This is a genomic window from Taylorella asinigenitalis MCE3 (genome assembly GCF_000226625.1).
Lineage (GTDB): Bacteria > Pseudomonadota > Gammaproteobacteria > Burkholderiales > Burkholderiaceae_B > Taylorella > Taylorella asinigenitalis.
Window position 1 is genome coordinate 1,557,132 of sequence record NC_016043.1, and the last position, 57,671, is coordinate 1,614,802.

Below are 57,671 nucleotides of genomic sequence, written 5' to 3' on the forward strand. Positions count from 1 at the left end.
CTTGCAAGCCACGATTTTAGTTTCCGTGCGGCCATAGCTATAGCAATATTTATGGCTATTTTTTCATGGCTTGTATTTATCGAAGGGCTCGGGATGGTACTTCAAATGTGGCCTAGCCCACCATCTGAATGGTCTTTTGTAGCGATAGCATTTATTGTTTGTGCCTTAATTCTAGCTGCATTTTTGTTAATTCGTCGCACCCGCAATGAGAGTGTGAACTTATGATGGACATAATTCAGAATTTAGCTTTAGGGCTTGATATCGCATTTACTCTTGAGAATCTTGCGTATGCACTTATTGGGTGTTTGCTAGGGACCATGATAGGAGTGTTGCCTGGTATCGGGCCAGTGCCGACGATTGCGATGTTATTGCCACTAACATATGTCTTGCCGCCCACTGCAGGGCTTATTATGCTTGCAGGAATCTATTATGGGTGTCAGTATGGAGGCTCGACAACCGCAATTTTAGTGGCTTTGCCAGGAGAGACAAGTTCCGTTGTGACGGTGCTTGATGGACATAAGATGGCACAGAAAGGGCGTGCGGGGGCGGCATTGTCACTAGCGGCGATTGGCTCTTTTTTTGCGGGATGCGTGGCCACTTTATTGCTTGCGGCCTTTGCAGCACCTATGTCTGCTATGGCCTTGAAATTCGGTCCTGCAGAATATTTTTCCTTAATGGTGCTTGGTCTAATTGGTGCCGTGGTTCTTGCTTCGGGCTCGTTCATTAAGGCTGTCGGCATGATTATTTTGGGACTATTGTTTGGGATGATAGGCACGGATGTGGATTCTGGAGAGCCTAGATACGACTTTGGTTTGGGACAGTTGCAAGACGGTTTGGATTTCGCTGTCGTGGCTATGGGTATATTTGGCCTTGCTGAGATTATGCGAAATTTGTCTATGCGTGAAAATCGTCTTACGCTTACGGACAAAATCGGCTCCTTGTATCCGAATCGAGAAGAGATTAAGCAGTCAGTCCCAGCCATTGCACGGGGCACTGCCATAGGATCTGCCCTAGGTGTGCTTCCTGGCGGAGGTGCAGTGCTTTCATCTTTTGCTTCATATACGGTCGAAAAAAAGTTAGCAAAAAATCCTCAGCAAGTTGGCAATGGCTACGCCCCCTGTCTCGCTGGTCCTGAATCCGCCAACAATGCGGCTGCTCAAACTTCATTTATCCCAATGCTAACCCTAGGCATTCCTGGAAATGCGGTGATGGCTTTAATGATTGGGGCGATGATTATTCATAATATTCAACCAGGCCCACAAGTTATGACAAGTCATCCTGAGATGTTTTGGGGATTGATTGCATCAATGTGGATTGGTAACTTGATGCTAGTTGTACTAAATCTTCCATTAATCGGACTGTGGGTTAAGTTATTGAAGGTTCCGTATCGCATGCTATTTCCTGCAATATTGATTTTTTGCTTAATTGGTATCTATTCTCTTGAAAACGATACTTTTGATATCTTTGCACTTGCAGTGTTTGGAGTGTTGGGATTTTTTTGGAACAAGCTTAAATGCGAACCTGCACCACTACTTTTGGGATTGGTGTTGGGAGGCATGATGGAAGAGAATTTCAAAAGAGCAATATTATTATCGCGAGGCGATTATACGACCTTCCTCACAAGACCAATATCAGCCGTGATTCTTGCTATTGCCGTGGGATTGATAGTTGCGACGGCATTGCCTGCGATACAAAGAAAACGCAAAGAAACGTTTGTCGACGAAATGGATTAAAACATCCACCCCCCCCCTTTTTCTCTTATAAGAAATAGCTCCTAAACTCAAGATTGATTTATTTAGGAGATTGATTTGTTTGCAACACCACCAAATTACGAGGAATATTTGCATTTTCTTCGAACGCACAAATTCTATGCAAAAGAGTTGCCTCAATGGGAACTGGATAAAGTTGAAAAAAGATTAGTTTCATTAGAATTTTTTTTGCACAATGAAAAAAATGAAATAACTAGATTCTTCGTGCATTTCAAAATAATAAAGCTGAAGAATAAAAATGTTTTTAAATATGATTTTTCCTTAAGTTATCTAACTAAGAGTGCTAAGATAAGAATCTACCAAATAGAGATAGGTCTGATAAAAGACAGAAGACATAAGCACACATTACCTCATGAGCATATTGGTGATAGTCCTGAGGGGAGAATAATTGGTAGTTATGATTGGTTTGATTGGTCTTACAATGATGTACTTGAACATTTTTGTTCTAGAGTGTTGATTGATTTTGATTGCAAGCCTATTAACCCCTTAAATTTATTTATGGATTAAAACTAATGAACACGACAAATGATTTAATTACTCAAAACGACTATCCATCACCTAGTATATTCACTGAAGATGGATATACCTATGTAGCCCTTCCTTTTCTTCATTGGGATTATGATGCAATTTATTTGATAGTTTCACAACTTGAAAATGGAGACTATCTTATTTCTGATCAGTATGAAATTTTCGACCATTTTAGTGGTAGTGGTGTGAATAATATCTATTCTACGGAGCTATTTCCTGAATTCAGTGAACTTTTTAACTACTACGGTATAAATAATAAAAATGGTGAATTAACGTTAAGATCTACCAAGCAAAATCTAGTCAAAAATTTTTATAGGTTTGTAGAAGTTATTAAGCAAATAGTGAAATGGGAAAGTGATATTTTCAAGGACCATATCTATAGACCTTTTGATACTGTCTTGAGTACTCCTGATTATTTAAAAGACGAGAAAAAATTAACTCACAATATTAATCCCTAGCTAAAGTATCAAAACGTTTCAATTCAGGTTAATTGTAATTAATGCTCGTTAAAATCTAGTAAAAGCTATGCTTAACTTTATAGTTCGATGGCATAGTTTAGGAAATTTAATTTTGGAGAATGATATGAAACTTTATTATGCACCTGGTACTTGCGCTGTTGCATGCTGGATTGCGGCTGAATGGGCTGGAGTTGACTACCAAGTAGAAAAAGCTGCTTTGGGTACTGAAGAATACAAAAAAATAAATCCACTAGGTTCTGTTCCTGCTTTAGAGCTTGAAGATGGGCAGGTTCGTACCCAAGCGGTTGCGATTATGAATTATATTGCCAAACAAGCGAAAGAGAAGGATTTACTATCTGATCAAGGCGATGCTGAAGAAGCTAAATTTGATGAAATTATGTTTTTTCTAGCTTCTGATTTTCACCCTGCTTTTTGGCCATTTTTTGGTCCGCAAAAATTCACTACTTCAAGCGATGATGCTGCTCTTGAAGCTGTGAAAGAGGCTGCTTATGCACGTATTGACCGTGTTATGAATCATCTTGATGCATTAATTGGTAGCGATGACCATGTTTATAAAAATAAAAGAACAATTGCGGATGCTTATGCTTACGTAATGGCTAATTGGACTAAGAAAATCCCTAAAGATTATACGAACTATCCTAATGTAAATCGCTTTATGGAGTCCATGAATCAATGTGAGGGCGTAAAAAAAGTAATGGCTGATTCAGTTAAATAGGCCTTATTTTTCAAATCATTTAAGAGGAACACCCATGAATAGTGGGTGTTTTTTTATGCTTAAAGGCCGTTTTATGGTCAATTTTTATACTTATAATGAATAAAATTCTCTGAAATCGAAAGTTTTTATACTTATAATGAATAAAATTCTCATTTAAAGTTTAAATTATGATTCCTAGACCCACTTACTTAGACAAAATAAAAAAATTCATAGACCTGCCTGTGGTCAAAGTCTTAACAGGAATACGTCGTAGTGGGAAGTCTACTGTCTTAAAGCTTCTGGCCCAAGAATTGAAAAATCGAGATATAAATGAAAGAAATATTATTTATATAAATTTAGAAATGCTCTCAAATGAAAATCTATTAAAAGAAGGAGAATTATATAAATATATTTCTAGCCAAGTTAATAAAAAAGAAAAATTTTATGTTCTTATAGATGAAATACAAGAGGCCTTTAAATGGGAAAGGGTTATTAATTCCTTAATGGCTGAGTTTGATCTTGATTTATATATTACTGGATCAAATTCTCGATTATTATCATCTGAACTATCAACTTATTTAGCTGGAAGATATGTAGAAATTAATATATTCACCTTGTCCTATTTAGAATTTATTGATTTCAAAAAGCATTATTCAACACTCACAGATACAAATCCTAAAAGTTCAAGAGAGCTATTTATTGAATACAGTCAAAAAGGAGGGTTTCCAATTGTTCATCTAGCAGAGCACTCCTTAGACACATGCTTCAAACTTGTTCAGGATATCTATAGCTCAGTCATCTTGAGAGATACTATTCAAAGACATAATATTCGGGATACAGAACTTTTGAATAGAGTCGTAAATTATGTCTTTGATAATGTTGGAAATACGTTTTCAGCTCAGAATATTGCTGACTACTTTAAAAGTCAGCAAAGAAGTATCAGTTTAAACACAATCTACGAATATCTGAATGCTCTTGAAGGTGCATTTATTATATATAGATGCAAGCGGTATAACCTTAAAGGAAAAGAGATTTTAAAAACTCAAGAGAAGTTCTATCTGGCAGATATTTCTTTACTTTATTCAATGCTAGGATTTAGGCCAACTTATATTTCTGGAGTTCTAGAAAATATTGTCTATTTAGAATTAAGAAGAAGAGGATATGATGTATTTGTGGGAAAACTTAACTCGATGGAAATCGATTTCATTGCCACCCAAAATAATATGAAATTATATATTCAGGTGGCATACAAAGTAGAAAGTCCTGAGACTGTAGAGCGTGAATTTAAGCCCTTGTTAGCGGTGAAAGATAATTATCCTAAATTTGTAATATCCACGGACGAGGCCAATTTAGGGAATCATGAAGGCATAGAGCACAAAAATATAGTCGATTTTCTGATGGAAGGGGCGCAGATTTAAAAGCCCATGATATCAATCGATTACTCGACTGCGATTTAACAAATCCTTGCTATTTATCGTATTCTTAATCATCTTCATCACTTCGATTTGGTCGGGGTCGCGAGTGTATGTCAGGAAATCTTTTTTGATCCGTCCGATGCCATGCTCTGCCGTTATACTACCTCGCATAGGTTTAATGATTTCATACATCATCGTTTCAATCGGAATGATATCGGCTTCGGTAATATTTCCAGTTGTGACATGAAGATTGCCATCACCAACGTGCCCGAAAATTAGATTCACCATATCGGGATATTTTTGTCCTGCAATATCGACCCACTTTTCGTAAAACTCTTGCATATATTTGATGGGCAAGCCAATATCAAAATTTACGACTACACCCAACTTACGCATGCAGTAACCTATGCCATCGCGAATTTTCCAAAGTTCTTCGGATTGCGATTCGCTTTGGGGCACGAGAGCGTCGACGGCAAGCCCCTCTTCAATGATGGCCTCAAGATACTCATGAAATCTATCGTTCAGGTCATCCCTTGAGCCTTCCACCTCCATAAGTACATATAATGGATAAGCACCATCAAAGGGGACCTTAATCCCCTGAAGCTGTGCGGACATTGAAAGATAGTCAAGCCACATAACTTCAAAACTCGCAATTTCAGCCAATGCCGCTCGCGTCTTTGTGAGCAATTTCGTGACTGATTGGAAATTCTCTAAAGCGACAAGGGCGTTGTGTTTGTGAGCTGGCTTAGGAAAAAGTCGCAACACGGCACGTGTAACGATACCATACCGCCCCTCAGAGCCAATAAACAAATGCTTAAGGTCAAGACCTGTATTGTTTTTTATCATGCTATAGGTCATATCGAGCAAAGTGCCATCGGGCAACACAACCTCCAGTCCAAGCGTAAGTTCACGCATCGTACCGTAGCGGAAGACCTTATTGCCACCTGCATTTGTGGCAATATTCCCGCCTACAAAACATGACCCCCGTGCTCCCAAATCAAGCGGAAAATACCATCCTTTATCGAGGACAGCCTTCTGCAGGTTTTCGAGAATGACACCTGCTTGCACAAGAGCAGTGCCACCCACATTATCGATCTCCTCGATTTTATCCATTTTCTCGAAACTAATAACAACATCGCCTTCATTAGGAACGGCCCCAGCAGCCAACCCTGTAAGCCCACCTTGAACAGTAAATGGCGTATTATTCTGGTGGCAATGCTTTACGATGTGCACCACTTCTTCTGTACTACGTGGTCGATAGACTATTGAGGGGGAGGCTTCGGGATATCCACTTGCATCTGATGAATATTTTTCGAGAAGGCTTGCATCGGTTATGTTGTCGATATGTGCGAGGCTTTCGATATGTGGGAGGGTGTCACTCATTATTTTTCCTTATTATGTATGAGGAAAATTATAACTTGTAAAAAAAAGCCCACGACCGAGGCCGTGGGTATTGTATGGAGAAGAATGAATAAGTAGTTTATTTATTTACCACTGATATCCTGCACCTATGGTAGCACCAAGTTGTTTTCTACTAGAGCCAGCAACAGACCCTTTAATTACCCATTTTCCATTACAAGAAACAGTAGAAATACCAAGTGCATAACCCTGTTTTCCATCAAGTGTACTACCAGCTACAGACACCATACTTTTACCAGGGGCAGTAGCTTGAGGAAGACCACTAGTAGCCATGGCCATAGCTGAAGCCCCTAAAGCATCATCGTATCGTTCTTCAACCTGACCAACTGTAGCAGCTGAATCATGTTTAGTGCCAGGCTTCAAGTTAGTAATTTCTTTGCCTCCTGCATCACCATTAAATTCGCCTGAGCCGCCTGAAGTACCGCCTGAACCGTATTTCTCAAGATAGTTTTCTAGTGATTTAACGCTTACTGCTTTGTTTTTATTTTCAGCTTCTTGCATTTCATCGTAAGACATTTCTTTTAAGCCATCGATACTTTCAATACCTTTAAGGTTTTTAGCAAGACGAACGTTTAGGGTGTTATCATTTCCTTTGACGACTCCAATATTGTCTTCGTTAGAGACATCTGTGGCTCCGCCTTTGAGGTTAAGCGTTTTGTTAAGTGGAACATCAACTTTATTACCGTCATCGCCTACATAAGAAGTGCCCATCGCGATTTCTTTAATCACATCTTTACCTTCTGAATCCTTCTCTTTGACAACAGTTTTAATACCATCTTTGGTGATTACAGTACCATTACCATTTTCATCAACAAATTCAGCTGATTCAAGACCTTTCAGGTTTTTAGCTAGTTTAATATTAAGCTTACCAGTATTTTTACCGTCAGCACCAATTTCTGTTTCAGTTGTTATATTTCCTGTTGTGAAATTTTCTGGTTTATTATTTTCTTCAGGTACTCCGCCACCAATAACAACTTTATCTTCTTTAGGTTTTACTGTTGTGCCTTTCTCATCTGCTATTGCTGGTAGTAGCTCACCAATCTTCTCATCTAAAGATTTTTTAAACCAATAAAGTTGAGAACCATTAATAGCGTCAGTACTATCTTTATTAATACGACCTGCTGCCACGTGTTGGATTTGACGTTCTTGGCCAGGTCGACCGATGGTCATTACCCAATCCTTGCCTTTATTATCAGCACCTGCCCATTTTGCACCCTCAGGAATTGTGACTTTTTGGTAACCATCAGTTGAAGCATTTATACCAAGATAAATTGCATTAGCACGATTAGCTTTTATATTACTACCTATAACTATAGAGTTTTGAGCTCCGTAAGTTAAACCATTAGAATGCCCAATAACAATTGATTTAGAAGCACTAGAGTAGTTTTGATTACCTATTACAGTAGCTAAGGAAATTCTAGAAACATTTAATTCTTTAACTTTTGGATCTTTATCTGGTCTTACATCTGTAAAATCAACTTGTGCACCTAAGTAGTTTTTAAAACCAAAAATTGATGACTGTTCTGCATTTTGTGCAAAATTGTGTGAGCCTGAAATATTCACATTTATAGTAGATGCACTACGACCTGAATAGATTTTGTTGTTATACCCAAAAACAAATCCATAAGAATTTCCAATTTTTTTATTTTCATCAATTATGATTTGACTATTATTGTTTACTGATATTATGTTATTAAGAATACTGTTTTTAGTACCCACAGCTATAGAGCGTGCATTTACTACATTACCATTACCAAAACCTAGAGCATCATCACCCACATCATTGCCGATACCAATACCTATTGAACCCTGCACCCACCTGACTAATGAAGTACCATCTAAATTAGAACCATCAGAAGTAGTAGCATCGTTTTTAGAATAGTTATCAATACCTATCGCTATAGCATCGTATCCGCTTGCTCTATTAGTATAACCAACAGCTACTGAGTAATCAGCTGAGGCTATATTCCTCATACCAACTGCCGTTGAAGCAGTACCAAGACTTACGTTCCAACTTCCTATAGCTGAAGAAAATGTACCTAATGAGAGGTTATTATGGCCAAAAGCTGATGACTCATCCCCTATCGCGGTGTTATATGTACCAAACCCTGAAGCAAAACCACCAGTTACTGTATTGAAATTACCCACGGCTGATTGATGATTATGCGGCCAATCCTTACCAGCTTTTTCAATAGCTTTGGAAATTTCTTGTTGTTCCTTTTCACTCAAGTACTTTAAACTATCGTAATCATTGGTTGTAAAAGTTAATCCAGAATTCTGCCAGTATTTTGACGTATTCCACAATCTGGCCTTAATACTATTGATATATATTGCACTAAGTTGATCTTCGGGCTTGTTGCTAATAGGTTCATAAGGCAATGCGTTTAGAACATCCAAAAGTCTAGGTGTCATTACTCCGTTTACTTCTTTAGACCCCAAAAGATTAGATGGTCCAGCATAGTTAAATACACCCATAGAGGAAGCGGCTTCAGTCGTAGATGTATTAGCCGCACCAATCGAAATTGCATTTTTTCCATAGGATGCATTATGTAAACCAACAGACACTGCTTGATTTGTAAATGCGTAGTTATGTTGACCAGAAGCAAATGAATTCCACATAGCTACGTTGTTATTACCTACTGAAACTGATCCAATACTTGCATAGGAGTTGTAGCCAAACGCATTTGATTTATCTCCTTGAGCCCGTGCGTAGTGACCTAAAGCAAAGTTATTCGATCCATTGGCTTCTGAATATTGACCAATTGCAAAGGACTGTTGACCCTGTGCAGATGCACCCATACCAATTTGAACGTTAAAATACATGGGTTCCCATAAGTTATTTTTAGGGTATGGATTAACGTGATCAATAATAAATGTGGGACCACCTGCATGAATACGGAATCCATCTAAAAAAACATCCCCATCTACTGTAACATCATCTTTAAGTACTACAGATTCTGTAATTTCAACCTCTTCAGTTATTGTTTGTTTTGCCTCTACAATTTCTGCGGTAGCAACTAATGCAACTCCTACAGCTACAACTTTAGAATTTTTGCAGAAGCCTTTAACAAGTTCAGAAACAGCAACCCAAGAACCTAAAGTTTTATTAAATTTAGATTTAAAGATTTTATTCATAGCAATTTGAAATAATATGTTAAAAAATAATACCAATATAAGTCTTATAAATTTTGGTTTATAGGGCAATAACAAATATTTTGTAACTAATAATGTCTATGAGTATACTGTAGATATGGCAATTAAACTTGTATATACAATCCTTAAAAATATTTAATGACAATGCTACTAATAGATTCCCCCCCCCGCAAAACTGTAAAAACTCTTGTTTCATAATTTACAAAACGTTACAAAAATGTTGTTAAAAAACCCACGTCTTATGCGTGGGCTATCAAGTGATGTGTAAGCGGGGGCATTGCCACCTATGTGACTAATGCCCCTAGCTTAAGCCAAGCTACTTCCAAGCGTATCCTGCTCCAACGCCGGCACTGATTTGACCGCGGCCATTGCCAGTGACATTGCCTTTGAGGATCCATTTACCGTTATCGGATACAGACGATACACCCACAGATAAAGCTGTGTGGCCTTCGTGAGTGCCGCTGGAATAATATGTTCACACATTGGCAATTATGTTCACACTTGACCCATTTTGTTCACGCAATATATTTAAGCTATTGATTTATAAAATCAAATTTAAGATTTTGCTTATTCTGATTTTAAATTTTAGTTAGGATTTTCCTAATAGCCAAACCTCTATGTTCACACATTGGCAATTATGTTCACACTTGTCCCATTTTGTTCACGCAAAATATTTAAGCTATTGATTTATATAATCAAATTTACGATTTTGCTTATTCTGATTTTAAATTTTAGTTAGGATTTTCCTTATAGCCAAACCTCTATGTTCACACATTGGCAATTATGTTCACACTTGACCCATTTTGTTCACGCAGACATTATGTATAAATAGAAATAAGTATATTTTTTTAAAAGTTAAGTCTGTAGTGCTGACTTTTATCATTTTTAGATGAACCCTCCCACTTAAGAAAACCCCGTTTCTCCAAACCTTTAAGAATTTTTAAAGTGTAAGTAGTTCCTCTATTCAACAAATCCGAACCTTTTTTAGTGTTAAGTGTTGAGGAAGTATTGAACATGTAATGAAGTATAAATTTTTCATGACTTGATAAATCATCGACAACTTCCTTAGTAAAAATTCCTTTAAGTTTATCGTCAAACCTAAATCTTCTATTCAATAGGTTATTTTCCAATTTCAGATGTACAGAAAAATTTTCTTCTTTATAGATTGGAGCTTTTAAGAATAAATTTTCCATCTCACTATAGATTCTCTTAACCCCTTCATTTATTTCTTTTACCCACCCAAATTCAGACAAAATTCTTGCTATTGTTGGATTCCTAGAATATCGAGTATTTAGAAGATTGTCTTTTGTTACATAGCTTGGAAAGGTTCCTGGGCTAATAATCTCAAGAGAGTCATCAAAAATTTTAATTTTTATGTAATCCCCTCTAATAGAATAGTCTCTATGAGTTAGAGCATTTACCATACCTTCAAACCAGGCAAATTCAGGATATTCTGGCATTTTTTTAAACTTACCATCAAGATCCAAATACTGAAACTCTCTAAGTTGTGTTCTTATATAATTTGCACATTTATCAATTATTTTGGGTATACAATCGTCAAATGTAACTTCTTTAACTATATTTATTTCAGATCCAACTTTTGCAGTATTGCCTTCATACTTTATTATCTTTACTCTAGCCTGTGGTAGATATTTGCTGGGATTTTTTCCAAACAACAATAATGCAGATGTAGTTATATTGCCCTTTACCAGCAAATTGCGAGCTTCTAATATATCTTCATTTGATGCTTGTAACGCTCCAAGCTTTATTTTGAATTCTTCTACAATGCTTAAATCTAAATCATCTAAAGTAGCCGAAGAAACGATTTCTTCTTCAAAAAATCTTTGTCCCTTATCGTACTCTAGTTGAGTTATTTGTTCATGATTGAGTTTTACTGAATTGCTTAATTGCCTTAAATATACTGTTCCATCGTTCATTTTAATAATTCTTTTAGGTGATGGGGGAACAATAACAATCAAAATCCTATCATCTTCATCTTTAGAATTTTTTATATTTTTTTCAACATACTCCACTTTGAATGGAGTGTCTCTGAGTTCCGTCAAACTGATATTCTTGTATGATTCTATGTTTTTTGATTTATTTTGCTTGAAACCAGTTATTTCTCCATCATCTTCAATACCAATCACTATATGACCGCCTTCGGCATTTGCAAAAGCTACTATTGCTCTGAGAATTTCTTTTGGTTCTGTACGAGCACTTTTCCTTTCAAAGTGTTGATTTTCTTTTTCCTTACAATAATATTCAATATCTCTCGTTATAGATTCAGCTACACTATTCATCGCATTTCAAACTCAGATTTATTTTCTATAATTTTAATTCATTACCCCTACAAATCACTCAGTTATAAAAACAAAAAACCCCCAGTCTTTGACTAGGGGTATAGGGCTTAGATATAAGAATCTATGTGCATCGCATCAGATGAATATACCTCGCTACTTCCAAGCGTATCCTGCTCCAACGCCGGCACTGATTTGACCACGGCCATTGCCAGTGACATTGCCTTTGAGGATCCATTTACCGTTATCGGATACAGATGATACACCAACAGATAAAGCTGTGTGGCCTTCGTGAGTGCCGCCTGCTATTCCGACGACGCTTTGGCCAGGCTCGTAAGCTTGCGGTAGGCTCGCAACGGCTATAGCACTAGCTGTGCCAGCTGATGCGTCCTGATAACGCTTTTCGATATCGCCTTTAAGCTCTCTCTTAGTAGCAGCAAGCATATCGCTTACTTGGCCGAATTGGGCAGCATCCGTAGGCTTAACGCCTGGTGCAACATCATTAATTATGAGTCCAGCTGCACTGATGCCATCTTTCGTGAACTGCGGACCATTCTCGCCTACTTTAAGCCCTCTCTCGTCGAAAGTCGCTTTATCATCCCCTTTAGCAACAGTCACACCGTTACTATCGATATTGATGGATTTGCCTGAATCATTGCCATCTTTATCGAGAGGCTTGAATTCGGCCGATTGCAGACCTTTCAGATTCTTCGCAAGACGCACTGCAAGGACCTGTTTCTTATCGCTTCCTTCGCCCTGCTCCTCAACTATTACACCGATATTCTTATCTTTAGTGGTCGAAAGTTTAGTTTCATCCTTCTCGCCCCCCACGATATCAAGTGTATTATTAAGCTTTTTATTTATGACCTTATCGCCGTCGCCTTTAAATCCGAGCCCATCGTTTAGGGTGGCAATGCTCTCTTTTACGGCATTCTCGCCCTTGCCCGTAGTTAAGGTAATTCTCGGTTTAGTGCTGTCAGGTTCATCACCAAGTCCTGGCTCACCCTTAGGCTCAACTGAAATTAAAGAAGTCGAAGGGTCGTCTGATCCTTCAGGTTTCTTCGTGATTTCAAGGCCGCCTGGGGTAAGTTTAGAGCCATCGCCATTTGAAGGATCCTTGACGGCGATTTCAGGTCCTTTAGAATTTGGATCCTCTGGATCTTTAGCTGCGTTGATTACGATAGTTTTCTCGCCATCTTTGTTAATGATTTCAACCTTACCGTCTTTTCCAGGTTGGCCGTCCTTGCCATCTTTTCCGATAGTTAGATTATCAAGTGCCAAATCTTTTTTCATAGCCACTGTAATCGTAGTTTCTTTGGTATCTGGGTCTTGAGTTACCTTGGTCATAATATTAGACCCCTCGTCAAACTCATCCCATTTGGTGTTATCTTTATGGCCTGAAATATTAACTCGAGAATTTAGAGTATTAGCTACAGGATTTTTTTCTGGATCACCATCACCAGCATTTGCACCGAATAAGAAGCCATCTTTCAAAGTGGCACCTTGATCGACTTCATTGCCATCTTTATCGGTAAGGATAATGCGAGTAATGCCATCTTCTCCATCAACGCCTGGTTTACCATTTAGTGTCATAGTAATACCAGCATCACCTTTTTCACCAGGTTGACCATTCTCTCCAGGTTTTCCATCTACACCTTTAAAAATGATTACGTCTGGTTTAATTTCAACTGTAGAATCACCATCGCCAGAGGTCACGGTAATATTACCGTCTTCTCCATCTGTGCCATCTTCGTTAGGGCCACCGAATTCGCCATTTGTAAGTTTGAGATCTTTTTTCATGGCAATGCGTATGATTTTCTCTCCACCTGGACCATCTTCGATTTTGGTCATAATATTTTCACCACCATCGAAGTCTTCCCATTTATTGTTACCAGCTGCCCCTGCGATTCTCACTGAATTATTAAGCTTAACAGCAGCCTTACCATTTGTGGTGTTGTCTTTAAAAATCAATCCATCTTCAAGAGTAGCTACTTCTTCGACAACTGGTGTGTCAACACCTGGTCCACTAACAGTATGAGTTAAGCGGCGTTTTTTAGTTTCAGGGTTTTCAACACCTCCAGTACCATCTTTCTTCGTACCAAGTTTTGATGTGCCCACACCATCATTAATAGCGAAACCGTCGTGCTCAATTTCTGAGTATTTAGATGTATCACCATTAGTGACTTTAATATGCCCATCACCCTCAGCATCCACTGAAGCTGTGATTACGTTTGCATTCTCTGCATTTTTTATCTTAAGTTCACCAGCTGTTTTCTTAGGAGCATCTGGGTTCGCAGGGTCAGTTGAAATCTCATTTACGCCTAAAACTACTCTTCTATCTCCATTCTTGTCGTTTAAGCGGAAATCTCCGTGACCATGCTCGTCCGCACCAAGCTTCGCGATTTCATCATTTTCGCGGCCATTCAAAATAATACGTGGATCGCCTTTAGTATCTTCATTTTCGCTAACTGAAGCTACTATCTTATCCATCATTTTGCCATCTTGGATTGTGAGTTTGCCAGGTTTCGCATCTGTACCAGCATCTGCATCCGCAGGAGTTCCAGTTAGTGTTAGCGATTCGAATTCAGGTGATTTTTTAAGTGCGACCGTATACTTAATATTGTCCCCGTCTTTCTCGGCTTTAGTCATAACATTGTTGCCGCTATCAAACTGAGCCCATGTGGAGTTCAAATCAGCCCCTTGGATAGTTATCACTTTATTCAATGTGATGGCAATGTTCTTGCCGTCATTACCCGAGAATTTAAATCCGTCTAATAGCGTTGCGAGAGGATTATCGTTTACGGTGATGCGATCGATAGGAGCGTCATTAATATCTTTGGGTTCATCAGTTTTGACTTTTATTACTACTTTACCGTCTTCCCCATTTTTTCCGTCTACACCATTAAACACGATCGAATCAGGTTTAACTTCAGCAGTTTTGTTTGGATTATTAGGGTCTTGAGCCTTGAGTGAATCCAATTTCAATTCTTTATTCAAGCCGATTCGCATAGTATCCCCATCAAGCCAAGTCATTATATTTGCGTCATCAAATTTACTTTTATCAGTGTTTGAATCAGCACCTTTAATATTTAAAGTGCCCCCATCTTTAAGTTTTATTGTTTTAGTCCCAGAAGCGTCAGCAATATTAGAACCAAATGTTAGAGCTTTATCTCCTAATTCTCCTACTTCCTTATCAACATATTGTTTGTTTGCAGCATCTGTGTCTTCTGATGGGTCAGCTACACCAGTGATTTTCTTTCCGCCAGCATTAATGCCATCATTATTAATAACAACAGTATCTACTGTAAGACCATTTGGACCAAAAGATGGACCAGAGTTTGGAAACGCCAAGCCATCTGCATTTAACGTAGGACCATTTTCAATAGCAATAGATGTAAGACCTGTTAGCGTTTTCTTTAGGGCAAATGCAACACCATCGTTAGAAGCAGTTGTTGTGATATTATCATCACCTGTGAAGGACAAGGTTTTCCCTAATGCAATAGCATCACTAGTATTGGTCCCATCAGAAAGTTTATATCCAAGAGCCTTAAGTTCATCAATTTCAGCTTGTACATAACCAACGTTCGCCGCATCATTTACAGGCGATTTATCAGAAGCTGGTTTAATATTGGTGATTGGTTTGTTATTTGCATTCAGCCCGCCATCTTTGGTCAATGAAGGACCACCAGTAATTGTGACACCAGATCCATTAATAGTTGTATCACCGAACTGAGCTGATGTAAGTCCTGTAAGAACTTTGGATAGACCTATCAAAAGCTGACCATCAGTTGCTGAATATGTAGAGATATTTGCACCTTGATCAGTACTATCCCAAGCAGCAGTACCCTTAATTGAAATCTTGCCACCAAGTTTTACAGTTTTTTCCCCACCAGTATTTCCCTCATATTTAAAACCGCCGTTAGTTAATTCATCGACTGTATCATTCAAATATGCGAGATTCACTGCATCACCGTCGGCTTCAGGTGTAGCAACACCAGTGATTTTCTTATTGCCGGCGTTGATACCTGTTTTTAAAACTTTAACGCCCCCGCTGAGAGTCAAACCGTTGACATCAAATTTATTGTTACCCACTAAAGTTAGGCTTTGAAGATTTGTAAGTTGTTTTTTAAGCCTAATTAAAATTCCGTTAGCGTCAACTTTTGTGGCAATATTCTCGCCTTCATCAGTCAAATTATCTGTTAAAGCTGTTTTACCTTTTACGTTTATGGTTTGACCAATTTTTATGGTTTGTGCTGTACCTGAATTGCCGTTAATATCAACACCTTCTTTTATGATTGTGTCGGCTACCGCAAATAATTGCGAACCATTGATAGCATCAGTACTATTGGCACTAACCGCACCAGCAGCTACATTTACGATTTGGCGTGGGCCAATGTTTCGAACTGCTGCAAGTTCTTCTGCAGTTAATTTCGCAATCCATTCTGGTTCTTCAATTCCAGCATCTCTTAAGGCATTAATAGCATCTTCCCTTGAAACAGAACGTATAATTTCATTTTTTCTTTCATCTGTGGCATCTTCTTCAGCAGCTAATTTTGATTGAATAAGTTCCTGTTGCTTTTGAGTAACTTTAGAGTAATACTCAACTAAGTTTTTCTGGTTTTTGTATTTATCGCTTACAGAATTAGCACTTTTTAATAAGCTATCCGAGTTAAAAATCTCAGTACCAACTGCAGATCCGACTGAAACGACGCCATATTCTGCATTTCCAGCTATGAATCCAGTCACTGCAATACCGTCAATAGAAGCACCAGTCACAGATGAAGCTTCTTTACTCGAGGATCTATTTCCTAATATAACGCTATTTTTATGATTAGCTGTAATATGTCGGCCCAATACGAATGTTCTGTCAGCTTGAGCTGTGATTTCATTATTTGTACCAAGAGACATGGAACTAAATGAATGAACTTTATTCACACTCCCAAAACCAAAAGAAGCATGGTTATAAATTTTGTTCGCATAGCCAAATGCTCCACCATATCTACCATCGACTGCATTTGCATCACCTGCGGAGAATGCATGTGCAACAAATGACTTGCTGTTCCTACCCAAAGCTAAAGAGCTTTCACCCCAAGCTTCAGCTATATCCCCGACAGCAGTTGAGTTCCATACTAAGGCTTTTGCACCGTGACCGATAGCAGTAGCATTAGTATCAACAGCTTTAGAATTATGACCTAAGGCAATTGCAGCATTTCCAAATGTGTTAGCTCGAGATCCGATAGCGACTGAATGATAACCTCGGGAGAATGCATATGTTCCAAATGAACTAGATGCAGGTCCCCAGGCTTTTGCATAAGGACCGACAGCAGTTGCTGAATCTGTGCCTGCAACTGTATACGCACCTAAGGTAACTCCCCTAGTACCTGATGAAGTAGCATCAAATCCAATAGCGACAGAATCTAATGTCCTGGCATCACTTAAATAACCCAGTGCTGAAGCTGTTTGAAATTTTGCTTCACTTTGAAAACCGATAGCAACTGTATAGGCTCCTGTAGCTTTAGCTTCTTTACCAATTGAGATTGATTTTTCACCAGAAGACAGATTTTTATTACCTATGGCAATTGCTTCCGAATTAGTGATGGTATTGTTATTACCAATAGACAGAGAATAATCCCCGTTGATATTGTTTTGTGAACCTATACTGTTTGAATAATTGGCATTTACTAAGTTTTGCTTACCCAATATATTTACATATTTATAACTTGGAAGTTTTTGTTTAACTATGGATTCAAATTGAGGGGTCCCGCCTACTGGATTGCTGATATAACCTATGGCATTATTTTGGCCTATGATTGAGTTAGTTGACCCTCTAGAATAGTTTGATTTACCTATTACAACATTGTTGTTAGATTCATACTCACTGAAAGACTTAAATCTACTTACGTTTCCTCCCTGCGGGTTACCTGCTAAATTTGTGTTAAAAATAGTTTTAACGTCTTCATTTATAACGTTATCCGAACCAAAAACAGTATTGTAATATCCTGCTACGGTGTTATCTTCTCCAAAAAGTTGAGATTTATGACTCCAATTTTTACCACCTTGATATTTATTACCTACACCAAAAATAGAAGCATAGCCTTTCGAGAAGACTAAATTATTAGAACCGTATACATTATTTTTTGAGGTTCCATATACAGTGTTGTCTGTACCAGTCAAAACATTTCCAGAGCTTGAAACTAAAATATTTTTCGAACCAAAAACAAATGAACCATTGGCAGCTGAGGCAGTATATTGTGGGAAAACTAACTTTATTTTCTCTTCAGTCTCTTTAAGTTTAGTAATAACTTTATTAAATTCTCTACCTAACAATGGAAACTCTTCGACTTTAGTGGTATTGTTTGCAGATCCCACATAGTTACTAGAGCCAAATATTTCAGTTTCACTCAAATTAGTATAATTATTTCCACCATATACATTTAACTCATCGTAATAAGTATATGCGTGATTATCTGGTGTAAATCCTCTTGAAGAGTTACGTCTGATATCCAAGATATTGTTATTTCCGTATATTCGTGAATTATCTGCTCCATAAATTTGGTTGCTATTTCCAAATACTAAACTGAATCTCTGAGTTGCTAGTTTATTGGAATCCCCGTATACCATGTTGAAACCTCGAAAGGGGACTTGAGCTGTATTATTTAAGTCTCCAATAAGTTGGTTAAAGTTCCCGATAACACTATTATCTGATTGAGATATATCGTTACCATTACCCATCAGATAGAGATGAGCAGGGCCATGAAACACATCTGGTATGTCAGTATCTTTATGAATTTTGTTTCCAACACCATAAATAACTGAGTTCTGTATATCTACGGTATTACTAACACCAAAAACTGTATTATTTGAAGTAGAACCTAGTGCATCGTTTTCGGCTATTGACCCATCCCCATCTTCTGTCTCTACCCAAATATTTGGGAGCGTTAATTCCTGTGAATTTAGAGTAATACCAGGTTGATGATCGGGAGAAGTCTGTCCACTAGCCACCCCGCCCCACACTGAAATCATTCCTAAAGTTAGTGCAGCAAGTGCTGTTTTAGAGGATTTAGATTTTTTTCCGCCTGTTTTAGTTATTTCAGAAACTGCCACCCAGCTTCCTATAACTTCGTTATAAACAGTTTTAAAAATTTTATTCATATTCTTCTCTCAGTTACAAAATTTGCAAATTCTTAAAATTATAAGGTCAATTGATATCGATTGAAACATACGCAAAAATTTTGTTTACTACTTTGTATCTTTTTGTATATACAAAAACCCCCGAATCAATGACTCGGGGGGTGAGATTTTTGTATGAGAATTAGTGGGCGGGGGCATTGCCATCAATGCAACAAATGCCCCTTGTAATTAGGCTAACGCCATGTATAGCCCGCACCTATGCCGGCACCGATATCTCCATTATCAGAGCCAGAAACAGAGCCACGCAGCTGCCACTTGCCTGTAAGGGACGAACTCGAGATGCCTACAGCGAAAGCCGCCTTGCCGTGGACAGTACTACCTGCGACTGACACTGTTTTGTCGCCAGGGCGGATAGCATGAGGGAGATTGGCCATAGCCATAGCCATAGCAGCGGAGCCTAGGGCTTGCTCATGATTCGCATCCATCCTGTTGATAAGATCATTGCGTGTTTTATTGAGCTGACTTACGTTAACAGCATCCGTAGGTTTTACGCCTGCAGAGACATTAGATATAACACGGCCACCTGCATCGATACCGTCTTTAGTAACGCTTGGGCCGTCTTTGATGTGAAGGCCTGTTGCGTTAAGTGAGACGGCTGGGGCTGTTGTTCCTGGCGTTGCTGGAGCTGAGATTGTTAATCCTGTAGCTTCGAGTGATGTTAGGTTTTGGCCATCAACTGAGCTTACTTTTACTGAAGGGGCTACTGCAGAGTTGGTTCCTTCTGCTTCGGAGCCACTTGTGATTTTTACTGTTGTATTTCCTTTTTTATCGACTACGTTAATTTTGCCGTCAGCTTTAGGTTTTTTGTTTTGACCGTCTCCGCCCACTGTAAGAGTATTAGACTCTAAGTCGTTTTTAAGTGCCACTGTGACGGTTGTTTTGCCTGTATCTGCGTCCTTTTTAACTGTGGTTTGGATATTGCGGCCACCATCAAATTTAGATGGGTCTTCATTGCTATTGGTCAAAGCACCCACTATATCGAGATCTTTCACGCCTACAACAGGGTTAGCACCGCCTTTCTCAGCAGGGTTGTTTGCACCTACTTTAATTTCTGTAGTTTCGCCAGGTGTGGTGCCTGTTCCAGTGTATGAGATGGTGATTGTGGTTTTTCCTTCTATAACTTTTTTCTCGACTGAGATTCCTTTTTCGCCTATGAAGTCATATTCTGGAACTGTACCTGAACCTCCAGTCCCTGCTTTTCCGATGTCCTGCTCTAGTTTCTTAACATAGTAGTTAAGTTGTGAGCCGTTTATTGCATCTGTACTATCATTTGAAACACGGCCAGCTGCTACGTGTTGGATTTGACGCTCATTGCCAACTGAGCCTACTGTTACGATACCATAAGAATTAGCTGCTTGGCGGTTTGAGCCTGTAGTGCCAGTCGTTGCAGTAGGTTCTTTTGATGCTGCGGCCCAGGAATAAGTTTTTCCATTTATTGTTAATGGTGCAGGGGCTACAGGAGTTTGCCAACCATCTGATGCGGATAGGTCGCCAAGGTAAACACTGTTGGTTTGTTCTGCAGTAATATTGCTTCCAAGAACAATAGATTTCTCGGCTTTTAGTCTATTGGAATAACCAAAAACTAAAGCCCCTTTAGATTGAGCAATATTATCTCTACCCATAGCTACAGAATTAAGTCCAACAGCATAGTTTCTAAACCCCATCGCAACGTCAGTTTGATATAATGCCACGTTTTCTACACCTATAGCTGAGCTGTGCCCCAGTTTTTGATCTGAATTTGCATCAACAACTTCTTTTACAAATTTATTAAACTCCTCGACTCCTAGAGGGTCATCTTCAGTACCAAACAATCCAAAATTGGGCATATTTCGAATTGCGTCTTTAATATCTCCACTGTCACTATAAAGACCAGCATAGTTGAGGGTTCCTACCGCCACTGATCGACCAGTGTTAGCCTGTGCATTTGTGCCAAACGCTGATGAATAAGGACCTCTAGCATATGCGAAATTTCCAATTACCATTGAACCTATATCTGATGCTTCAGAGCCCACACCCAATACAATACTTTGTTCTTTTTTAGCTATAGAAGTTGCTCCAAAAGACATACTGTATTTACCGAAAGCGTGAGATTGATATCCAAATGCGTAAGCCATATCTGCTTGAACATCAGCTCCATGACCTATTGCAACACTCTTATTACCATAAACCTGTGCTTCATACCCTATGGACTGAGATTCTCGTCCATAAACTTTTGCAAATGAACCTATTGCAATAGAACTTTGTGGATTACCATCTTTTTTTAAAGCAGCAACTTGAGCACCCGCACCTATGGCATAATTGCCAAAACCATCAGTGCCAGGACCATTATGAACTTGGGCATGAGAACCTATTGCAAAACTATCTGTACCCCCTTTTACAAAAGATTGAGCCCCTATTGACACATTACCTTCAGGATTTATATCACCTTCATATCCAACAACTGATCCATTTATCAGAGCAAAATTTAAATAACCACCAGAAACTTGGCTTTGACTACCTATAATATTGCCATTGTCATCTTGAACAAGATCCTTTGCAAGATGATATACATCAACTTTTGGAGCAGTATCATCTGCCACTGCTACCCCCCCCCACGTGAACAGCGAGGACATTGCCACAGCACTAGCTAATAGTGATTTAGATTTTTTTCCATTAGGTTTAGCAAATTCTGAAACCGCAACCCACGCACCTAAAACTTCGTTATAAATGGTTTTGAATATTTTGTTCATATACCCACCTTATTTTTGAATTAATAATTAAGTATATGAATCAAATCGTAATATATAAAGTATTTGTAACAGCTTTAGTCTTTTCACTTTAAAATTGCGTATATATGTCCCAAAATATCTACAAAACCCTCTAAAATTCGCTAATTGTATATACAAATACCCCCGATATTTCGGGGGTATTTTGAGTGGGGACGGATTGTTTGTAACTACATGTTACTCCCAAGCATATCCTGCTCCGATGGAAGCTCCTAGGTTACCTCGACCATTTCCTGACACATTGCCTTTTAAGATCCATTTGCCACTCTTCGTCACCGTAGATAAACCAATAGCAAATGCGGTATGTCCCTCATAAGTACTGCCTGAGACGCCCATTACGCTTTGGCCAGGCTTATATGCTTGAGGAAGAGTACCTACAGCCATGGCTGAGGCTGTGCCAGCATTCGCATCTTGATAACGTTTTTCAATCTCTCCTCTTAATTGATTGCTCGCTTTTGTAAGCTGGCTTACGTTTACGGCATCCGTAGGTTTTACGCCTGCAGCGACATTTGATATAACACGGCCACCTGCATCGATTCCGTCTTTAGTTACGCTTGGGCCGTCTTTGATGTGAAGGCCTGTTGCGTTAAGTGAGACGGCTGTGTCAGATGAAGATATATCGACGCCATTGCCATCGATTTTTGTGGTGGTCGCAGGCTTACCGTCAGCAGCTTCTGATGAGAATTCTGCTGAAGAGAGGCCTTTCAGATCTTTGGATATGCGTACAGCAAGAGCATCTCCTTCGACCATAACACCAATATTCGCTTCTTTCGAAACCTTATTCGCATCAGTCTGACCACCCGTGATTTTCAGTGTGCTGTTTAGTTTTTTGTTTATTTTTTGATCGCCATCACCTTGGACCGCCAGCCCATCGTTCAGAGTGGCAATGCTCTCGCCCTCTCCATCCTTGCCTGTATTTACCGTCAAGCGACGTTTAGCATCGGTCGAGCCGAGGGCTGCTTCGCCTTCTTCTTTTAATGCAAGCTTAGTGGGTTTCGCATCTTGCTGATCTGCTTTAGGTGTGAATGCGATACCGTCTGCTTCGAGAGTAGTTTTATTCTTATCATCTTTCGATTTAGCCGTCACAGAAGTAAGCTCGAGCTCATTTTTCATAGCTACTGTGACGGTTGTTTTGACTGAATCTGCGTCCTTTTTGACAGTGGTTTGAATATTGCGGCCACCATCAAATTTAGAAGGGTCTTCATTGCTATTGGTCAAAGCACCCACTATATCGAGATCTTTCACGCCTTCAACAGGGTTAGCACTGCCTTCCTCAGCAGGTTTGTTTGCACCTACTTTAATATCTGTAGTTTCGCCAGGATTTGGGGTTGTTCCAGTGTACGAAATTTTAATTATGGTTTTTCCATTTACCTGCGTCACTTTTGTGGTGATATTCCCTTCGCCCTCAAAATTAAGCTCTGAGTTTAACTCTGCCTTATGATTTCCTGAATTACCCGATATTTCGTATCCATCTGTTTTTTTAGCAAGATTTTTAGAGTCTATATCAGGAATTTCATTACTTAGTGCCTCTGCAACCTTATAAAGTTGAGAGCCATTGATAGCATCTGTACTTGTCGCACTAATTTCCCCTGCAGCTACGTTAACAATTTGTCTCGGTCCTACCTTATAGTCTGGATGACCGTTAGCAATAATTTCATCCAATTTGGTTACATCAAGAGATGCCAAATCTGGTGGCAATGCTACTGGCTCAAATATTCCGTCTTTTGACAAATAATCCTTAGCCATTTCATCAGTTACTTCTTTAATAACATAATCTGGATCTTTCTGTTTTTTGATTTGTTCAACTTCGGCAAGTTCAGTTTTAGTATCAGTAAGTAATTCTGAGTAGGCCTTATTTTTAGCTAGATGATTTTGAATAATATCCTTTTGAATAATCGCTCTTCTTACTTTTTCGCTAATAGTATCAGTACTTACATCTGAACCGACGGAAACCACACCATATTTTGAATCACCTACCCCAGCAAAACCTTGCACGCTTAATGTTCCAATTTTTGCTGAACTTACGGCTTTAGCTTCCTTACTTGATGATTTATTACCTAAAATTACACTGTTAGCATGATTTACTTCTATTGCTCGCCCCAAAACAAAAGTTCTATTTGCGTTTTCTCCAATAGAAATATCATGGCCAAATGCACCTGAAGAATGAGATTTGACGGCGTTGTCATTGCCAACAGCATAAGAACTTGGCGCTGATACATTATTAAATGCACCAAATGAACCTGCGTATCTGCCTGATACTTTATTTGCATCTCCTAAGGAGAAGCTTTGAGCATAAAATGATTTATTACCTCTTCCCAAAGCGAGAGAACTTTCTCCGAATGCATTTGCGGTGTCACCATATGCGGATGAATACAAACCAGACGCTATTGTATTAAATCCAGCTGCGGCCGCTCTTTCATATGAGGCAATGGATTCTGAACCTATAGCAACCGAATGTAAACCTAAAGCATTATTATTTCTACCAAAGGCTGATGCATTTTCTCCTATAACAATATTACCATAACCAACTGCAGTACCATAATCACCAAATTTTCCTTCAAACTGCTCCTTCGTTGGATTGTGATAACCCACATAATTATGGGAACCTACCGCAGTGGAATATTTTCCAGAAGATTTATTAGAAGACCCAAAGGCTACACTTTTTGTTTTAAATGTAAAGTTGCGTTGACCAACAGATACACTATCTTCTCCTAGAGCCATATTCAAATAGCCTGATGCTACAGAGTAGTCGCCAAAAGCCCAGTTGTAATTACCCAAAGCAACCATATTTTTACCTAGGGAATCATATTTATTTGTTTTCTGCTTCTCTATTTTTGCTATGGCTTGAAGATTACTATAATCTAACCCAAAATAACCGAATGCACTTTCCCTATCAGTTATTTCGTTATCTTTTATTTTTTGACCTTGAGGTAATTTATTCTTTTTAAACCATAATTCCCTTTCAAATTTCTTAGCTTTATTCCCATCACCAACAGAGGCTGAGAAAGAAAATATCTGTTCATCTTCAAGTAGAGCACCAGCATAGTTATTAGATCCTATAGCCATTGAATAATACCCTACAGCACTCGATTTTTCACCCAATGAATGTGAACCAGTTCCATAAGCTACCGAAAACTTACCAAGAGCAACGGAGCTGTGGTTTGCAAAAGCAGAATCTCCAATAGCAGTTGCCCAGTGATTTGGAGCCATTGATTTATAACCAATAGAAATTACGCGACTGGCTACTTTAAAAGGATTTTCATCTGGGATACCTGTTGCAGGGGCAGCATAGTTCTCGTAACCAATAACGACATTTCCTGAACCTTGTACAACATTATAAGAACCCATACCAATTGAGTAAGTGCCATTCACAAGATTTGCAACACCAATAGCTACACCCATTTCATACGGATTTTTCCCTTTACCTTTTAAAAGAACATTCTGTAATCCGAGCACAGAGGAGTGTAAACCCTCAGAAGTATTGTAAGCACCAAAGACAGATGAGTTCTCCCCCATGGATTTGTTGCCTCTACCTACAACCTGGGAAGAATCTCCTAAGACCAAATTTGCTCTACCCAAAGCAACAGAATCATAATTTCTAACTAGATTGTAAAGACCAATTGAAATAGAATGATTACCCAAAATAATATTACTGGATCCGAAAGCTAGTGAATTACCAGCTTGAGAATTAACGTTGCTTGTTTGGTCATAAGTCTCAGGTTGAATTTTAATTTCATTACCATCCACAGTAAGGTTTTTTAGTTTATTTTTAAATGTTTCTGCAGTAATTAATCCATGTTTATGAGTTTCGCCGTTCAAACTGGGAGGTAATGAATAATCAGGTGGTACATTTGAATAACCGTCGAACTCAGAGAGAATATCCTTTATTTCATTTTCAAAAATTGGATTCAAACTCATGATAAAGTTATCTGTACCTACGAGCATACTGTTAGATGAACCGCTTGATAGGTTACTTCTACCGATAGCTATAGCTGAATCAGGAGCAATGTTGTTATATCCATGGATTACTGAAAAACCTAGTCTATTAAAGTTCTTATACCCAATAACAGTAGAACCAATATACATAGATTTATTATTAGTACCAACTACAACTGAATCAATTCCATCTATGTAATTACTTATACCTATACCTATACTGCCAGTTTTTTTGGCATAGTTTGTAATACTGCCGCTTTGTAATAAGTTAAATATATTTCCAGAACCAATTGAAACTGAACCTATGCCTTGTACTACATTACTTGTACCTATCGAAACAACATTTGGATGAGAATTAATGTTATCTGTACCTATTCCAATTGAACTATCACCACTAACAATATTTTTATCACCTATGCCTACTGTAGATATACCATAGACAGTATTCTTATAACCTGAAGCTATAGCTTTCCATCCAATTACTTCATTGTCTGTACCCATTGAGATTAAGTCAGAACCCATAGCTACAGAACTTTCTCCAAATACTATTGAACGACCTATTGTGAATTTAGAATAATCATAATTTTTTTCATTGGTTAGCTGCAATGTATTTAAAGCCAGATCCTTTGAAGGTCCATTCACATACATTTGAGTATGCCCTTTAACATTAGTTTTTTGACGGGCTCTTTTTGAATTCCATGCTTCATCACTATAGCCAATTTGGGACTTAATACCCGTGAGAATTGAATTATTATTAAAAACTTTGTTGTCTAAACCTTGAACATAAACTTTTTCTATTGCACTACCTGAGTTCGAGTTTAGAACTTTATTTTTATTTCCTAATACTACTGAATCCACAGGTTCAGTTACAGTATTTTCATCGCCAATAATAAGTGACTCAGTAGGATCAGTGATTGTGTTACTTGCCTGCGTTATATAATTGCCGTTAGCATCTAAGTTTTGTGAGTTGGCTACCCCCCCCCACATGAAAAGCGGAGATATTGCCAATGCACAAGCCAAGAGAGATTTAGATTTTTTTCCATTTGATTTAGCACATTCTGATACAGCAACCCATGCACCAAGGACCTCACTGTAGATAGATTTGAACACTTTATTCATATACAACCCCACTTAATTACAAAATAAAGCATAAGTATATGAAACAAAACGTAAGAAATTTGTAAATTTTGTACTTAAAATCAAAATCTAATTAACTAATTTAATTATTTGTATCTATAACACTACAAATAAATGACTAATGTACTAATCTATATATACAAATACCCCCGATATTTCGGGGGTATTTTGAGTGGGGACGGATTGTTTGTAACTACATGTTACTCCCAAGCATATCCTGCTCCGATGGAAGCTCCTAGGTTAGTATCTACTTGTTACGAGCTTTCCTAGAGAGTATACAAAAATCGTTGCTAAATTTGCGCCTTGTATAGACATAAAAAACCCCAAACTCTTACGAATTTGGGGCTTATTAAAAGCAAAAAGAATAGAAATTAAATTACGCGTGCCGCTTCAACTAATTTCACTACTCTCCACGATTTATGTTTAGAGATAGGGCGACCTTCAGCAATCTCTACTGTATCTCCCTCGTTATACTCATTATTTTCGTCGTGGGCTTTATATTTATTAGTACGGATAATGATCTTACCGTAAAGTGGATGTTTAATGCGGCGTTCAACTTGAACAACCACAGTTTTATCCATTTTATTACTAACAACTTTACCTACTAGGGTACGTTGAAGTTTTTTAGGTGTATCTACTGAAGAAGCATCAGTAGACTGACCTTGAGTTTGGTTTTGTTCTGTCATGTCTATTTACCTGCCTTTTCAGTTAATAATGTACGAACACGTGCAATATCACGACGCACTTTACCGATTTGGCTTGTGTTTGTTAATTGCTGAGTCGCACGTTGCATACGTAGGCTGAATTGTGCCTTAAGAAGCTCATCAAGCTCTTTTTGTAATTCAGCTACATCTTTCGAACGTAGTTCACTTGCTTTCATGAGTACTCCTTAAGATAAATGACGAGTAACGAATGTAGTCGAGATTGGCAATTTAGCCGCAGCTAAACGGAATGCCTCTCTAGCTAGCTCTTCGCTTACGCCATCCATTTCATACAGAACTTTACCTGGTTGGATTTCAGCTACCCAATACTCTGGGTTACCTTTACCGTTACCCATACGAACCTCTGCTGGTTTTTGTGAGATTGGTTTATCTGGGAAAATACGAATCCAAATACGTCCACCACGTTTAATGTGACGAGTCATAGCACGACGAGCCGCCTCGATTTGACGAGCAGTAAGGCGACCACGACCAGTTGCTTTAAGACCAAAATCACCGAAGTTTACGTTTGTGCCGCGTGTAGCAAGGCCAGTGTTACGGCCTTTTTGCTCTTTACGATATTTTCTACGAGCTGGTGATAACATTTATTATTCTCCTTTAGCTTCTGCTTGAGGCTCAGCTTTTTTAGCTGCAGCTTGAGAGCCTTCACCTTGAGCTTGTGCTTGTGAGTTTTCTGCTTGGGCACCAGACGCTTTACGAGCTCGACCACGACCGCTAGGGCGACGTTGATCTTGACGCTCACCGCGAGGACGACGTGTACGTCTTTCTTCATCGCGAGAAACTGTCTCTACAGGAGCTTCACCGTTAGGTAGAAGATCACCTTTGTAGACCCAAACTTTAATACCAAGTAAACCATAAGTAGTTAATGCTTCAGAAGTAGCATAATCTACCATCGCACGTAGAGTATGTAGAGGCACACGACCTTCACGATACCATTCAGTACGTGCAATTTCGATACCATTTAAACGGCCAGAAGCTGCAACTTTGATACCTTGTGCACCCGCACGCATAGCATTTTGAATAGCGCGTTTCATAGCTCTACGGAACATGATACGTTTTTCAAGTTGCTGAGCGATTGAGTCAGCGATTAATTGAGCATCAACCTCAGGTTTACGAATCTCTTCAATATTGATATGAACAGGAACGCCCATAATTCTTTGTAAATCAGATTTGAGTGCATCGATATCATCTCCGCCTTTTCCGATAATTACACCTGGACGAGCTGTAAATACAGTGATGCGTGCGTTTTTCTCTGGACGCTCAATAAGAACACGACCTACTGAAGCTTGCTTAAGTTTACGTTTAAGATATTCGCGAACACGAAGATCTTGTGCAAGCATAGTGCCGAAGTCTTTATCTTCTGCGTACCAACGAGAGTTCCAATTACGAGTAACCGCAAGGCGGAAACCGGTTGGGTGTACTTTTTGACCCATTATTGCTCCTTACTGCCAACTTTAACCACGATATGGCAAGTTTGCTTTTCAATGCGGTTGCCGCGACCTTTAGCGCGTGCGGAGAAACGCTTCATCGATTGTGCTTTATCGACGTAAATCGTAGTAACACGAAGTTCGTCAATATCTGCACCATTATTGTGCTCGGCATTTGCGATAGCAGATTCAAGTGCTTTCTTAACGATGCCAGCTGCTTTTTTCTGAGTGAAGTTTAAGATATGCAAAGCTTGATCAACTTTTTTGCCGCGGATTAAATCTGCAACAAGTCTAGTTTTTTGAGCTGATATGTGTACTCCACGTACTATTGCTGTAACTTCCATGGCTTACCTCTTAGCTTTTTTATCTGCTGCGTGACCTTTAAAGGTACGAGTGTGCGAGAATTCACCAAGTTTATGACCAACCATGTTCTCGTTAATATAAACAGGAACATGCTGACGACCATTGTGAACTGCAATCGTTAGACCGATAAAGTCTGGCAATATAGTTGAACGACGAGACCAAGTTTTAATTGGCTTTTTATCTTTAGTTTCGATAGCTACTTCAACCTTCTTAATAAGGTGAGCATCTACGAAAGGTCCTTTTTTAGTTGAACGTGACATTTAATACTCCCTTATTACTTACGCTTACGACGCGAAACAATCATGTTATCGGTACGCTTATTACTACGAGTTTTGTAGCCTTTAGCTGGTGTACCCCATGGGCTCACTGGTTCACGAGCTTCACCTGTACGACCTTCACCACCACCATGTGGGTGATCAACAGGGTTCATCGCAACACCGCGAACTGTAGGGCGTATACCGCGCCAACGCATAGCACCCGCTTTACCGATTTGACGAAGGCTGTGCTCACCATTACCGATTTCGCCGATAGTTGCACGACAATCGATATGAATCAAACGAACTTCACCAGAGCGAAGACGTAATTGAGCATAAACACCTTCACGTGCCATAAGAACCGCTTGTGCACCTGCTGAGCGAGCAATCTGTGCTCCTTTACCTGGTTGAAGTTCAATAGCATGAACAGTTGTACCAACAGGTATATTGCGAATCAACATAGTGTTTCCGACACGGATTGGAGTCTCTTTACCTGACTCGATTTTATCGCCCACTTTAAGGCCATTAGGAGCTAGGATATAGCGACGTTCACCGTCTGCATAACAAACTAAAGCGATATGAGCCGTACGATTTGGATCGTATTCGATACGTTCAACTTTAGCTGGAATGCCATCTTTATTTCTACGGAAGTCGATTACACGATAGTGAGCTTTATGACCACCACCTCTATGACGTACCGTGATATGCCCGTTATTATTACGACCTGAGCTGCGTTTTTTAGGCTCAAGAAGAGGAGCATAAGGAGCACCTTTATGTAAGTCAGGAGACACGACTTTAATCATGCCACGGCGACCAGCCGATGTAGGTTTAATCTTAACTAGTGCCATCTTAGTTTACCTCCGCGAAGTCAAATTCTTGACCTTTTTTGAGTGATACATAGGCAATGCGGTTATCGCGACGACGACCCATAAAACGACCAGTGCGTTTAAGTTTACCTTTGCGATTTAGTACAGATACTGAATCAACTTCAACTTTAAACAATAACTCAACCGCATCTTTAATCTCAGATTTAGTAGCATCAGAAGCTACGCGAAGAGCGATTTGAGGTTTAGCTCCAGATTCAGCAATAAAAGTAGCCTTCTCTGTAATTACAGGAGCAAGAATTACTTGCATTAGACGTTGCTGATAAGCTTGTGGTTTTGTATTTGTAGTACTCATGCAAACATCTCCTCTAACTGAGCAATTGCAGCTTTAGTAATCAATACTTTTTTGTAGTGAACTAAAGATAGAGGATCTGCATAACGAGGCTCTACAACAGCAACATGCGGAAGGTTACGAGTAGCAAGATATGTATTCTCGTCTAGGGAATCTGTAATAACTAGTACTGAATCAAGTCCCATATCTTTCAATCTAGTAGCAGCTTGCTTAGTTTTAGGAGAATCAAATGTAAATGAATCTACTACAGCAATGCGATCTTCGCGAGCTAATTGAGAGAATATAGAACGAATACCTACACGGTACATTTTCTTGTTAATTTTTTGAGAAAAATTCTCTTCAGGAGAATTTGGGAATGTGCGACCACCTCCACGCCACAAAGGAGAAGAAGTCATACCAGCACGAGCACGGCCAGTACCTTTTTGGCGCCATGGCTTTTTAGTAGTGTGCTTAACTTCTGAACGATCCTTTTGTGCACGATTTCCGCCGCGTGCATTAGCTTGATATGCAACGACGATTTGGTGGATTAGTGCTTCATTAAATTCGCGACCGAAAATAGCATCAGAAGCGGAAATAGTTTCGCTTGACTGGCCTTGATCATTGATTAGCTTAAGATCCATTATTTAGCTCCTTTTGCTACCATTTTGATTGCAGGCATAACTACGATATCGGAATTTTTATGGCCAGGAACAGCGCCTTTAACTAGTAAAAGGCCACGCTCCGCATCCACGCGAACGATATCTAAATTCTGAACAGTGCGAGTCACATCACCCATATGGCCAGACATGCGTTTACCTGGGAAGATACGACCAGGGTCTTGAGCTTGGCCAATAGAACCAGGCACTCTGTGAGAACGAGAGTTACCGTGTGATGCGCGCTGAGCACCAAAATTATGGCGCTTGATAGTACCAGCAAAACCTTTACCGATTGTGGTACCTTGAACATCCACCTTTTGTCCAACAGCAAAAACGCTATCGACGGCCACAACAGAGCCAGCAGTAAATTCTGCAGCTTTTGCGGGATCAAGACGGAATTCTTTTAGGATTGAGCCAGCCTCAACGCCAGCTTTTGCATAGTGGCCAGTCTGTGCTTTATTTACGCGTGAAGCACGACGAGTCCCATATGCTACTTGAACTGCGGCATATCCATCAGTCTCAACATTTTTAACTTGAGTCACGCGGTTGTTCGATACATCAAGCACAGTTACAGGGATAGATTCACCCTCATCTGTGAAGATACGCATCATGCCAACCTTACGACCCAATAAGCCAAGACGATGAGCAGCCTTAGTCGCTACATCTTTCGACACATTGTTAGTCATTTTTTTCTCCAAAGCCCCTAACTACGATTGGTTAAGGGATATATATAAGTACCCAATTTTTTGGGTAATTCATTATTTTACACACTTTTAAAGATTTTTCAATCCTAAAGTTATGATTTTGTTGTTAATTTTGAATTTTCGTGGTCAGATCCGAGCGAAATTTCTAGTCTGCGAATTTCTGGGCCCGTATCAATAGTCTTTAATTGTGGCAATGCCTTCGCATTCTTCGTTGATAGGTTCTTAAATTTCTCAACCTTATTGTAGAGACCCTGTTGGCCGATAAGACTCGTAACACCGTTGTTATAGCCTGTGATGGCGGACGAGAGGGCATTGCCAACTTTATGGAAATGTTCACAAAACACCGCAAGCTGATTGTATATATCAAAAGCTTTTTTAACAATTTCCTGAGCCTGCTCATCGCTTTGAACAAGCTTCCATATATTTGCAACCGTCTTCAAAGTTGGCAATAAAGTCGACTGCGACACCAGTACAACACCCTTGTTATAAGCCTCTACAAATAACTTAGGATTTTGTTGCAGAACAAGTGTGTATGCAGCTTCTATAGGCATAAACATAAACACAAATCCGATAGAGTTGCCCTTAATATTCAGATTTGCGTAATCCTTTTGCGAAAGAGATTTTATATGCTCAGAGACGGCCCGCACATGGGCATCGATATGCGATTGCGTCTGCTGCGGATCTTCGCTTGTAACTGCCTCTTGATAAGAGTTAAGCGACACCTTGCTATCTATAACGATGTAACGCTCATCAGGAAGATGCACTAGAAAATCAGGTATCGCTTTAGAACCTTCATCGTTAGTCGCTCTCTGCTGCGTCTCATACTGCAAGCCACGCTCAAGACCTGCATTTTGCAAAAGTGTCTCAAGCTGAATTTCACCCCAGTTGCCTAATAGTTTTTTATTCCCTTTTAAAGCCGCCGCTAAATTGCTCGCTTCCGTACTCATCTGAATACCAAGACTTTTGACTGTCTCAATTTGTGTTTTTAGGCTAGCAAATTCAGCCGTATTTTGAGTTTGCACATCGTTTACGCGCTTTTGAAACGCTTCAATCTGCTCTCTAAATGGTGTCAATAACGACCCTATTGATTTCTCGCTTTTCTCAGAAAAACTTTTCGATTTTTCATCTAGATAGCGATTTGATAAATTTTCAAATTCTGTTGCAAGCTGTTTACGCGACTCCGTAAACTGCTCCTTTAAGGACTGCAAATGCTCATTCGCCTGTGCCTTCTCTTTTGCTAGATTCTCTTTTAAATTTTGGGACTCAAGTTTCGATGCAAGCACTTGCTTCTCTAGATCATTTGCACGTGTGAGTTGCTCTTCGTGAGCTTGTTGAATGTGATCTCTCTGAGCTTTGAAATCAGTAGCTTGAGCCTCAAGCATCTCGTATTTAGATTTCACCCCAGCCAGAGCTTCTGCCAACTCATCTCGTTGAATATTCAGATCATCGACCTGGGTTTTAAAATTCTGCAAATCTTGTGCACTCTCTTCAGCCTTATGCTCAAGAACAGCCATCCGTGTGGCTTTCGATGCATTACGCACCATAAAGAACACAAAAAGAATAAAAAACAAAACTGCCCCAATCGCTAGGTATAAAGCGAATGGAGCAAGATTTGATGATATATTTTGTAGTGTTAATGAATCCATTGCACCTTAGAACGCAGGGACAACAGCTCCTTTATATTTGTCGTTAATGAACTTCTTAACGTCTTCTGTTTGAAGAGCCTTAACTAGAGCCGTAACTTCAGGTTTATCTTTATTATCTGGACGCGCAGCAACTATATTTGCATATGGCGATTCAGAACCTTCCAAGTATACCGCATCTTCTACTGGATTAAGACCAGCTTCCAAAGCATAATTTGCATTGATTACAGCTAAATCAACATCCGCTAGCACACGTGGCAATGTTGCCGCTTCTATCTCCTTAAACTTAAGTCCACCATCATTCTTAACAATATCACGTGTTGTTGAAAGAATGTTTTTCGGATCCTTCAGTTCAATCAAGCCATTTGCTTGAAGAAGAAGTAATGCACGTGCACCGTTAGTCGGATCGTTTGGAATTGCAACTAAAGCACCTTTCTTAAGTGTTTCCCCTTTTTTAATTTTCTTAGAGAAAGCACCGAGAGGTTCTACGTGAACATTGCCAACTGGAACAAGGTCAGATTTATGCTCTTTATTAAAGGAATCTAGATATGGCTTGTGCTGGAAAAAGTTCACATCAATTGCCTTATCGATTACTTGCTGATTTGGTTGCACATAGTCAGTGAACACTTTAATTTCTAAATCCACGCCTTCCTTAGCTAAGGCAGGTTTAACAAATTCAAGCAACTCTGCATGAGGAACAGCAGTCGCAGCTACAGAAAGTTTCTCCGCATTAGCCGCACCAATAGAGGCGATCGCGAATACACTAGCAGTTAAAAATTTCTTAATTGATTTCATATAAATCTCCATTATTTTCTACTTAATTTTTGTACAAAGTGATCGCCCAACATTTGAACACCTTGAACTAATAACACTAAAATCACTACAGTTACTATCATCACATCCATTTGGTATCGCTGATACCCAAAGCGTATGGCAATGTCCCCGAGTCCGCCCCCACCAATCACTCCAGACATGGCAGAATATCCAATCAATGAAATTGCTGTTACTGTAATCGCCGCAAGAATCCCTGTCCATGACTCGGGTAAGAGCGACATTCGTACGGTCTGCATTGTGGTTGCACCCATCGATTTCGCAGCTTCACTAATGCCAGGGTCAAGCTCACGAAGTGCATTCTCCACTAGTCTCGCAAAAAACGGCACCGCACACACTACAAGCGGAACTACTGCCCCCGCTACTCCCAAAGCACTGCCTACAATTAGACGCGTAAACGGAATAAGCACGACAAGCAAAATAATAAACGGCACAGACCTAAATATATTTACAATCAAGGAAAGCACTTGATATACAGGTTTATTTTCAAGAAGCTGTTTTTCAGAGCTTAGGAACAAATACACCCCTAGCGGCAATCCGAAGATTATTGTAAATAAAAGCGACCAGCCCGTCATAAGCAATGTGTCGATGGTTGCTTCAAGAATCATGTCCCAATCTATTTCTGACCAATTCATTGTTTTAAGACCTCCACATCAACATTGCGTTGTTCGAAAAATTGTTTTAGTTGTGTAATTGAGTTTTGCGATAGGCCGTGAGAGACCTCATTTAACGCAGCTTGCGACTCACCTTCGTTATTTTGCGGGTTTTGGGGTGTTTGGGGTGTTTGAGGCCTAGCTTGCCCTTCAGACACAGTAATCACCATCTGACCGAACGGTGTATCTTTAATAAAACCTACAGACCCTTGTAAGATACTGAACTCTAGATTTAGTTGCGACACTAGATGGCTCAACAACGGCTCTACCGCAGTCTTTCCATGATATGTTAAGCGAATAACTGTATCATGTATATCAGAATCAAACTGCTGCCAGCTTTCATTATCCACACCACTCTCAGAAAGCAACGCCTTTGTAGTCTCATGTTGCGGGTGCAAAAATACATTTACTACATCACCCTGCTCCACAATCAAGCCCTTATCGATAACTGCGACTTCATCGCACAAATTTCGCACCACATCCATGCTATGCGTAATAAGAACAATCGTAATGTCAAGCTCTTTATTAATTTTGTTAAGCAAAGCAAGAATCGATTTCGTTGTTTCAGGATCTAGTGCACTTGTCGCCTCATCGCAGAGCAAAATTTCTGGTTGCGTAGCCAATGCTCTCGCAATCCCTACGCGCTGCTTCTGCCCGCCCGACAACTGTGATGGATACTTGTGCACATGCTCTTCAAGCCCTACTAGCTTAAGCAAGTGGTTCGCCCTTTCTATAGCCTGTGATTTCGGGGTGTTCGCTATTTTGAGCGGATAAAGCACATTATTTAGTACGGTCTGCGATGACAGCAGATTAAAGTGCTGAAACACCATACCAATGTTTTGACGAAGTTTTCTGAGTTCGCTATCTGAAGCTTCTGTATAGTCCTTACCTTGGATCAATACACGACCCTCGGTCGGCTTCTCGAGCAGATTAATCATGCGTATAAGAGTACTTTTTCCCGCACCCGAGCGCCCAATAATTCCGAAAACCTGTCCACGATTGATAATAAGATCAATCCCCTGCAAAGCATGGAGCACTTTCTCTTTCGTGTGAAATGATTTTTTTATTCCTTTTAGTTCAATCACTTTTCGATGACCTTTATTTTTATGTATGCGCTTATATTAATGGATTGTACTTAATAAAAAACCTTATGATTATAACTATTTGTTATAAAAACAAAACGAGTGCTTTGTGGGCACTCGTTTTGTTTTAATTTGAGGGTGGCAATATTATCGTGACTATCATTTAGCTCACATACCGCCAATTAATACAGCTTCTTATTGAAGTGCAATCTCCACATTAACGCCTGCAGGAAGATCTAGACGCATCAATGCATCAACTGTTTTATCTGTCGGATCAACAATATCCATAAGTCTTTGGTGTGTGCGGATTTCGAACTGGTCACGCGAAGTTTTGTTTACGTGAGGTGAACGAAGCACGTCATAACGTTTGATGCGAGTTGGAAGTGGTACAGGACCGTGAACTACTGCACCTGTGCGTTTCGCTGTATCAACAATTTCAGCTGCAGATTGGTCGATAAGTTTATAGTCAAAAGCTTTTAAGCGAATGCGTATTTTTTGATTTTTCATTTATTGTTTTTACCTTTAAAGAACGTTAAAAAAGAACTAAATTAAAAAAGAACATAAAGCCAATTATTTTATTTCAATTTCTTATGTATGTAAAGAAAAATATGTTTTATTTTTAAAGATTTATAGGGAGCGAGGGGCATTGCCACCATAACATTATGTATCAATGTGTACACAAAAATTTTTATTAGAAATACAATTATGGAAATTGTAGGAGTGTGCATGAAAAAAATTTTCCAATGGTTCGAGAGCCTCATAAATCCATATCCTCCCGAGGAGCCTATTCTTCCTAAGAACGGCTTATTAGCCTTTATCTGGTCAAATACTAGAGGCATGCGATGGGCTCTACTCATTCTTTTGATTTTTTCTGTGATTATAAGTGTGCTCGAGGCTATGATGTTTCAGTTTACGGGTCTGATTGTCGATTGGATGAGCCATATTCCAGTTGGTCAATTGTGGGAGCAAAAATCAACTGAAATTATATGGATGCTGGTTGCCATGCTTATTTTTGGAGTGGTCACTGTAAGTGCTGAATTGCTCGAGGATCAGACATTTGCGGGAGCATTTCCAATGCGGCTGCGTTGGAATTTTCATAGAATCATGCTAGGTAAAAGCTACTCTTTTTATCAAAATGAATTTGCGGGTCGCATATCAGCAAAGGTTTTACAAACTGCCCTAGCAGTGCGAGAAACTGTGCTCGAATCGATAAACATTATTGTCTATGCTTTGGTTTTAGGTGTTTCCGCAATAGTACTGTTATCGCAATTTAATGCACTACTTATATTGCCATTTATTGTGTGGTTTGCACTATATTTTTTGGCAGGCTATTACTTTATTCCGAAGCTAGCGAAATACTCTCGGTTGCAAGCTGATGCTCGAAGCATGATGACTGGACGTATAACAGATGCATACGCAAATATACAGACGGTGAAATTATTTTCTCATACATCTCATGAAGCGGGGTATGCTCAGGAAGCAATGGATGAATTTTTAGTGACTGTGCATAATCAGATGCGGGTTATTACTTTAATGCGCATGTGCATTAACTGGCTGTTTATAGCACTTCTGATTTCTACTTTTAGCTTAAGTTTTTGGTTATGGTCTGAGGCGGCATTAACAATAGGTGGGCTGGCAGCGGCTTCAGCTTTTGTTTTTCGCTTATACGGTTTGTCTCACTGGATTATGTTTTCATTTGCACGATTCTTAGAGAATGTGGGCACTGCACATGATGGAATGAGAACATTAAGCACACCTGTAACTGTGCAAGATCGTGCGGGGGCTGGTGATTTAGTGGCGAATCGCGGAGAGATTGAGTTTGTAAATGTGGATTTCTCGTTTGACCAAGATAAGCCATTGTTTGAAGATTTTGATCTTCATATTCGGTCGGGCGAAAAAGTAGGGCTCGTGGGGAGAAGCGGTGCTGGAAAATCAACTTTGACGAATTTGCTATTGCGATTTTTCGATATACAAGATGGATCGATTTTGATTGACGGGCAAGATATCCGCGATGTTACGCAACATAGTCTTAGGTCGCAAATCGGATTGGTTACGCAAGACACATCGCTGTTGCATCGCTCTGTTCGCGAAAATGTTATGTATGGACGCGATACGGCTGGTGAGGAAGAGGTTTTGGCGGCAATCGAAAAAGCGTCGGCGAGCGAGTTCATTGCCAACTTGCGTGATATGAAGGGGCGCGAGGGGCTGGAGGCATTCGTCGGAGAGCGAGGCGTGAAGCTGTCGGGCGGGCAGAGGCAGCGCATTGCCATCGCGCGGGTGCTGTTGAAGGACGCACCGATTCTGATTCTAGATGAGGCGACTAGCGCTCTTGACTCTGAGGTGGAGGCGGCGATTCAGGAGAATCTGACACGCCTGATGGAGGGCAAAACTGTGATTGCAATTGCACACAGGCTATCGACGATTGCGGCGATGGATCGGCTGATTGTGATGGATGCTGGTCGGATTGTGGAGGAAGGGACGCATCAGGAGCTGCTGGAGCGAGGCGGAATTTACGCGAATTTGTGGAATCGCCAGAGGGGCGGATTTTTGGATTTGGATTAGCGTTGGGGTTTGTGGCTCGGGTGATTCAGGGTCAAGAATTTCTAAAAAAATTATTGTTCTGAATTATGAGGGTTGTGGCTCGGGTGGGCAAGCAATTAATTTCTAATGGCACAACTCTTGTCCTCACAACTTAATTTGCAAATAATTTAAAAGCCTGCGGTACAGTTAATCCATAAATAACAAAATAAAAAAGGGCCTCAAACGAGACCCTAATTTAGTAATGAGCAGTTGCGAGTACCTCTCGGCACCCGAATCAGAAATTACTTAGTGATTTTAGCTACAACGCCAGCACCAACTGTACGACCACCTTCACGGATAGCAAAGCGAAGACCTTCTTCCATCGCAATCGGGCTGATTAGCTCAACGTCCATCGATACATTATCGCCTGGTAGTACCATCTCTTTATCCGCTGGCAATGTTATCGCCCCTGTCACATCCGTTGTACGGAAGTAAAACTGCGGACGATATCCTTGGAAGAATGGTGTATGACGGCCACCCTCTTCTTTAGATAGAATATACACCTCTGCTGAGAAGTTAGTGTGTGGCTTGATTGTGCCTGGTTTTGCTAACACTTGACCACGCTCTACGTCTTCACGTTTTGTACCACGAAGTAGTAAGCCCACGTTATCCCCTGCTTGACCTTCATCAAGTAGTTTGCGGAACATCTCTACACCTGTACATGTAGTCTTAGCTGTCTCACGAATACCTACAATCTCAATCTCTTCGCCTACTTTAATCACACCACGCTCAATACGGCCTGTAACCACTGTACCACGACCTGAAATTGAGAACACGTCCTCTACTGGCATCAAGAATGTTCCATCTACCGCACGCTCTGGTGTTGGAATATATGTATCCAAAGCTTCTGCTAATTTTAAAATCGCTTCTTTTCCTAGTGGACCTTCGTCTCCCTCTAGAGCTAACTTAGCTGATCCTTTAATAATCGGTGTGTCATCACCTGGGAAATCATATTTAGATAAAAGCTCACGAACTTCCATCTCTACTAACTCTAATAGCTCCTCATCATCTACCATGTCCGCTTTATTTAAGAACACGATAATATAAGGTACGCCTACCTGACGTGATAAAAGAATGTGCTCACGTGTTTGTGGCATAGGACCGTCTGCTGCTGAGCATACCAATATCGCTCCGTCCATCTGTGCAGCACCTGTAATCATATTTTTTACATAGTCAGCGTGCCCTGGGCAGTCTACGTGTGCATAGTGACGTGTTGCTGTCTCATACTCTACGTGTGCTGTATTAATAGTAATACCACGTGCTCTCTCCTCTGGAGCAGCATCAATCGCTGAATAGTCTTTCGCTTCACCACCGTACATCTTAGACAATACAGTCGTAATAGCTGCTGTCAATGTTGTTTTTCCGTGGTCTACGTGACCGATTGTACCTACGTTTACGTGTGGTTTGGTACGTTCAAACTTCTCTTTAGCCATAATTAATTATTTCCAAACTAAAATTAAAAAATTTAAAAAAACTGAATTTTAAAAATAAATCTTTACAAAATTACGAATAATCTAAGGATTATTTCGCGCGTGAACTAATAACTTCTTCAGCTACATTTTTAGGAGCCTCAGCATAATGCTTAAATTCCATAGTGTATGTAGCACGACCTTGTGTTAATGAACGAAGGTTAGTTGCATAACCGAACATCTCAGCTAGAGGAACCTCTGCCTTAATCGATTTGCCGCCACCAGCCATATCGTCCATACCTTGCACCATACCGCGACGTGAAGAAAGATCACCCATAACTGTACCTGCATAATCTTCAGGAGTTTCTACTTCAACTGCCATCATAGGTTCTAGAAGAACTGGAGATGCACGACGCATACCTTCTTTAAAGGCCATAGATGCAGCCATACGGAATGCATTTTCGTTTGAGTCCACGTCATGGTAAGAACCGAATGTCAAAGTAACTTTTACGTCTACTACTGGATAACCAGCAACCACACCAGAAGATAGAGTTTCTTGAATACCTTTATCTACCGCAGGGATATATTCACGAGGAACTACACCACCTTTAATTTCATCAACGAATTCGTAACCTTCACCGCCTGGTTCCATAGGTTCTAGTTTTAGAACAACGTGACCATATTGACCACGACCACCAGATTGTTTAACGAATTTACCTTCAACGTCAGTAACTGTTTTGCGGATAGTTTCACGATAAGCAACTTGAGGTTTACCTACGTTTGCTTCTACGTTAAATTCACGTTTCATACGATCAACAAGAATCTCTAAGTGAAGCTCACCCATACCAGAGATAATTGTTTGACCAGATTCCTCATCTGAACGAACACGGAATGAAGGGTCCTCCTGAGCTAAACGTGATAGAGCTAAACCCATTTTTTCTTGGTCAGCTTTAGATTTTGGTTCTACCGCTTGAGAGATAACTGGTTCAGGGAATTCCATGCGTTCTAGAACGATAGGAGCAGAAACGTCACATAGAGTTTCACCAGTAGTAACTTCCTTAAGACCTACAACAGCTGCAATGTCACCCGCAAGGACCTCTTTAATTTCTTCGCGGTTATTTGCGTGCATCTGAAGAATACGACCAATACGTTCTTTTTTGTTTTTAACTGAGTTAAGAACAGTATCTCCTGAATTTAAAATACCAGAATATACACGGATAAATGTAAGTTGACCTACGAATGGGTCGGTCATAAGTTTAAATGCAAGAGCAGAGAATTTCTCTTTGTCGTCTGCTTTACGTTCAGCTTTATTACCGTCTTCATCCTCACCTTGAACTGGAGGGATATCAACTGGAGATGGCAAGAAATCAAGTACTGCATCAAGCATACGTTGAACGCCTTTATTTTTGAAGGCAGTTCCACAAAGCATAGGTTGAATTTCGCAAGCAATGGTACGTGTACGAAGAGCCTTGATAATATCTTCTTCAGAAAGATAACCTTCTTCAAGATATTTATCCATAAGTTCTTCACTGCTCTCTGCAGCAGACTCAACCATTTTTTCGCGCCATTCTTTAGCTGAAGCTTCTAATTCAGAAGGAATATCAACGTAATCAAATTTAGTACCTTGGCTTGCTTCATCCCAAATGATTGCTTTCATCTTGATAAGGTCAACAACACCTGAGAATGTATCTTCTGCACCAATAGGTATAACGATAGGTACTGGGTTTGCATTTAAACGTGCTTTAAGTTGATCGTAAACTTTAAAGAAATTTGCACCAGTACGGTCCATCTTATTTACGAATGCTAAACGTGGCACATTATATTTATTAGCTTGACGCCATACAGTTTCAGATTGTGGTTGAACACCACCCACTGCACAATAAACCATGCAAGCACCATCAAGAACACGCATTGAACGCTCAACCTCAATTGTGAAGTCAACGTGTCCCGGAGTATCAATAATATTGATACGGTGTTCAGGATAGTTTCCGCCCATACCACGCCAGAAAGCAGTAGTAGCCGCTGAAGTAATAGTAATACCACGCTCTTGCTCTTGTTCCATCCAGTCCATGGTAGCTGCACCATCATGAACTTCACCGATTTTGTGATTTACACCAGTGTAGAACAAGATACGTTCTGTAGTTGTAGTTTTACCAGCATCGATATGAGCTGAAATACCGATATTACGGTAACGATTAATTGGGGTTTTACGAGCCATTTGAAATAGGTCCTATGATTACCAGCGGAAATGTGAGAATGCTTTATTAGCTTCTGCCATACGGTGTGTGTCTTCGCGTTTTTTCATAGCGGCACCACGACCCTCAGAAGCATCAATTAGTTCACCTGCCAAACGAAGGTCCATAGATTTCTCACCGCGTTTCTTAGCGGCTTCACGCACCCAACGCATTGCAAGAGCTAGGCGACGAACCGGACGAACTTCTACAGGTACTTGATAGTTAGCGCCACCTACACGACGGCTTTTAACTTCAACGATTGGTTTTACATTATTAATTGCAGTATTAAAAACTTCTAGTGGCTCTTTACCTGTTTTTGATTGAATTTGATCAAGAGCACCATATACGATACGCTCTGCAACGGCTTTTTTACCGGAAAGCATAACAACGTTCATAAATTTAGCTAGTTCTACGCTACCGAATTTTGGATCAGGTAGAATTTCGCGTTTTGGGACTTCGCGACGACGAGGCATAATTAAAATTCCTTTTTTGTGTCAATTTCAGTTGAACCACTTTCGTGGCCATGGTTGCCTAATAACAAGGACAACCCCTTACATACCGCAGAAAATTTCACGCAGCTGCGGCTGCACTATAAAATGCACTATGATACAGAGCAATTATGAACTTATTAAGTAAGTGATTACTTCTTAGGTTTTTTAGCACCGTATTTAGAGCGAGCTTGTTTGCGGTCTTTAACGCCTTGAAGGTCAAGAGCACCACGAACAATGTGATAACGTACACCTGGCAAGTCTTTTACACGACCACCACGGATTAGAACAACACTGTGCTCTTGAAGGTTGTGACCTTCACCGCCGATGTATGAAATTACTTCATAGCCATTAGTAAGACGAACTTTAGCTACCTTACGCATAGCTGAGTTAGGTTTTCTTGGAGTAGTGGTATACACACGAGTACATACACCGCGACGTTGTGGGCAGTTTTCAAGAGCTGGGCTCTTACTTTTCATAACGGCAGTTTCACGTGGTTTACGCACTAACTGACTGATAGTAGGCATGCTTATCCTTTAAATATTGTTATTAATCTTTAAATAAAGACGGCCCTTTAAAATTTAAGGACCTACTCATACATGAGTAAATAGGTATAAAAAAACATACTAGTAAAATTTACTAGTAAGCCCACTAAATTAACACGTATTTGGCAATGAGTCAATAATTAAAGGGCAGATTTTGTACTAAAAACAAACAGTTAAGGATTTATTAGCTCTTCTAGACCTAAATTATGAAATGCCTTATATGTTGTGGCAATGAATAAGTAATCCATCCAGTTTTTAATAACACCCTCTATTAGTAATTTGCAATTGGAAGAATTTGGATCACACACATATTCTCTAGTTTCTGATATTGAATCTAGAATTCGATGCATCTTTGCATCTAAGATAGAAAAATTATCTCTTTCATTAATGGAAAGTGCCTTTAGATTTAGTTCTATAAGACTTGTTTCATAAGACAATTTATCCCTTAATGAATTTAATCTTTTGAGATAACCTGGGTTTTGTGAATGACTTTTGTCAGAAAACTCATCCAAAATAATTTTTGAATGATATGACATTAGGTAATGACATGTCGCACCCAATGTATCCTTTTGGTTATGCCCATTATAAATTTCGGCTAACAAAAGGCAGATCTCATTGCCAAATAAATTATTTTTTTCGATTATTGTTTCTACGACTTTTTGCTCATCTTTATTATGAGTGGCAATAAATTCAGTTAAGTTTTTATCTAAGACTTCTTTAATTTTCGAATTACTATCTTCTACGCAATTTTGAAAGTCCACTGCACCAGAATTTGCCTTGCAATTACTCTCATCCAAAAATATGAGAGCATTCTCGTAAGGCGAGCCAATAATATCTGGAACTTGAAACTCAACGAAAACCGAAGAAATGTAATGATCCAAAATAATATCAACATAAGATTCCAACATGGTCAGATATGAATCTAAACATTCGCCTGTTTTTTCGTTATGTGCACAGATAGTATTTTCAAGCTCATTGAAACTAGAAAGCACCTCATCAAATTGTTTTTCTTTGCTTTCAGATTGTGAATAATGGGCAACAAAATTTAGATACTTCTTCAAAATGGCAATTTTTATTTGTAACTTTTGTGAATAAACAAGTTCTTTTGATAATTGATTTTGAGATTTCTTTAAGTGGGTTAGATTTTCTAAGAATCTATAATTTAGTTCGTACAAGCAAGTAATAAAATTCAGATCAAATTCTAAGTCTTTTGTTTCGATCTCATCCAAATATGGCACTGCGAGTTCGCACCCCCTCTTACTAAACCCTCTCCAATATTTTTTTATATTGCCTTTCGTGGTCTCTGTTAACTTAGTGGACTGGATTTTTTGGTCTCTAATTTTCTCAATACTCTTTAAATTAGTGGCAAAGCAATCGTCTACTTCACCTTTCCAATAGAATTTAGTACACACATTTTCAACTTCATTGATATTGAGTATTTCGTGAGCTGCGATGCCTTTCAGTGAAATTGTGAGTAAACAAAATATGGTGGCAATGATTTTTCTCAGTGTCATGGCGATTGTGTTAAGAGACCTAGTTTTGGCAATAGCATTCTCTCAGTCATACTTAAAAAATATAGTTTTTGCTTGCTCATATTCAATTGCATAATTGTATTCATTTTTTGTGTTTAAGTACTCATCAAACTTCTTTGTGCTAAAGCCCTCTATTTAAGCAGAAGTATAAGAAAATTTCACGGTTTTGTTCTCTTCTTTTATTTCAGAAATGCTATCAATAAATTCGTTTCTAAATCACGAGCTGGCGAATAGCTATTAACTAATGAACTTTTGATATTTTCTATCGTTTTAGTTTTTATTTGGACTGCACTATTAACTGCATCTTCATAACATTGAACTATGTCTCCAGTTATCTCAAAGTTATCACTTTTAATATCCTGTAAAACTATAGCTGAGACTGAATTATTGAAAATAAAAAGAAAGAAAAAATAGAATTCTTAACATTTAAGTTTATTAGGGCTAAAGGTGAATTCAAAATAATTTTATACCCCAAATCAGAGACCCAATATCCTCTTAGCCCTCTCAATTACTGGTTTATCTACCATCTGCCCGTTTAGACTAAAGGCTGACTCGCCGTGTACTGCCACAGCATCCATCACAGACTGGGCCCATGCGAGCAATTCAGGGTCTACGGCAAACACATCCTTCACAACTTCAACCTGCTTAGGATGAATGCACAAGCCTCCAACAAATCCCATGCCTTTAGTAAATTTCAAACGAGACGCATAACCGTCTACATTTTTGTAATCGGCGTATACAGAAGATAATGGACCTTGAATACCCGCACAGCTACTTGCTATTGCAAGGTCGGCGTAAATCTTCTTCATCAAAAACTCAAGCCCCGCATCTATCTCCACGTCAGAGCCGGCAACAGGCAACCCCATCGAAATTCCGAGATCGAGCTCGCCGATGGACATAGCCAACGTGCCAGAACTACTAGCAATTTCACGCAAAGCCACCAGCCCACGAGCAGTTTCTATCAACGCAATAACCCGCAATCCTGTTCGCTCATAAATTGCACTCACCTGATCGGCGGTCTCTACTTTAGGTAACATCACACAAAATAGTTTAGACTTAAACTTTTCGCATAACGCCAAATCGTCCTCATGCCATTGAGTGTCATCGCTATTCAAACGAACGCATAGGTTCTGTTCCGAAGCAGTCTCTAGATAATCCGCCAAAGCATCACGTGCCGCAGCCTTTTCCAAAGGACCGACGGCATCTTCCAAATCGACTATCACAATATCCGCACCCGTCGCAACAGCCTTTGAAATTCTATCTGTACGGGTCGCAGGTACAAACAGTCCGCTTCTTATAATCGCACCCATCAGATAACACCCTTAGATTTCATTTCGCTAATACGATCGCTTGCAAATCCAAGCTCCTCCAAAATCGCTTCCGAATGTTGACCTAAGCCAGGTACAGGATCCATTCGGTATTCGAACTTATCATTAACTCCTGGTGGCAATGGTGCCGCCACCTCACCCACAGGTGAATTCACCATTCTCCATCGATTGCGAGCTTTGAGTTGCTCGTGTTCCCAAACGTCATGCATATCGTTCACAGAGGCATTTGCGATTCCACATTTATCAAGGCGTTCTATAAGCTCATCCTTGCTCATAGCAATCAATTTGCCCTTTATCCTTATATCAAGGTCTTCGCGATTTTTTTGTCGTAGATTATTTGAGGCATATCTCTCATCGTAAGCCATATCAGGCTCCTCGATAACTTCCTCGCAAAACTTCACCCACTCACGTTGGTTCTGCAGACCGAGCATCACAGTTTCTTCATCTGCAACTTGAAATGGACCATATGGATATATAGTCGCATGATGAGCACCAGCACGTGCGGGCGGCTCAGCTCCATCAAAAGCATAATACAAAGGAAAGCCCATCATCTCAACCATAGTCTCAAGCATGGACATATCGATATGAGAGCCCTCACCAGTACGCTCACGTAACATCAATGCCGCCAGAATATTTGAATAAGCAAAGAAACCTGTGCTTGAATCAGCAATCGATATTCCTGCTTTAGTCATTTCTTCAAGCGTTCCAGTAACCGATAAAAATCCACTCTCACTTTGTACAAGCAAATCGTAAGCCTTTTTCTGCTCATATGGACCACCTTTCCCATACCCAGTAATATCACAGCAAATCAATCGAGGGTATCGATCACGCAACTGATCATACGATAGACCAAGTCGCCCTATTGCTCCTGGTGCTAAATTTTGTACCAACACATCTACCTTTGGGAGCAAGGATTCAAGCACCTCTTGAGCCGCATCTGATTTTAAATCCAATGTCAAACTTTCTTTTGAGCGATTAATCCACGTAAAGTGAGAGGACATACCCCGAACGCGATCGTCATAGCCACGTGCAAAGTCACCCACCCCTGGACGCTCCACCTTAATAACTCGGGCCCCCATATCTGCAAGCAATCGCGTACAAAATGGTGCTGCAACCGCATGTTCAAAACTAAGAACCAATACCCCATCCAAGGGGCGAATATTACCTTGATTCATAAGTAATCATGCCCTCATGTGCAAGAACCCCGTCCTGTTCTGCCCAACACACTGACGTAACTGAACCCCCTTCTGTAGGCAATTCAAAATCTCCACCCACCCTATATGGAATATTGCAAATTATTGGACGCACACCTCTGTACTTATACCTAGATACACGCACTTCAGGGTGTGTCTGCTCAAAGCCCTGAACAACAAAAGTTGCTGTTAACGGTCCATGTACAACTAAATCAGGGTATCCTTCCTCCTTAGTTGCATATGGCACATCATAATGAATGCGATGACTGTTCGCAGTGACAGCTGAATATCTAAATAACATAGTCGGAGTTGGCAATATTTCCGTACTCCATGCCCCCTTGCCCGTATGCTCCTTTCCGTGCAGTTTAGGAGGAGTTGGCTCACGATAAACAATATTTTGCAGCTCTCTCACAGCCACTTCACCTTCTTGCAAAATCTCATGTTCAACGCTAACAAAAGTCAGCTTCCCCGTAGTACCTTCTTTAATCTTAATATCAGATACACGCGATTTACGAGTCGCCTCTTTTCCGACAATCAAAGGCTTCAGAAATTCAACATCTCCTCCCGCCCACATGCGATTCGTACCCTCAAGCGGTGGCAAAAAGCCTCCAGTAATTTCATGTCCATCTTTTCTGGTGTGCTCATACGGAGCCATTTGATTAAAAAAACACCAATGCCATAAATGTGGCAATGCCTCCCCCTCCATCGGTGCGTCCACATCCAAAGCCCTTGCGATTTTATGAGCATGCACTGAATCTAAAATTTGAGTAGTTTCAGAAGTATTCCCTACCCATGATGAAAAATCTTTAGACATTCTCGATTTCCATAATTCAAAACAACCTTTAGAATATGTAACATAATGTATTCTGTCAATTAGTAAAGGAACGTATTTTGGACTCATCTTCACAAAGTAATAACTATATGGACATTCGCGAAGGCATTCGCGATTTAATGTTAAATTTCCCTGCTGAATATTTCAGACGCATTGACGAAGAGCGTGGTTATCCTGAAGAATTCGTAAATACATTGACAGAAGCTGGTTGGCTTGCTGCCTTAATTCCAGAGGAATTTGGCGGTTCTGGGCTGACATTAACTGAAGCAACTGTAATTATGGAAGAAATAAATCGTTGCGGAGGAAACTCAGGTGCTGTTCACGGTCAAATGTACAATATGGGCACATTGCTCCGACATGGTTCTAACGAGCAAAAGCAAAAATATTTACCTAAAATTGCCACTGGCGAATTGCGCCTTCAATCTATGGGCGTTACCGAGCCAACATCTGGTACAGACACTACAAAAATTAAAACAACTGCTGTAAAAAAAGGCGATCGATACGTAGTGAACGGCCAAAAGGTCTGGATTTCCCGCGTGCAACATAGCGATCTAATGATATTGCTTGCACGCACAACGCCCCTAGATCAAGTAGAAAAAAAATCACGAGGCATGTCTATTTTTTTAGTAGATATTAAGGAGGCTATGTCCTCGGGTATGTCCGTTCAACCTATTCCCAACATGGTTAATCACGAAACAAACGAATTGTTTTTTGATAATCTTGAGATACCTGCAGAAAACTTGATTGGCGAAGAAGGCATGGGTTTTAAATACATTCTCGATGGACTTAATGCAGAACGAACATTGATTGCAGCCGAATGCATTGGTGACGGATATTGGTTTATTGATAAAGTTTCTTCCTATGTTAAGGAGCGCGAAGTTTTCGGTCGTCCAATAGGACAAAATCAGGGAGTGCAGTTTCCCATTGCCAAAGCATATATTAATATCGAAGCTGCAAGCTTAATGCGTTATGAGGCCAGCCACCTATTCGATGCGCATAAACCGATGGGAGCTCAAGCGAATATGGCCAAACTTCTTGCTGCGGATGCATCTTGGGAGGCCGCTAATTGCTGTTTACAATTTCATGGTGGATTTGGCTTTGCAAATGAGTATGATGTGGAACGTAAATTCCGCGAAACTCGTCTCTATCAAGTAGCTCCAATATCTACTAATTTAATTTATTCTTATATCGCTGAACACGTACTTGGATTGCCTCGCAGCTTTTAGTAATATGTAATTTTGGATTAAAGCATTATGAGGATAGTGTGAAACATCGACACTTAAATCATGAAAATTTTACCCTAGCAGCTATTGATGACATCATTAGCCGAGGAGATAGGTATGATTGGCGTGACTTGTTGTACGAGATGTCACAAAATCACGAAGCAATAATTCCTAAGATTTTAAAGGTCTGCGAACCTAAAATCGTGGACCCTTACGCACAAAGATATATTCTGTGGTACACATATGCAAAAGCTAAAAGAGAAGAATTTTCTACCTGATTGGGTTTTAGGAATGTAGTCATAAAATACCTTAAAATTATCAAATAACTTAGTACTATATTTATATGAAATTAATTAGTCTATTTTCTGGTGCAGGTGGCTTAGATTTAGGGTTCGAACAAGCAGGGTATCAAATTATCACAGCAAACGAACATGATAAATCAATTTGGAAAACCTATGAACAAAACCACGATGTTCCTTTATTGAAAGGAGACATATCAACAATACCGAGTTCTGAATTTCCTAATTGTGATGGAATTATTGGAGGTCCACCTTGTCAATCATGGAGCGAGGCAGGCTCTTTGAAGGGTATTGACGACCCTAGAGGATTGTTATTTTATGAATACATTAGGATACTTAAAGATAAGCAGCCTATGTTTTTTTTGGCTGAAAATGTTAAAGGCATGATGGCAAAGCGACATGACTCAGCTGTACAAGCAATCATAACCCAATTTGAGCAGGCTGGTTACAACGTTTTCATTAATCTTTTAAATGCTAGTGACTATGGTGTACCTCAGGATAGAAAAAGAGTATTTTATATTGGATTTAGAAAAGATTTAAATATATATGACTTTAAGTTTCCAAAACCGCTAAGTAAGAAATGTACCCTAAAAGACTCCATTTTTGATTTAGCTGAATTGGCAATTCCAGCTCTAGAAAAAAACAGAACTAATGGTTCAAATTGCTTAGTTCCAAATCATGAGTATTTTATTGGTGAATTCTCCCCCATTTTTATGAGCAGAAATAGGGTCAGGAGTTGGGATGAACCTGCTTTTACTGTACAGGCATCTGGTCGTCAATGCCAACTACATCCTCAAGCACCTAAAATGCTCAAAGTTGACGTTAACAAAAATATTTTTGTACCTGAAAGCAAACATCTTTATAGAAGACTTTCAGTAAGAGAATGTGCAAGAATACAGGGATTTCCCGATAATTTCATATTCCATTATGATAGAGTCGATGACGGTTATAAGATGATTGGCAATGCCGTTCCCGTAGAACTTGCTCGAATCATAGCCAAATCAATTTCAGAAAAACTGAAAAAGTTAGTAAGAACACCTAAGTTAAAATACGGCACTTAGTTCAAAAAGAGGGAATTTTATGAGTCATAAAAAAGACAGCAATAAATCAGGAAGAGCTTTCGAATATACTCTAATGCATGTTCTTTATGATTCAATACGTAGGTACAGAAATGTTGAGATTGTAAAAGATAAAGCATATTCAACTATTTATAATGCATGGACCTCTTTAGATCATGAGAACCATTCCTTACTAAATCTTGGTGCTCTTGCTTTTATTGATACCATATTTGAATTCGAACCTATTCTAAAAGAAAATTCAAATGATACTGTTTATCTCTCTTCGCAAAGTGACAAAAAAGGGAAAGTAGGTGATGTGCGAGATATAGTTATTTCTATCCCTAAAGTGGAATGGCAAATCGGGATAAGTGCCAAAAGAAATCACAGTGCACTGAAACACAGTCGTTTATCAAAAAGCCTTGATTTTGGAAATGCTTGGTATAAAGAACCCTGCTCTCAGGAATACTGGAATGAAATTGATCCGATTTTCAAAGAACTTGATTCGTTAAAACAAATAAAGGAGGAATGGAAAAATATCCCTAACAAAATATCAAACTTTTATATCCCCCTCCTTAATGCTTTTAAAAGAGAAATAGTTAAAGTTAATGATAAAGATGAAAATTTTGTACAAAAATTGTTTTCTTATTTGATTGGTTTTGAAGACTACTATAAAGTTTTATCTATGGACAAAAAAGAAAAAACCTATATACAAGTCTTTAACTTCAACAATACCCTTGGCATAGGCACAGATAATATCCCTACACCAACTAAATTAGTGGGTATAGAATTTAAAGATAATAACAATACGACTTTATTGATGAAACTCAACAATAATTGGGGGTTTAGTTTTAGAATTCATAACGGTAGTGGAAAAGTAGAACCAAGTCTTAAATTTGATATTAATCTAATTGAGACCCCTAAAAATTTTATTGAGATTATTTCCAATTGGGATTTGAGCAAAAAAGATGAATTCCTTTACGGTTTTGAAGAAAATAGTCGCTTAGCAAGCAACAGAGAGGATAGAGTTCTTTAATCAACTAAGTATCTTGACCACTTAGTTACTCCTTCAAATAAATCACGCATACTAAATAGGCTCTTCTGAAGATACTTTGTCACATATAAAGGATAAAAGTGTAAATCTAGTAATTACATCACCCCCTTACAATATGAATTTATGAATTAGAAATGGAAATTATTGTTCGCGACAAATTCAAAACAGTTCGGTTTGGTGGGCATTGCCACTTTGATTTAAAGATTGTTGATCGGCATCGGCCGCCTTTTTTGACGCAAAATGATCACGTATTGCACGAAGTTTACGCCCTCTGCAAAGCGTGATCACCTTTCTCTTTTGCGAATTAGAGAATGTGTTCCAGTTGAATCGCTCATCGCGTGACCTGTAGCACCCCTGACAAAACCCACGACTATTAGCCTGGCATACGTTGATGCAAGGGCTTGGAATATCAAAGAGTTCCTCTTGTTCCATGTCAGTAAAGGATAGTGCCTATGTCAGTCCCTATTTTACTTGAATGTTGAAGTATGACTTCGGAGACGCCCGATTCAATGGCAGAGAAGGCATTGTCGAGCTTGGGGATCATGCCTTCAAAAATAATGCCCTTAGCTTTAAGCTCTTCGTATTCTGCTTGCGACATGCGTTTGATTAAGCTTTTATCATCGGATATATCCCTCAAAACGCCTAGCTTATCGAATACATAAATCAATCTTGTTTTCGTACCCGTGCTCGCCTCCATTTCTGTGGCAATGCCCCTGGCTATAGTGTCTGCGTTTGTATTCAAAAGTTGTCCATATCCATCATGAGTGATTGCGGATAAAACAGGAACGAATCCAGAATCAATCAAACTCTTTAGTGAATCTGTGTTAATAGACCCTTCGATAAGATCCCCAACAAAACCGTAGTCGTTTGGAGTACTTGATCGCTTCGTGCAGCGAATAATTCCGCCATCTGCTCCACACAAACCAATCGCATTGATTCCGAAAGACTGCAATTTAGCTACTATTGTTTTATTAATCCACCCTGCATAGACCATGACAGCCACACGCAGCATCTCTTCTGAAGTAATGCGACGGCCGCCAATGAATTTCGTTTCAATATTTAGTTGATTGGCTAATTCAGTAGCTAGAACCCCACCGCCGTGAACGATTATTTTAGGACCCTTGAGAGAAGAAAGAGATTTAAGAAATCCATCCAATTCGGAGGGGTTATTAATAACATTGCCACCGATTTTAATTATAGATAGTTTAAGCATAAACTAATTCTCAATGCATTTGCGAAGTGCTGAAATAAGCATATCGCACTCATCCTGCGTAACACATAGAGGTGGCAATAATCTCACGATATTCTGCTTAGCATTTCCCGTAAATATATGATGCTGCTCAAGCATGGCTTTGCGAAATGGAGCCACATCGTACTCAAACTCAAGCCCTAGCATCAAGCCTCGACCTCGCAATTCAATCGACTCAATGTCCCGTAAACCTGCAAGCAATCGATCTCCCATACGAGCCGCATTCTGCACCAAACTCTCATCAGCTATTACATCGAGAACTGCGATTGCTGCGGCACAAGCAAGATGATTGCCGCCGAAAGTAGTACCCAGCAATCCTTTCGAAGCTTTAAATTTAGGAGCTACTAGAACGCCACCTATTGGAAAACCATTGCCCATACCCTTAGCGACAGTCACAAGATCCGCCCGCACACCAGATTTAGAATGTGCAAAAAATTCACCGCTTCGTCCATATCCGCTTTGAATCTCATCGAGAATTAAAACAACTCCATGCTTATCACAAAGAGTTCGGGCTGCCTTTAGATACTCGATTGTGGGCTCATATATACCAGCCACACCTTGAATACCCTCGATAATTAAAGCCGCTGCATCACCCTTATTTAAAGCTTCTTCCAATGCAGCTATGTCATTTAAAGCTACAAAATCGACGTCATGGCAACTATTAAAAGGTGATACGATTTTAGGATTGTCCGTAATCGCAACGGCCCCCGAAGTACGTCCATGAAAAGCACCTTTCATCGCAATCACTTTAGAGCGACCAGTATGAAAAGAAGCGAGCTTTAAAGCATTTTCATTTGCTTCTGCTCCACTATTGCAAAGAAACAAGGAATAATCAGGATAGCCGCTCGCCTCGCCCAATTTCATGGCAAGCTCTTCCTGCAGTGGATTCTGCACAGAGTTCGAATAAAACCCAAGCTTCAAAACTTGCTCAGAAATCGCCTCCACATACCGCGGATGCGAATGTCCAATAGAGATTACCGCATGACCTCCGTAAAAATCCAAATATTTGAGACCTTCAGAATCCCAAACGCTTGCACCCGAAGCTCGCACAGGACAAACAGACATCAAAGAATAAACATCAAATAGCTTCATAATCTAAAAAGCCGTACCCTTAAGCTGTAATCCAAGCGTCTCATCCAATCCGCACATCACATTCATATTCTGCACAGCCTGACCCGATGCCCCTTTGAGCAAATTATCGATAACAGAAGTCACATGCACATATCCATTATGAAATTCCACATGCAACAAACATTTATTAGTATTTACGACCTCTTTAAGACTCACTTGCTTTTCAGAAACATGTACAAACGCACTGCTCTCATAAAAGTCGCAAAAGTGCTTGATTAGGGCCTCTTCAGACATAGTGCCATTCCATTTTGTATATACGCTTGCAATAATACCGCGTGTAAATGGTCCTCTCATAGGCACCCATTGCAAAGGTGGCAATGCCCCCGCTTTCTCTCCATCTGCCCTTTCCTCTACAGCCACTGCATTCAAGGCACCCATAATCTCTTCAATATGCTGATGCTCGAAATTCTTATATATAGTCACATTTGCTTCGCGATAACTATAGTGCGTCCAATCATTAGGTATGCGACCAGCTCCAGTAGAACCAGTCACCGTATGAGCATGCATATCATCAACGATAAGCCCAAGAGCCGCCAATGGAGCCATTGCAAGAATAATCGATGTAGCTAAACACCCTGGATTAGCAACACTATGTGATTTACGAATTCTTGCTCGATTCAACTCCGTAATACCATAGATAAATTCGCGATCATCAAAACGTGGTTTGTTTCGAAAATCATTGCCAAGGTCGACCAATCTACAATCCTGCGATATGGAATGCGTATACAAAAATTCTTGAGATAGCCCGTGACCCAAGCACAAAAATAAAACGTCCGCATCACCCACTTCACGCGTGAATTTCAGATCTGTCTCTCCCAGCAAATCGCGATGCACGGTGTCAATACGCTCGCCCGCACTCGAAGTCGACGACACAGACTTAATTTCTACTTGCGGATGTCTCACCAATAAACGCAAAAGTTCTCCAGCTGTATATCCCGATCCTCCAGCAATTGAAACTTGAATCATGATCTATCCTTCTTAAGCATGCCTTTAGCGATAGGCACAAATTTCTTTGTATAAGAGCCAACAGTTTTCACTACTCCTTTCGGTTTTGTAGCAGGGTCAAATAGCAGCCCCGTACATAGGCACATCTTATTATTATTGCGCTGCAAAATGTCGTAGTTTCTACAGCCCGCACAGCCCCTCCAAAATTCTTCGTCCGCAGGCAATTCAGAGAAGGTCACTGGCTTAAAACCAAGCTCCGTATTCATCTTCATCACAGCCAAACCCGTGGTTATGCTTATAATTTTCGCTTGCGGATATAGTTTACGTGCATGCTCAAATATGCGTTTTTTTATGCGACGTGCGATGCCTTGATTTCTATAATCGGGGTGCACAACAAGCCCAGAATTAGTAACAAACTTATTATTACTAAAAGTCTCGATATATGAAAAGCCAACCAGATGCTTACCATCTAAAGCAATAATGGCCTTTCCGCTATCAATTTTATCCGTAATATACTCGGGCGTTCTTTTGGCAATGCCCGTGCCTCTAGCCAGTGCTGATGTATAAATCAACTGGCAAATATCTTGCGCATATTTTGCATGTTCTTTTTGGGCAATTTGAATTTCGACGGCCATATAACTATTTTGAGAAGTACTTAAGTCTCACATAGTCATATGTTAAATTATAAAAATACGTATACAATAGGTAAAACACTATATAGCCCGCATCAAACACTAGGGCTTCTACTAAACTCATATCCATATACCAACATATTATCGGTATCGTAAATAGAAGCAATGTCCCTTCAAATCCCACCATATGCAGAATTCGGACGCCCTGAGTTTTGCTCAGTCCGCGTTTAATCAGAAACATATCGAAAAGAGAATTATATGTATAGTTTAGAATTAAAGCGATTACCGCAATCACAACCGTGATTACACCAACATCAAAAAGAGGCTGTCCATAAAGCCAGCTTATAAGCGGAGCAGAAAGAACAATTCCCAAAAATTCAAAGAGGGTCGCATAGAAGACCCTCTCGGCAGGACTCTTATCGTAAACTCTCTTTAAATCTATGTCCTGCCCATCAATATCTTGGGCTTGGGTGGCAATATCCTCGTGCACTATCGAACTAATGTATTTTTACCAAACAAACTCTCCACAAGTTCGCAAGCTATATTAGCTGTAAGGTTTTGTACATCAAGTGCAGGATTTAGTTCAACAATATCAAGAGATGCTACAAGACCCGTGTCCGCAATCATCTCCATGCAAAGCTGTGCTTCGCGATAATCAGGGCCTCCACGAACTGTTGTACCAACTCCAGGAGCAATCTCTGGATCTAGAAAATCCACATCAAAACTCACGTGTAAATGATATTCATCAGTAAGCCCCTCTAGAGCATATTCCATAGCTTCACGCATACCTATCTCATCGAGCTTGCGCATATCGAAAACAGGATAGCCCGCTTCATGCACCATCACCTTCTCGATTGTGTCTACGCTTCGTATGCCGATTTGAAAAATTTGATCGGATGTGAGGGCGGGAACAACTCCACTTAATTCGATCATTTCACGAGGGCCACGGCCAAACAAGCAAGCCACAGGCATGCCATGCATATTTCCGCTTGGTGTAGACTCAAATGTATTAAAGTCCGTATGAGCATCAAGCCATATCACACGAAGCTTCTTTCCAGCTTCACGACAATATCGAGAAACCGCACTAATTGAACCCGCAGCAAGACAATGATCGCCTCCGAGCATGATTGGGAGATTGCCTTGTTTTAGCTCATCATACATGGCATCGTGCGTTAAGCGATTCCAAGTAACTACTTCCTCGAAATTGCGATACCCACCTTCAGGCGGACGCACTGGATTAACGGGTCCATGAAGATTACCACGATCTAAAACTTCAAATCCCATCGCAAGTAATCTATCACTTATTCCTGCTACGCGAAGAGCTTCAGGGCCCATTGATGAGCCCCTATGCCCAGCACCAACATCTGTAGGTACACCAACTAATGCGATTTTTTTATTCATATTAATAAATAACTCGGGTTTTGATTGTTCCGTCGATAGCTTTTAATTTTTCAAGAACTTCTTTAGGGTCAGTCACGTCTACATCCACTACGACATAGCCCACTTCTGCATTTGTTTGAAGATATTGGCCCAAAATGTTAAGGCCGCTTTCGATAAACACCTTATTGACCTCTGCAAGCACACCAGGCTTGTTTGTATGGATATGCATAAAACGACTCGCACCTTTGTTAGGAGTGAGGCTCACTTCAGGGAAATTTACAGATGTAATAGT

The 57,671-nt window shown here is 39.8% G+C and carries 49 protein-coding genes (2 of these 49 cut by a window edge); 11 read left to right on the plus strand and 38 right to left on the minus strand.

The genetic code is table 11. The features are described from left to right. From TASI_RS07380 to TASI_RS07405, 6 genes are all read left to right on the plus strand, one after another. Window positions 1–225, plus strand: the final stretch of a protein-coding gene (locus TASI_RS07380) for a tripartite tricarboxylate transporter TctB family protein (protein WP_044978192.1). 336 nt of this gene lie to the left of the window's left edge; 225 of the gene's 561 nt are visible here — the last part of the coding sequence; its start codon lies off the left edge, out of view; it ends in the stop codon at window positions 223–225. After that, window positions 225–1,733 carry a tripartite tricarboxylate transporter permease gene (locus tag TASI_RS07385; protein WP_044978299.1) on the plus strand — a complete coding sequence of 503 codons (1,509 nt, stop codon included), beginning with the start codon at window positions 225–227 and terminating at the stop codon, window positions 1,731–1,733. The genes TASI_RS07380 and TASI_RS07385 overlap by 1 nt, the downstream gene beginning before the upstream one ends. A 75-nt stretch (window positions 1,734–1,808) precedes the next feature. Next, window positions 1,809–2,276, plus strand: coding sequence for a hypothetical protein (locus tag TASI_RS07390; protein WP_028884337.1), 468 nt, complete (start codon window positions 1,809–1,811; stop codon window positions 2,274–2,276). Between the two features lie 5 nt (window positions 2,277–2,281). Next, window positions 2,282–2,755, plus strand: coding sequence for a DUF1828 domain-containing protein (locus tag TASI_RS07395; protein ID WP_014112142.1), 474 nt, complete (start codon window positions 2,282–2,284; stop codon window positions 2,753–2,755). Between the two features lie 124 nt (window positions 2,756–2,879). After that, window positions 2,880–3,491, plus strand: coding sequence for a glutathione S-transferase family protein (locus TASI_RS07400; protein ID WP_044978195.1), 612 nt, complete (start codon window positions 2,880–2,882; stop codon window positions 3,489–3,491). A gap of 167 nt (window positions 3,492–3,658) precedes the next feature. Then, window positions 3,659–4,888 (plus strand): ATP-binding protein, encoded by a 1,230-nt coding sequence (locus tag TASI_RS07405; RefSeq protein ID WP_014112144.1) that lies wholly within the window; start codon window positions 3,659–3,661, stop codon window positions 4,886–4,888. Window positions 4,889–4,900: 12 nt separating this feature from the next. Here TASI_RS07405 and TASI_RS07410 read toward each other — a convergent pair whose 3' ends face one another. The 22 genes from TASI_RS07410 to rpsJ all read right to left on the minus strand — a co-directional run bounded on the left by TASI_RS07410 (window position 4,901) and on the right by rpsJ (window position 36,777). Further along, window positions 4,901–6,268 carry an FAD-binding oxidoreductase gene (locus TASI_RS07410; protein WP_014112145.1) on the minus strand — a complete coding sequence of 456 codons (1,368 nt, stop codon included), beginning with the start codon at window positions 6,266–6,268 and terminating at the stop codon, window positions 4,901–4,903. A 105-nt stretch (window positions 6,269–6,373) separates the two neighbouring features. Next, window positions 6,374–9,439 carry a YadA-like family protein gene (locus TASI_RS07415; RefSeq protein WP_014112146.1) on the minus strand — a complete coding sequence of 1,022 codons (3,066 nt, stop codon included), beginning with the start codon at window positions 9,437–9,439 and terminating at the stop codon, window positions 6,374–6,376. A 334-nt stretch (window positions 9,440–9,773) separates the two neighbouring features. Beyond that, entirely contained in the window at window positions 9,774–9,887 is a 114-nt protein-coding gene (locus TASI_RS08120) for a YadA-like family protein (protein WP_014112147.1), read from the minus strand. 418 nt (window positions 9,888–10,305) lie between these two features. After that, window positions 10,306–11,757: an RNA-binding domain-containing protein gene (locus TASI_RS07420; protein ID WP_014112148.1), complete on the minus strand. Its 1,452-nt coding sequence runs from the start codon at window positions 11,755–11,757 to the stop codon at window positions 10,306–10,308. Between the two features lie 153 nt (window positions 11,758–11,910). Beyond that, window positions 11,911–18,906 carry an ESPR-type extended signal peptide-containing protein gene (locus TASI_RS07425; RefSeq protein WP_014112149.1) on the minus strand — a complete coding sequence of 2,332 codons (6,996 nt, stop codon included), beginning with the start codon at window positions 18,904–18,906 and terminating at the stop codon, window positions 11,911–11,913. Between the two features lie 212 nt (window positions 18,907–19,118). Next, the gene (locus TASI_RS07430) at window positions 19,119–21,674 is read right to left on the minus strand and encodes an ESPR-type extended signal peptide-containing protein (RefSeq protein ID WP_014112150.1); all 2,556 of its coding nucleotides are present in this window, start codon (window positions 21,672–21,674) and stop codon (window positions 19,119–19,121) included. Window positions 21,675–21,887: 213 nt separating this feature from the next. Next, a complete protein-coding gene (locus tag TASI_RS07435; protein WP_014112151.1) occupies window positions 21,888–26,765 on the minus strand; it encodes an ESPR-type extended signal peptide-containing protein in 4,878 nt (1,625 codons plus the stop codon). Window positions 26,766–27,154: 389 nt separating this feature from the next. After that, window positions 27,155–27,469, minus strand: coding sequence for a 30S ribosomal protein S17 (rpsQ, locus tag TASI_RS07440; RefSeq protein WP_014112152.1), 315 nt, complete (start codon window positions 27,467–27,469; stop codon window positions 27,155–27,157). Window positions 27,470–27,471: 2 nt separating this feature from the next. Continuing rightward, window positions 27,472–27,663, minus strand: coding sequence for a 50S ribosomal protein L29 (gene rpmC, locus TASI_RS07445; protein WP_014112153.1), 192 nt, complete (start codon window positions 27,661–27,663; stop codon window positions 27,472–27,474). A gap of 9 nt (window positions 27,664–27,672) precedes the next feature. Continuing rightward, entirely contained in the window at window positions 27,673–28,086 is a 414-nt protein-coding gene (rplP, locus tag TASI_RS07450; RefSeq protein WP_013521741.1) for a 50S ribosomal protein L16, read from the minus strand. A 3-nt stretch (window positions 28,087–28,089) separates the two neighbouring features. Beyond that, window positions 28,090–28,935 carry a 30S ribosomal protein S3 gene (gene rpsC, locus TASI_RS07455; RefSeq protein WP_014112154.1) on the minus strand — a complete coding sequence of 282 codons (846 nt, stop codon included), beginning with the start codon at window positions 28,933–28,935 and terminating at the stop codon, window positions 28,090–28,092. Next, window positions 28,935–29,273 (minus strand): 50S ribosomal protein L22, encoded by a 339-nt coding sequence (gene rplV, locus TASI_RS07460; RefSeq protein ID WP_014112155.1) that lies wholly within the window; start codon window positions 29,271–29,273, stop codon window positions 28,935–28,937. The genes rpsC and rplV overlap by 1 nt, the downstream gene beginning before the upstream one ends. Window positions 29,274–29,276: 3 nt before the next feature. Continuing rightward, window positions 29,277–29,552 carry a 30S ribosomal protein S19 gene (gene rpsS, locus TASI_RS07465; RefSeq protein WP_014112156.1) on the minus strand — a complete coding sequence of 92 codons (276 nt, stop codon included), beginning with the start codon at window positions 29,550–29,552 and terminating at the stop codon, window positions 29,277–29,279. A 14-nt stretch (window positions 29,553–29,566) separates the two neighbouring features. Then, window positions 29,567–30,394, minus strand: coding sequence for a 50S ribosomal protein L2 (rplB, locus tag TASI_RS07470; RefSeq protein WP_014112157.1), 828 nt, complete (start codon window positions 30,392–30,394; stop codon window positions 29,567–29,569). 1 nt (window position 30,395) lies between these two features. Continuing rightward, complete coding sequence (rplW, locus tag TASI_RS07475) at window positions 30,396–30,725, minus strand: 50S ribosomal protein L23 (protein ID WP_014112158.1); 330 nt, start codon at window positions 30,723–30,725, stop codon at window positions 30,396–30,398. Continuing rightward, window positions 30,722–31,342 carry a 50S ribosomal protein L4 gene (gene rplD, locus TASI_RS07480; protein WP_014112159.1) on the minus strand — a complete coding sequence of 207 codons (621 nt, stop codon included), beginning with the start codon at window positions 31,340–31,342 and terminating at the stop codon, window positions 30,722–30,724. Before rplD ends, rplW begins: the two co-directional genes overlap by 4 nt. Further along, the gene (rplC, locus tag TASI_RS07485; RefSeq protein WP_014112160.1) at window positions 31,342–32,043 is read right to left on the minus strand and encodes a 50S ribosomal protein L3; all 702 of its coding nucleotides are present in this window, start codon (window positions 32,041–32,043) and stop codon (window positions 31,342–31,344) included. Before rplC ends, rplD begins: the two co-directional genes overlap by 1 nt. Window positions 32,044–32,153: 110 nt before the next feature. Then, complete coding sequence (locus tag TASI_RS07490) at window positions 32,154–33,707, minus strand: DNA recombination protein RmuC (RefSeq protein ID WP_014112161.1); 1,554 nt, start codon at window positions 33,705–33,707, stop codon at window positions 32,154–32,156. A gap of 6 nt (window positions 33,708–33,713) precedes the next feature. Then, entirely contained in the window at window positions 33,714–34,499 is a 786-nt protein-coding gene (locus tag TASI_RS07495; protein ID WP_014112162.1) for a MetQ/NlpA family ABC transporter substrate-binding protein, read from the minus strand. A gap of 11 nt (window positions 34,500–34,510) precedes the next feature. Continuing rightward, entirely contained in the window at window positions 34,511–35,170 is a 660-nt protein-coding gene (locus tag TASI_RS07500; RefSeq protein ID WP_014112163.1) for a methionine ABC transporter permease, read from the minus strand. Next, window positions 35,167–36,273, minus strand: coding sequence for a methionine ABC transporter ATP-binding protein (locus TASI_RS07505; RefSeq protein WP_014112164.1), 1,107 nt, complete (start codon window positions 36,271–36,273; stop codon window positions 35,167–35,169). The genes TASI_RS07500 and TASI_RS07505 overlap by 4 nt, the downstream gene beginning before the upstream one ends. 192 nt (window positions 36,274–36,465) lie before the next feature. After that, window positions 36,466–36,777, minus strand: a complete 312-nt coding sequence (gene rpsJ, locus TASI_RS07510; protein WP_013521757.1) for a 30S ribosomal protein S10 — start codon at window positions 36,775–36,777, stop codon at window positions 36,466–36,468. 219 nt (window positions 36,778–36,996) lie between these two features. On the opposite strand from rpsJ, the gene TASI_RS07515 reads away from it, so the two are divergent. After that, window positions 36,997–38,832: an ABC transporter ATP-binding protein gene (locus TASI_RS07515; protein ID WP_014112165.1), complete on the plus strand. Its 1,836-nt coding sequence runs from the start codon at window positions 36,997–36,999 to the stop codon at window positions 38,830–38,832. A 260-nt stretch (window positions 38,833–39,092) separates the two neighbouring features. Here TASI_RS07515 and tuf read toward each other — a convergent pair whose 3' ends face one another. From tuf to TASI_RS07555, 8 genes are all read right to left on the minus strand, one after another. After that, on the minus strand, window positions 39,093–40,283 hold the full coding sequence (gene tuf / locus TASI_RS07520; protein ID WP_013521790.1) for an elongation factor Tu: 1,191 nt from the start codon (window positions 40,281–40,283) through the stop codon (window positions 39,093–39,095). An 88-nt stretch (window positions 40,284–40,371) separates the two neighbouring features. Beyond that, window positions 40,372–42,477 carry an elongation factor G gene (gene fusA, locus TASI_RS07525; RefSeq protein WP_014112166.1) on the minus strand — a complete coding sequence of 702 codons (2,106 nt, stop codon included), beginning with the start codon at window positions 42,475–42,477 and terminating at the stop codon, window positions 40,372–40,374. An 18-nt stretch (window positions 42,478–42,495) separates the two neighbouring features. Beyond that, window positions 42,496–42,966: a 30S ribosomal protein S7 gene (rpsG, locus tag TASI_RS07530; protein ID WP_013521762.1), complete on the minus strand. Its 471-nt coding sequence runs from the start codon at window positions 42,964–42,966 to the stop codon at window positions 42,496–42,498. A gap of 167 nt (window positions 42,967–43,133) precedes the next feature. Beyond that, window positions 43,134–43,508, minus strand: coding sequence for a 30S ribosomal protein S12 (rpsL, locus tag TASI_RS07535; protein ID WP_013521763.1), 375 nt, complete (start codon window positions 43,506–43,508; stop codon window positions 43,134–43,136). 191 nt (window positions 43,509–43,699) lie between these two features. Then, the gene (locus tag TASI_RS07540; RefSeq protein WP_014112167.1) at window positions 43,700–45,040 is read right to left on the minus strand and encodes a hypothetical protein; all 1,341 of its coding nucleotides are present in this window, start codon (window positions 45,038–45,040) and stop codon (window positions 43,700–43,702) included. Between the two features lie 494 nt (window positions 45,041–45,534). After that, complete coding sequence (locus TASI_RS07545; protein ID WP_014112168.1) at window positions 45,535–46,368, minus strand: HpcH/HpaI aldolase/citrate lyase family protein; 834 nt, start codon at window positions 46,366–46,368, stop codon at window positions 45,535–45,537. Next, window positions 46,368–47,561, minus strand: a complete 1,194-nt coding sequence (locus TASI_RS07550; protein ID WP_014112169.1) for a CaiB/BaiF CoA transferase family protein — start codon at window positions 47,559–47,561, stop codon at window positions 46,368–46,370. Before TASI_RS07550 ends, TASI_RS07545 begins: the two co-directional genes overlap by 1 nt. Next, window positions 47,548–48,393: an HTD2 family dehydratase gene (locus TASI_RS07555; RefSeq protein WP_014112170.1), complete on the minus strand. Its 846-nt coding sequence runs from the start codon at window positions 48,391–48,393 to the stop codon at window positions 47,548–47,550. Before TASI_RS07555 ends, TASI_RS07550 begins: the two co-directional genes overlap by 14 nt. A 107-nt stretch (window positions 48,394–48,500) precedes the next feature. Between TASI_RS07555 and TASI_RS07560 the strand changes: the two genes are divergently transcribed. From TASI_RS07560 to TASI_RS07575, 4 genes are all read left to right on the plus strand, one after another. Next, on the plus strand, window positions 48,501–49,637 hold the full coding sequence (locus TASI_RS07560; protein WP_044978301.1) for an acyl-CoA dehydrogenase family protein: 1,137 nt from the start codon (window positions 48,501–48,503) through the stop codon (window positions 49,635–49,637). Between the two features lie 38 nt (window positions 49,638–49,675). Further along, complete coding sequence (locus TASI_RS07565) at window positions 49,676–49,912, plus strand: hypothetical protein (protein ID WP_044978199.1); 237 nt, start codon at window positions 49,676–49,678, stop codon at window positions 49,910–49,912. Window positions 49,913–49,977: 65 nt separating this feature from the next. Further along, a complete protein-coding gene (locus TASI_RS07570) occupies window positions 49,978–50,994 on the plus strand; it encodes a DNA cytosine methyltransferase (RefSeq protein WP_014112173.1) in 1,017 nt (338 codons plus the stop codon). A gap of 19 nt (window positions 50,995–51,013) precedes the next feature. Then, entirely contained in the window at window positions 51,014–52,024 is a 1,011-nt protein-coding gene (locus TASI_RS07575) for a HaeIII family restriction endonuclease (protein WP_014112174.1), read from the plus strand. Window positions 52,025–52,201: 177 nt separating this feature from the next. On the opposite strand, the gene TASI_RS07580 is transcribed toward TASI_RS07575, so the two are convergent. The 8 genes in view from TASI_RS07580 to serA are tightly spaced (at most 4 nt apart) and all read right to left on the minus strand, a layout consistent with a single transcriptional unit that may run on beyond the window. Continuing rightward, on the minus strand, window positions 52,202–52,474 hold the full coding sequence (locus TASI_RS07580) for a DUF1289 domain-containing protein (RefSeq protein ID WP_028884694.1): 273 nt from the start codon (window positions 52,472–52,474) through the stop codon (window positions 52,202–52,204). 1 nt (window position 52,475) lies between these two features. After that, the gene (gene argB / locus TASI_RS07585) at window positions 52,476–53,255 is read right to left on the minus strand and encodes an acetylglutamate kinase (RefSeq protein ID WP_014112177.1); all 780 of its coding nucleotides are present in this window, start codon (window positions 53,253–53,255) and stop codon (window positions 52,476–52,478) included. Window positions 53,256–53,258: 3 nt separating this feature from the next. Next, entirely contained in the window at window positions 53,259–54,383 is a 1,125-nt protein-coding gene (locus TASI_RS07590) for an aspartate aminotransferase family protein (protein ID WP_014112178.1), read from the minus strand. Between the two features lie 3 nt (window positions 54,384–54,386). After that, window positions 54,387–55,388 (minus strand): N-acetyl-gamma-glutamyl-phosphate reductase, encoded by a 1,002-nt coding sequence (gene argC / locus TASI_RS07595; RefSeq protein WP_014112179.1) that lies wholly within the window; start codon window positions 55,386–55,388, stop codon window positions 54,387–54,389. Beyond that, the gene (locus TASI_RS07600) at window positions 55,385–56,002 is read right to left on the minus strand and encodes a GNAT family N-acetyltransferase (protein ID WP_014112180.1); all 618 of its coding nucleotides are present in this window, start codon (window positions 56,000–56,002) and stop codon (window positions 55,385–55,387) included. Before TASI_RS07600 ends, argC begins: the two co-directional genes overlap by 4 nt. 4 nt (window positions 56,003–56,006) lie before the next feature. Continuing rightward, a complete protein-coding gene (locus TASI_RS07605) occupies window positions 56,007–56,489 on the minus strand; it encodes a PACE efflux transporter (RefSeq protein WP_014112181.1) in 483 nt (160 codons plus the stop codon). After that, entirely contained in the window at window positions 56,489–57,400 is a 912-nt protein-coding gene (rocF, locus tag TASI_RS07610; protein WP_014112182.1) for an arginase, read from the minus strand. The genes TASI_RS07605 and rocF overlap by 1 nt, the downstream gene beginning before the upstream one ends. Window position 57,401: 1 nt before the next feature. Beyond that, window positions 57,402–57,671, minus strand: the final stretch of a protein-coding gene (serA, locus tag TASI_RS07615; RefSeq protein WP_014112183.1) for a phosphoglycerate dehydrogenase. 960 nt of this gene lie beyond the right edge of the window; 270 of the gene's 1,230 nt are visible here — the last part of the coding sequence; its start codon lies beyond the right edge, outside the window; its stop codon occupies window positions 57,402–57,404.

Coding starts and splice junctions, on each gene's coding strand:
- TASI_RS07425 (WP_014112149.1), bottom strand. CDS start 18,906: ATGAATAAAATTTTTAAAACTGTTTATAACGAAGTTATAGGAAGCTGG.
- TASI_RS07430 (WP_014112150.1), bottom strand. CDS start 21,674: ATGAACAAAATATTCAAAACCATTTATAACGAAGTTTTAGGTGCGTGG.
- TASI_RS07555 (WP_014112170.1), bottom strand. CDS start 48,393: ATGTCTAAAGATTTTTCATCATGGGTAGGGAATACTTCTGAAACTACT.
- TASI_RS07545 (WP_014112168.1), bottom strand. CDS start 46,368: ATGGGTGCGATTATAAGAAGCGGACTGTTTGTACCTGCGACCCGTACA.
- rpmC (WP_014112153.1), bottom strand. CDS start 27,663: ATGAAAGCAAGTGAACTACGTTCGAAAGATGTAGCTGAATTACAAAAA.
- TASI_RS07420 (WP_014112148.1), bottom strand. CDS start 11,757: ATGAATAGTGTAGCTGAATCTATAACGAGAGATATTGAATATTATTGT.
- rplD (WP_014112159.1), bottom strand. CDS start 31,342: ATGGATCTTAAGCTAATCAATGATCAAGGCCAGTCAAGCGAAACTATT.
- TASI_RS07580 (WP_028884694.1), bottom strand. CDS start 52,474: ATGGAACAAGAGGAACTCTTTGATATTCCAAGCCCTTGCATCAACGTA.
- rpsJ (WP_013521757.1), bottom strand. CDS start 36,777: ATGAAAAATCAAAAAATACGCATTCGCTTAAAAGCTTTTGACTATAAA.
- rocF (WP_014112182.1), bottom strand. CDS start 57,400: ATGAATAAAAAAATCGCATTAGTTGGTGTACCTACAGATGTTGGTGCT.
- TASI_RS07385 (WP_044978299.1), top strand. CDS start 225: ATGGACATAATTCAGAATTTAGCTTTAGGGCTTGATATCGCATTTACT.
- rplP (WP_013521741.1), bottom strand. CDS start 28,086: ATGTTATCACCAGCTCGTAGAAAATATCGTAAAGAGCAAAAAGGCCGT.
- rpsS (WP_014112156.1), bottom strand. CDS start 29,552: ATGTCACGTTCAACTAAAAAAGGACCTTTCGTAGATGCTCACCTTATT.
- rpsG (WP_013521762.1), bottom strand. CDS start 42,966: ATGCCTCGTCGTCGCGAAGTCCCAAAACGCGAAATTCTACCTGATCCA.
- rplB (WP_014112157.1), bottom strand. CDS start 30,394: ATGGCACTAGTTAAGATTAAACCTACATCGGCTGGTCGCCGTGGCATG.
- TASI_RS07490 (WP_014112161.1), bottom strand. CDS start 33,707: ATGGATTCATTAACACTACAAAATATATCATCAAATCTTGCTCCATTC.
- rplC (WP_014112160.1), bottom strand. CDS start 32,043: ATGACTAACAATGTGTCGAAAGATGTAGCGACTAAGGCTGCTCATCGT.
- rplV (WP_014112155.1), bottom strand. CDS start 29,273: ATGGAAGTTACAGCAATAGTACGTGGAGTACACATATCAGCTCAAAAA.
- TASI_RS07550 (WP_014112169.1), bottom strand. CDS start 47,561: ATGAATCAAGGTAATATTCGCCCCTTGGATGGGGTATTGGTTCTTAGT.
- argB (WP_014112177.1), bottom strand. CDS start 53,255: ATGCTTAAACTATCTATAATTAAAATCGGTGGCAATGTTATTAATAAC.
- rpsQ (WP_014112152.1), bottom strand. CDS start 27,469: ATGACAGAACAAAACCAAACTCAAGGTCAGTCTACTGATGCTTCTTCA.
- TASI_RS07570 (WP_014112173.1), top strand. CDS start 49,978: ATGAAATTAATTAGTCTATTTTCTGGTGCAGGTGGCTTAGATTTAGGG.
- TASI_RS07575 (WP_014112174.1), top strand. CDS start 51,014: ATGAGTCATAAAAAAGACAGCAATAAATCAGGAAGAGCTTTCGAATAT.
- TASI_RS07400 (WP_044978195.1), top strand. CDS start 2,880: ATGAAACTTTATTATGCACCTGGTACTTGCGCTGTTGCATGCTGGATT.
- TASI_RS07410 (WP_014112145.1), bottom strand. CDS start 6,268: ATGAGTGACACCCTCCCACATATCGAAAGCCTCGCACATATCGACAAC.
- TASI_RS07495 (WP_014112162.1), bottom strand. CDS start 34,499: ATGAAATCAATTAAGAAATTTTTAACTGCTAGTGTATTCGCGATCGCC.
- fusA (WP_014112166.1), bottom strand. CDS start 42,477: ATGGCTCGTAAAACCCCAATTAATCGTTACCGTAATATCGGTATTTCA.
- rpsC (WP_014112154.1), bottom strand. CDS start 28,935: ATGGGTCAAAAAGTACACCCAACCGGTTTCCGCCTTGCGGTTACTCGT.
- TASI_RS07600 (WP_014112180.1), bottom strand. CDS start 56,002: ATGGCCGTCGAAATTCAAATTGCCCAAAAAGAACATGCAAAATATGCG.
- TASI_RS07515 (WP_014112165.1), top strand. CDS start 36,997: ATGAAAAAAATTTTCCAATGGTTCGAGAGCCTCATAAATCCATATCCT.
- TASI_RS07500 (WP_014112163.1), bottom strand. CDS start 35,170: ATGAATTGGTCAGAAATAGATTGGGACATGATTCTTGAAGCAACCATC.
- tuf (WP_013521790.1), bottom strand. CDS start 40,283: ATGGCTAAAGAGAAGTTTGAACGTACCAAACCACACGTAAACGTAGGT.
- TASI_RS07435 (WP_014112151.1), bottom strand. CDS start 26,765: ATGAATAAAGTGTTCAAATCTATCTACAGTGAGGTCCTTGGTGCATGG.
- TASI_RS07395 (WP_014112142.1), top strand. CDS start 2,282: ATGAACACGACAAATGATTTAATTACTCAAAACGACTATCCATCACCT.
- TASI_RS07405 (WP_014112144.1), top strand. CDS start 3,659: ATGATTCCTAGACCCACTTACTTAGACAAAATAAAAAAATTCATAGAC.
- rplW (WP_014112158.1), bottom strand. CDS start 30,725: ATGAGTACTACAAATACAAAACCACAAGCTTATCAGCAACGTCTAATG.
- argC (WP_014112179.1), bottom strand. CDS start 55,388: ATGATTCAAGTTTCAATTGCTGGAGGATCGGGATATACAGCTGGAGAA.
- TASI_RS07540 (WP_014112167.1), bottom strand. CDS start 45,040: ATGACACTGAGAAAAATCATTGCCACCATATTTTGTTTACTCACAATT.
- TASI_RS07560 (WP_044978301.1), top strand. CDS start 48,501: ATGGACATTCGCGAAGGCATTCGCGATTTAATGTTAAATTTCCCTGCT.
- TASI_RS07590 (WP_014112178.1), bottom strand. CDS start 54,383: ATGAAGCTATTTGATGTTTATTCTTTGATGTCTGTTTGTCCTGTGCGA.
- rpsL (WP_013521763.1), bottom strand. CDS start 43,508: ATGCCTACTATCAGTCAGTTAGTGCGTAAACCACGTGAAACTGCCGTT.
- TASI_RS07415 (WP_014112146.1), bottom strand. CDS start 9,439: ATGAATAAAATCTTTAAATCTAAATTTAATAAAACTTTAGGTTCTTGG.